52 protein-coding genes, 1 tRNA gene and 1 pseudogene (2 of these 54 running past the window's edge) are annotated in these 57,186 nt (G+C 53.9%); 23 read left to right on the top strand and 31 right to left on the bottom strand.

Annotation, left to right across the window (positions count from 1 at the left end; all coding sequences use genetic code 11):
- The 4 genes from bcsB to bcsO form a co-directional block, all read right to left on the bottom strand.
- Window positions 1–1,750: the 5' portion of a cellulose biosynthesis cyclic di-GMP-binding regulatory protein BcsB gene (gene bcsB / locus QLG07_RS14975; protein ID WP_282469543.1), read on the bottom strand. The gene continues 761 nt to the left of window position 1, outside the view; the window shows 1,750 of its 2,511 coding nt (coding positions 1–1,750); the start codon lies at window positions 1,748–1,750; its stop codon lies off the left edge, out of view.
- Window positions 1,747–3,846, bottom strand: a complete 2,100-nt coding sequence (gene bcsA, locus QLG07_RS14970) for a UDP-forming cellulose synthase catalytic subunit (RefSeq protein ID WP_053110454.1) — start codon at window positions 3,844–3,846, stop codon at window positions 1,747–1,749. Before bcsA ends, bcsB begins: the two co-directional genes overlap by 4 nt.
- Before the next feature lie 142 nt (window positions 3,847–3,988).
- On the bottom strand, window positions 3,989–4,786 hold the full coding sequence (gene bcsQ / locus QLG07_RS14965) for a cellulose biosynthesis protein BcsQ (RefSeq protein WP_048917845.1): 798 nt from the start codon (window positions 4,784–4,786) through the stop codon (window positions 3,989–3,991).
- Window positions 4,777–5,478, bottom strand: a complete 702-nt coding sequence (bcsO, locus tag QLG07_RS14960) for a cellulose biosynthesis protein BcsO (RefSeq protein ID WP_187496891.1) — start codon at window positions 5,476–5,478, stop codon at window positions 4,777–4,779. Before bcsO ends, bcsQ begins: the two co-directional genes overlap by 10 nt.
- 621 nt (window positions 5,479–6,099) lie before the next feature.
- Here bcsO and QLG07_RS14955 point away from each other — a divergent pair.
- Window positions 6,100–7,098, top strand: a complete 999-nt coding sequence (locus tag QLG07_RS14955; protein ID WP_282469542.1) for an aldo/keto reductase — start codon at window positions 6,100–6,102, stop codon at window positions 7,096–7,098.
- A gap of 73 nt (window positions 7,099–7,171) precedes the next feature.
- Here QLG07_RS14955 and QLG07_RS14950 read toward each other — a convergent pair whose 3' ends face one another.
- From QLG07_RS14950 to QLG07_RS14920, 7 genes are all read right to left on the bottom strand, one after another.
- On the bottom strand, window positions 7,172–8,347 hold the full coding sequence (locus tag QLG07_RS14950; RefSeq protein WP_282469541.1) for an acetyl-CoA C-acetyltransferase: 1,176 nt from the start codon (window positions 8,345–8,347) through the stop codon (window positions 7,172–7,174).
- Window positions 8,344–8,757 (bottom strand): carboxymuconolactone decarboxylase family protein, encoded by a 414-nt coding sequence (locus QLG07_RS14945; RefSeq protein WP_187496888.1) that lies wholly within the window; start codon window positions 8,755–8,757, stop codon window positions 8,344–8,346. Before QLG07_RS14945 ends, QLG07_RS14950 begins: the two co-directional genes overlap by 4 nt.
- Complete coding sequence (locus QLG07_RS14940) at window positions 8,744–9,964, bottom strand: MFS transporter (RefSeq protein WP_282469540.1); 1,221 nt, start codon at window positions 9,962–9,964, stop codon at window positions 8,744–8,746. Before QLG07_RS14940 ends, QLG07_RS14945 begins: the two co-directional genes overlap by 14 nt.
- A 20-nt stretch (window positions 9,965–9,984) precedes the next feature.
- Entirely contained in the window at window positions 9,985–10,635 is a 651-nt protein-coding gene (locus QLG07_RS14935) for an HAD-IB family hydrolase (RefSeq protein WP_282469539.1), read from the bottom strand.
- A gap of 3 nt (window positions 10,636–10,638) precedes the next feature.
- Entirely contained in the window at window positions 10,639–10,863 is a 225-nt protein-coding gene (locus QLG07_RS14930) for a tautomerase family protein (RefSeq protein ID WP_282469538.1), read from the bottom strand.
- A 123-nt stretch (window positions 10,864–10,986) separates the two neighbouring features.
- Window positions 10,987–11,730 carry an AfsA-related hotdog domain-containing protein gene (locus tag QLG07_RS14925; protein WP_282469537.1) on the bottom strand — a complete coding sequence of 248 codons (744 nt, stop codon included), beginning with the start codon at window positions 11,728–11,730 and terminating at the stop codon, window positions 10,987–10,989.
- 1 nt (window position 11,731) lies between these two features.
- Window positions 11,732–12,352, bottom strand: a complete 621-nt coding sequence (locus QLG07_RS14920) for a hypothetical protein (RefSeq protein ID WP_282469536.1) — start codon at window positions 12,350–12,352, stop codon at window positions 11,732–11,734.
- 191 nt (window positions 12,353–12,543) lie between these two features.
- Between QLG07_RS14920 and QLG07_RS14915 the strand changes: the two genes are divergently transcribed.
- A complete protein-coding gene (locus QLG07_RS14915) occupies window positions 12,544–13,464 on the top strand; it encodes a LysR family transcriptional regulator (protein WP_187496886.1) in 921 nt (306 codons plus the stop codon).
- 217 nt (window positions 13,465–13,681) lie between these two features.
- Here the strand turns inward: QLG07_RS14915 and dppF are convergent, their stop codons facing one another.
- From dppF to QLG07_RS14875, 8 genes are all read right to left on the bottom strand, one after another.
- Entirely contained in the window at window positions 13,682–14,683 is a 1,002-nt protein-coding gene (dppF, locus tag QLG07_RS14910; protein ID WP_048917850.1) for a dipeptide ABC transporter ATP-binding subunit DppF, read from the bottom strand.
- Window positions 14,673–15,659 (bottom strand): dipeptide ABC transporter ATP-binding protein, encoded by a 987-nt coding sequence (dppD, locus tag QLG07_RS14905; RefSeq protein ID WP_048917851.1) that lies wholly within the window; start codon window positions 15,657–15,659, stop codon window positions 14,673–14,675. The genes dppF and dppD overlap by 11 nt, the downstream gene beginning before the upstream one ends.
- An 8-nt stretch (window positions 15,660–15,667) precedes the next feature.
- Window positions 15,668–16,570: a dipeptide ABC transporter permease DppC gene (gene dppC / locus QLG07_RS14900; RefSeq protein WP_099754325.1), complete on the bottom strand. Its 903-nt coding sequence runs from the start codon at window positions 16,568–16,570 to the stop codon at window positions 15,668–15,670.
- A 9-nt stretch (window positions 16,571–16,579) separates the two neighbouring features.
- Window positions 16,580–17,599, bottom strand: a complete 1,020-nt coding sequence (dppB, locus tag QLG07_RS14895; protein WP_048917853.1) for a dipeptide ABC transporter permease DppB — start codon at window positions 17,597–17,599, stop codon at window positions 16,580–16,582.
- A 133-nt stretch (window positions 17,600–17,732) separates the two neighbouring features.
- Window positions 17,733–19,343, bottom strand: coding sequence for a dipeptide ABC transporter periplasmic-binding protein DppA (gene dppA, locus QLG07_RS14890; protein ID WP_282469535.1), 1,611 nt, complete (start codon window positions 19,341–19,343; stop codon window positions 17,733–17,735).
- A 681-nt stretch (window positions 19,344–20,024) separates the two neighbouring features.
- A complete protein-coding gene (gene eptB / locus QLG07_RS14885; protein ID WP_282469534.1) occupies window positions 20,025–21,692 on the bottom strand; it encodes a kdo(2)-lipid A phosphoethanolamine 7''-transferase in 1,668 nt (555 codons plus the stop codon).
- Window positions 21,693–22,020: 328 nt separating this feature from the next.
- Window positions 22,021–22,452 (bottom strand): organic hydroperoxide resistance protein, encoded by a 432-nt coding sequence (locus QLG07_RS14880; RefSeq protein ID WP_048917856.1) that lies wholly within the window; start codon window positions 22,450–22,452, stop codon window positions 22,021–22,023.
- Window positions 22,453–22,545: 93 nt separating this feature from the next.
- Window positions 22,546–23,004 (bottom strand): MarR family transcriptional regulator, encoded by a 459-nt coding sequence (locus QLG07_RS14875; protein WP_048917857.1) that lies wholly within the window; start codon window positions 23,002–23,004, stop codon window positions 22,546–22,548.
- Window positions 23,005–23,068: 64 nt separating this feature from the next.
- Here QLG07_RS14875 and QLG07_RS14870 point away from each other — a divergent pair, with 64 nt between their 5' ends.
- Complete coding sequence (locus tag QLG07_RS14870; protein WP_048917858.1) at window positions 23,069–23,659, top strand: HD domain-containing protein; 591 nt, start codon at window positions 23,069–23,071, stop codon at window positions 23,657–23,659.
- Between the two features lie 131 nt (window positions 23,660–23,790).
- Window positions 23,791–24,462 (top strand): hypothetical protein, encoded by a 672-nt coding sequence (locus QLG07_RS14865; RefSeq protein WP_282469533.1) that lies wholly within the window; start codon window positions 23,791–23,793, stop codon window positions 24,460–24,462.
- On the opposite strand, the gene QLG07_RS14860 is transcribed toward QLG07_RS14865, so the two are convergent.
- The gene (locus QLG07_RS14860; protein ID WP_053110504.1) at window positions 24,431–24,877 is read right to left on the bottom strand and encodes a CaiF/GrlA family transcriptional regulator; all 447 of its coding nucleotides are present in this window, start codon (window positions 24,875–24,877) and stop codon (window positions 24,431–24,433) included. The two genes, QLG07_RS14865 and QLG07_RS14860, sit on opposite strands and share 32 nt — an antisense overlap.
- Before the next feature lie 69 nt (window positions 24,878–24,946).
- Entirely contained in the window at window positions 24,947–28,153 is a 3,207-nt protein-coding gene (locus QLG07_RS14855) for an autotransporter outer membrane beta-barrel domain-containing protein (protein ID WP_282469532.1), read from the bottom strand.
- 685 nt (window positions 28,154–28,838) lie between these two features.
- On the opposite strand from QLG07_RS14855, the gene QLG07_RS14850 reads away from it, so the two are divergent.
- Window positions 28,839–29,807, top strand: coding sequence for a metallophosphoesterase (locus tag QLG07_RS14850; RefSeq protein WP_282469531.1), 969 nt, complete (start codon window positions 28,839–28,841; stop codon window positions 29,805–29,807).
- Between the two features lie 16 nt (window positions 29,808–29,823).
- Here the strand turns inward: QLG07_RS14850 and QLG07_RS14845 are convergent, their stop codons facing one another.
- Window positions 29,824–30,849: an alpha/beta hydrolase gene (locus tag QLG07_RS14845; RefSeq protein ID WP_282469530.1), complete on the bottom strand. Its 1,026-nt coding sequence runs from the start codon at window positions 30,847–30,849 to the stop codon at window positions 29,824–29,826.
- Between the two features lie 19 nt (window positions 30,850–30,868).
- Window positions 30,869–32,040, bottom strand: a pseudogene (locus tag QLG07_RS14840) (MFS transporter).
- Between the two features lie 148 nt (window positions 32,041–32,188).
- Here QLG07_RS14840 and QLG07_RS14835 point away from each other — a divergent pair.
- On the top strand, window positions 32,189–33,073 hold the full coding sequence (locus QLG07_RS14835) for a LysR family transcriptional regulator (RefSeq protein ID WP_099754330.1): 885 nt from the start codon (window positions 32,189–32,191) through the stop codon (window positions 33,071–33,073).
- Window positions 33,074–33,316: 243 nt separating this feature from the next.
- On the opposite strand, the gene QLG07_RS14830 is transcribed toward QLG07_RS14835, so the two are convergent.
- From QLG07_RS14830 to QLG07_RS14820, 3 genes are all read right to left on the bottom strand, one after another.
- Complete coding sequence (locus QLG07_RS14830; RefSeq protein ID WP_282469529.1) at window positions 33,317–33,529, bottom strand: KTSC domain-containing protein; 213 nt, start codon at window positions 33,527–33,529, stop codon at window positions 33,317–33,319.
- Between the two features lie 579 nt (window positions 33,530–34,108).
- Window positions 34,109–34,321: a cold shock protein CspG gene (cspG, locus tag QLG07_RS14825; RefSeq protein ID WP_048918687.1), complete on the bottom strand. Its 213-nt coding sequence runs from the start codon at window positions 34,319–34,321 to the stop codon at window positions 34,109–34,111.
- A 1,169-nt stretch (window positions 34,322–35,490) separates the two neighbouring features.
- Window positions 35,491–35,585: transfer RNA gene (locus QLG07_RS14820), tRNA-Sec, on the bottom strand.
- A 168-nt stretch (window positions 35,586–35,753) separates the two neighbouring features.
- Between QLG07_RS14820 and QLG07_RS14815 the strand changes: the two genes are divergently transcribed.
- The 4 genes from QLG07_RS14815 to QLG07_RS14800 all read left to right on the top strand — a co-directional run bounded on the left by QLG07_RS14815 (window position 35,754) and on the right by QLG07_RS14800 (window position 39,154).
- Window positions 35,754–36,296 carry an isochorismatase family protein gene (locus tag QLG07_RS14815; RefSeq protein ID WP_253537757.1) on the top strand — a complete coding sequence of 181 codons (543 nt, stop codon included), beginning with the start codon at window positions 35,754–35,756 and terminating at the stop codon, window positions 36,294–36,296.
- A gap of 1 nt (window position 36,297) precedes the next feature.
- The gene (locus QLG07_RS14810; RefSeq protein WP_133622408.1) at window positions 36,298–37,218 is read left to right on the top strand and encodes a helix-turn-helix domain-containing protein; all 921 of its coding nucleotides are present in this window, start codon (window positions 36,298–36,300) and stop codon (window positions 37,216–37,218) included.
- An 89-nt stretch (window positions 37,219–37,307) separates the two neighbouring features.
- On the top strand, window positions 37,308–38,711 hold the full coding sequence (gene dalD / locus QLG07_RS14805) for a D-arabinitol 4-dehydrogenase (RefSeq protein WP_282469528.1): 1,404 nt from the start codon (window positions 37,308–37,310) through the stop codon (window positions 38,709–38,711).
- Window positions 38,708–39,154: a SemiSWEET family transporter gene (locus QLG07_RS14800; protein WP_048917862.1), complete on the top strand. Its 447-nt coding sequence runs from the start codon at window positions 38,708–38,710 to the stop codon at window positions 39,152–39,154. The genes dalD and QLG07_RS14800 overlap by 4 nt, the downstream gene beginning before the upstream one ends.
- On the opposite strand, the gene QLG07_RS14795 is transcribed toward QLG07_RS14800, so the two are convergent.
- Window positions 39,139–40,134 (bottom strand): acyltransferase, encoded by a 996-nt coding sequence (locus tag QLG07_RS14795; protein ID WP_282469527.1) that lies wholly within the window; start codon window positions 40,132–40,134, stop codon window positions 39,139–39,141. The two genes, QLG07_RS14800 and QLG07_RS14795, sit on opposite strands and share 16 nt — an antisense overlap.
- 230 nt (window positions 40,135–40,364) lie before the next feature.
- On the opposite strand from QLG07_RS14795, the gene glyQ reads away from it, so the two are divergent.
- From glyQ to QLG07_RS14780, 3 genes are all read left to right on the top strand, one after another.
- Entirely contained in the window at window positions 40,365–41,276 is a 912-nt protein-coding gene (gene glyQ / locus QLG07_RS14790; RefSeq protein ID WP_012443081.1) for a glycine--tRNA ligase subunit alpha, read from the top strand.
- Between the two features lie 9 nt (window positions 41,277–41,285).
- Window positions 41,286–43,355, top strand: a complete 2,070-nt coding sequence (gene glyS / locus QLG07_RS14785; RefSeq protein WP_048917864.1) for a glycine--tRNA ligase subunit beta — start codon at window positions 41,286–41,288, stop codon at window positions 43,353–43,355.
- Between the two features lie 337 nt (window positions 43,356–43,692).
- Complete coding sequence (locus tag QLG07_RS14780; protein ID WP_282469526.1) at window positions 43,693–44,739, top strand: NAD(P)-dependent alcohol dehydrogenase; 1,047 nt, start codon at window positions 43,693–43,695, stop codon at window positions 44,737–44,739.
- Between the two features lie 42 nt (window positions 44,740–44,781).
- On the opposite strand, the gene QLG07_RS14775 is transcribed toward QLG07_RS14780, so the two are convergent.
- Window positions 44,782–45,078 carry an HTH-type transcriptional regulator gene (locus tag QLG07_RS14775; RefSeq protein WP_048917866.1) on the bottom strand — a complete coding sequence of 99 codons (297 nt, stop codon included), beginning with the start codon at window positions 45,076–45,078 and terminating at the stop codon, window positions 44,782–44,784.
- 330 nt (window positions 45,079–45,408) lie between these two features.
- On the opposite strand from QLG07_RS14775, the gene QLG07_RS14770 reads away from it, so the two are divergent.
- The 8 genes from QLG07_RS14770 to QLG07_RS14735 all read left to right on the top strand — a co-directional run bounded on the left by QLG07_RS14770 (window position 45,409) and on the right by QLG07_RS14735 (window position 54,049).
- Complete coding sequence (locus QLG07_RS14770) at window positions 45,409–46,125, top strand: DUF3053 domain-containing protein (protein ID WP_048917867.1); 717 nt, start codon at window positions 45,409–45,411, stop codon at window positions 46,123–46,125.
- Window positions 46,126–46,599: 474 nt separating this feature from the next.
- Window positions 46,600–48,531: a PTS mannitol transporter subunit IICBA gene (locus QLG07_RS14765; RefSeq protein WP_048917868.1), complete on the top strand. Its 1,932-nt coding sequence runs from the start codon at window positions 46,600–46,602 to the stop codon at window positions 48,529–48,531.
- A gap of 97 nt (window positions 48,532–48,628) precedes the next feature.
- Entirely contained in the window at window positions 48,629–49,777 is a 1,149-nt protein-coding gene (mtlD, locus tag QLG07_RS14760; RefSeq protein WP_282469525.1) for a mannitol-1-phosphate 5-dehydrogenase, read from the top strand.
- A 74-nt stretch (window positions 49,778–49,851) separates the two neighbouring features.
- The gene (gene mtlR / locus QLG07_RS14755; protein ID WP_048917874.1) at window positions 49,852–50,397 is read left to right on the top strand and encodes a mannitol operon repressor MtlR; all 546 of its coding nucleotides are present in this window, start codon (window positions 49,852–49,854) and stop codon (window positions 50,395–50,397) included.
- Between the two features lie 72 nt (window positions 50,398–50,469).
- Window positions 50,470–50,832, top strand: coding sequence for a YibL family ribosome-associated protein (locus QLG07_RS14750; RefSeq protein WP_282469524.1), 363 nt, complete (start codon window positions 50,470–50,472; stop codon window positions 50,830–50,832).
- 307 nt (window positions 50,833–51,139) lie between these two features.
- A complete protein-coding gene (locus QLG07_RS14745; protein WP_282469523.1) occupies window positions 51,140–51,787 on the top strand; it encodes a LuxR C-terminal-related transcriptional regulator in 648 nt (215 codons plus the stop codon).
- 70 nt (window positions 51,788–51,857) lie between these two features.
- A complete protein-coding gene (locus tag QLG07_RS14740; protein WP_282469522.1) occupies window positions 51,858–52,337 on the top strand; it encodes a hypothetical protein in 480 nt (159 codons plus the stop codon).
- Window positions 52,334–54,049, top strand: coding sequence for an FKBP-type peptidyl-prolyl cis-trans isomerase N-terminal domain-containing protein (locus QLG07_RS14735; RefSeq protein WP_282469521.1), 1,716 nt, complete (start codon window positions 52,334–52,336; stop codon window positions 54,047–54,049). Before QLG07_RS14740 ends, QLG07_RS14735 begins: the two co-directional genes overlap by 4 nt.
- 86 nt (window positions 54,050–54,135) lie before the next feature.
- On the opposite strand, the gene QLG07_RS14730 is transcribed toward QLG07_RS14735, so the two are convergent.
- A complete protein-coding gene (locus QLG07_RS14730) occupies window positions 54,136–54,387 on the bottom strand; it encodes a FaeA/PapI family transcriptional regulator (protein ID WP_282469520.1) in 252 nt (83 codons plus the stop codon).
- 343 nt (window positions 54,388–54,730) lie between these two features.
- Here QLG07_RS14730 and QLG07_RS14725 point away from each other — a divergent pair, with 343 nt between their 5' ends.
- Together QLG07_RS14725 and QLG07_RS14720 are read left to right on the top strand one after the other, a co-directional pair.
- Window positions 54,731–55,507 carry a winged helix-turn-helix domain-containing protein gene (locus QLG07_RS14725; RefSeq protein WP_282469519.1) on the top strand — a complete coding sequence of 259 codons (777 nt, stop codon included), beginning with the start codon at window positions 54,731–54,733 and terminating at the stop codon, window positions 55,505–55,507.
- Window positions 55,504–55,986, top strand: a complete 483-nt coding sequence (locus tag QLG07_RS14720; RefSeq protein WP_282469518.1) for a hypothetical protein — start codon at window positions 55,504–55,506, stop codon at window positions 55,984–55,986. Before QLG07_RS14725 ends, QLG07_RS14720 begins: the two co-directional genes overlap by 4 nt.
- Before the next feature lie 68 nt (window positions 55,987–56,054).
- Here the strand turns inward: QLG07_RS14720 and QLG07_RS14715 are convergent, their stop codons facing one another.
- A complete protein-coding gene (locus tag QLG07_RS14715) occupies window positions 56,055–57,104 on the bottom strand; it encodes a sugar ABC transporter substrate-binding protein (protein WP_282469517.1) in 1,050 nt (349 codons plus the stop codon).
- 31 nt (window positions 57,105–57,135) lie between these two features.
- Window positions 57,136–57,186, bottom strand: the end of a protein-coding gene (locus tag QLG07_RS14710; RefSeq protein ID WP_048917878.1) for an ABC transporter permease. The gene runs 948 nt beyond the window's last position; the window shows 51 of its 999 coding nt (coding positions 949–999); its start codon lies beyond the right edge, outside the window; its stop codon occupies window positions 57,136–57,138.

Below are 57,186 nucleotides of genomic sequence, written 5' to 3'. Positions count from 1 at the left end.
CCAGGCGCGAGAACGGGAACGAGGCGCCGACGAAGTAAGAGAGGTTCGGCAGCAGCGTAAAGTGACGGGTATGGCTCAGATCGATAAACGAATCATCCTCAATCCGGCTCTTGATGTTGTTGTTGGTCAGCACGCTGCACGGCGCGCTGGCCTTCGGCTTGATGTTGAAATAGAGCTGCATCTGGTTGTCGCCGTAAATCAGGTACGGGTCCAGCTTCAGCGTGTATTTCTCCTGGCGCGCATCGCCGCCCAGACGGTGCCAGATGTTCTCCAGCAGACCGACTTTATTGACGGTCAGGTTGCGCAGGAAGGTGCCGTTCAGCGTCACGTTGAGCAGCGAGTTATCTTCATCAATCCAGCTTTCCGACGGGAAGCGATAGTTGAGCTGCACCGGAATCGTGTCGCCGTCCCACAGGAACAGGTCCGGCGCGGCGCGGAAATTGACGCGCAGCGCATCATGCCAGATGCCGGTGGTGGTCAGGCTCTGGTCTTTGCGCAGCAGCTCGCTCAGGCGGACCGGACGATCGGTGTTGATCCAGCGCGGCGCGTCGTATGGCTTGCTTAATGGCATAGTCTGGTTGGCGACGTTCAGCGCAGCGTCGTCGAGGTTGAGCGGCTGCAGCAGGCGCCAGCTGGCCTGACGCAGCTGGTCGTCATCTTTCCCGACCAGCAGCAGCAGCTTGTACACCGGATTATCCGGGTTGTCGACGATCTGCAAAGACGGGCCTGCGCTATCCGGTAAGGTCAGGCTGCCAATCTTCTCGCCGGGATGGCCGAACACCACGCCGTTTTTCTCCGGCAGCTGGCCGCGCAGCACCGGGAAGCTGATGCCGCGATAGTCGGCCTGAATCCCCATCCAGGAAGCGAGGATCGCCGCCGCGCTAACTTCACCCGGGGAAACGTTGTCGCCGAACACCATCGCCACTGTCGCCGGGCTCATGCGCAGCGGATCAATAAACGGACGCGGGAAGTTACGCAGGCTGGTACCGATATTCAGCTGCTGGCCTTCCAGCGCCAGCGAGGTTTTCGGCAGAATGGTGACCTGATACTGCTGGGCGCTGTCGCGCTCGCACAGCAGGCGATCGGCATCGTTAATTTTAAAGCTCAGGTTGTTGCTGGAGACCACCATCGCCGCCGGAATATCCAGCTGGTAATCTTCGCTGGCACGATCGGAAGCGCTAAGCGGCAGCGTGCCCAGCGGCTGGCCGTTCAGCATCAGCTGCAGGGAAGTATTGCGCGCCGCCAGCGCCTGCGACACTTTCAGCGACAGGTTAAGACGGGCATTGGTGACCACTTCATCCGTTGGCAGGGTGAAGACAATACCGGACTGCAGCTGACCGCCTGTCAGGGTGATACCCTGCTTCTGCCCCATCTGCGCCACGCTGACGGTGCTGGTCAGCGGCTGATTGAGCACCGCAACCGCAGCGGGAGGGGTTTCATCGCTTATGGCAGGCAGCGGCGGTAAACCGGCAGGCATCGCGCTGGTGCCCGGCGGCAGTGCCGCTTCATCACCGGCCGGTAAGTTCTCTTCGGCCGCAGCCGCAGGCCGATCGTTCTCCACCGCCGGGGCGGTCATGGTCGACATCTCCGGGCTGCTGCTCTGCGCTGGGGCTGCCGCGCCGACGTCCGCCGGCGGCGGGATATCGGACAGCGCGCTGCTGTCCTGCGTCACGCTGGTCGGGTCGGCCTGCACGCTGCTCAGGGTCAGCATGCTACTCAGGCAGAGTGCTCGCAGTAATAATGGCTTCATACTGCGCTATCCTCTTCCACGTGCGCCTGCTGTTTCTTTCTGGCGCGGCTGTCTTTCCAGCTCAGCCAGAACAGTTCAAATACGGTACGGATGATATTCAGCAGCGAGCGCAGCGGATTATCTTTCGGGCCTTCCGGCTGGATCCACGCATCGGCGCGCGCCAGCACCACGCGCACCAGTTCACGGCGGCGCGACAGCGGCATTTCGTGGAACTGCAGGCGGATAACGCCATCTTCTGCGCCAATGATCTGCACCGGAATGGAGATGGTGCCGGACTCCAGCATCACGTCAATCGCTTCGATTTCATCATTTTCATGGCGCTGGTCCGGGGCGCTTATCTGCGCGCCGCCCATCGACAGGTTGATGGTGCTGCTGCGTGACGAAATGCCGCTGGCGTAGTGGATCACCACCGGCAGGTGGACATCGATACGGATGGTTTTACGCACCTGCTTAGTTTCACGCGCCACGGCAATGGCCGCCATCAGGATGATCAGGCTGAAGGTCGCCCAGCCGACGTTGAGCGCAATCACGTACGGGTCAACGCCAAAATAGTTATGGCCGACGGCGCGAACCACGCCGCTCACCACGCCAATCAGCAGCAGCAGGGCGCAGATCACGTGCGGGCGCACGATGTTAAAGTCGAAGAAGCCGACATCCAGCAGGCCGCCCTTATCCGTCACGTTGAACTTGCCGTGCTTGGGCGAAATCATCGTCAGGATGGTCGGGATCACCAGGTGGAACGCCATCACCGTTTCGTAAATCTCGCCCCAGAAGGTGGCGCGGAAGCGGCCATTCATACGCGAGTTGACGTACAGCGACATCACCAGGTGCGGCAGCACGTAGGCGAAGATCAGGCTGGCGGACGAGTGAATGATATTCAGGTTAAACAGCAGGTAGGCCAGCGGCGCGGTCAGGAAGATGACGCGCGGCAGGCCGAACTGGAAGTGCAGCATGGCATTGAGGTAGCACAGGCGCTGCTGCCACTTCAGACCGCGGCCAAACAGCGGATTATCCACGCGGAAAATCTGCGTCATACCGCGCGCCCAACGGGTACGCTGTACGATATGCAGACCCAGGCGTTCGGTCGCGAGGCCCGCCGCCAGCGGGATCGCCAGGAAGGCTGAGCCCCAGCCGAGGCGCTGCATCTTCAGCGCGGTGTGCGCATCTTCGGTCACGGTTTCCACCGCGAAGCCGCCAATCTCTTCCAGCGCTGAGCGACGGATAACGGCACAGGAACCGCAGAAAAAGGTGGCGTTCCAGTTGTCGTTACCCTGCTGGACCGGGCCGTAGAACAGTGCGCCCTCGTTCGGGATTTCACGCGCCGCTTTCAGGTTGCGCTCGAACGGGTCCGGCGAGTAGAAGTAGTGCGGGGTCTGCAACAGCGCCAGCTTCTTATCCTTCAGGAAGGCACCGACGGTGGCCTGCAGGAAGGTGCGGGTGGCGACGTGGTCGCAGTCAAATACGCAGATCAGCTCACCCTTGGTGATTTTCATTGCGTGGTTGAGGTTACCGGCTTTGGCGTGGCGGTTATCATCACGGGTGATATAGCCGACGCCAACGTCTGCGGCAAAGCGGGCGAATTCGCTGCGCTTGCCATCGTCCAGCAGGTAGATCTTGATCTTGTCGCGCGGGTAGTCGATGCACTGCGCGGCCAGAACGGTGTCGCGCACCACGTCGAGGCTTTCGTTGTAGCTCGGTACGTAGACATCGACGGTCGGCCACAGGCTGACATCGTCCGGCAGCGGCTCAATGGTTCGCTTAAGCGGCCATGAAGTTTGCAGGTAGCCGAGGATTAAAATAAGCCAGACATAGAGCTCGGCAATAAATAAGCCGATGCCGAGGATCGCTTCCACCTCGGAATTAAAATGCAGCGTTTCGGTTGCGCGCCAAAAAATATAACGCGTCGACATCATTGCCGAGAGAACCACCATCACCAGCGAGACTTTTTTGCTCTTGCTAAAGCCCAATAAAAACACGATAGCAATAGAGATTAAGCCAAAGATATATTGCTTCTGGCTGTCCATTGGGGTGATAACGATGACCGCAGCGATGGGGAATAATATCAGCAGCAGCAGATAGAACAGGACTTTGTTCATAAGTCATCCTGAATACGTATAGTTATAATCGTGGCGCTGGCGCCACGCGTCTTCAGGCTTCCGTGCCCGGCGTTATACTCTTCATACTTCAAGCTGCATGCGCGTTGGCTGCAACTCGAGTTATTTGGGTACAGGCCTAAAGTTAACGAGAGTTCAGCGGGGCGTGCATTTCGCCGTCACCGACTTTAATGTTAAGCAGCGCCGCAAGACGCTTGCCGACCAGCTCAATATCAAAGGCCGCGGCTGAGACCGGGCTAAAATCAAAAATCGACTGCTGGGAAGCGTTGGCCTCCGCCACGCTCTCATCGCGGTTGACCACGCCCAGCAGCCTGTCGCCAAGGCGCTGCTGCATAAAGGCGGTCACGTCGCGGCTGATATTGCGGCGGTTGTCGCTCTGGTTGAGCACAAAATAGTGACCGCTGCGATGGTTAAGCGCGCCGCCGATCATTTTTTCGTTCTCAATCTGCGGCAGCAGCGACAGAGAGGCGGTATCCGCCAGCATCACCACTAAATGCATATCGGCAAGTGCGGTCATAGCTTTAAGCGCCGGGCCTGGGCCTGGCGGGAAATCCGCGATGATCGCCAGGCCAGGATAGTTGAGGACGCTGTGCAGCCCGCGCGCGAGGAAGTTGGGGTCACGTGTCAGATTGTTTTCAAACTCAACGCGTTGCTCTTCGCTGACCTCCCCGTAAGGCAGGACAAAGATATTGCCGCCGGTGGTGAGGATCGACTGACTCCAGTCGGAAGATTCCGCTGATTTCGCCACAAAGCCACGTCCGTCGGCCAGCGGCACGCCAAAGTGCAGGCGCAGGGCGTTCTGCACGTCAAAATCGATAGCCAGCACCTTGCTGCCGCCGCGTGCGAGGGCATGAGCAAGGTTGGCCGCCATGGTGGTTTTACCCACACCGCCTTTAGGGGAGCAGACGCAAACTAACGGCATGAGGCAATTTTCTCCAGCAGGGGTTGTAACAACACATCCTTCGACAGCGCCTGAGGAGCAGGGGCCGCAGCCGGACTAAACAACTGTTTGAAGCTCGCGTTAACCGGGGCCGCAGCCGCCGTAACGGGCTGTGGGGTGGCCGCGGCCGCAACGGGCTGAGGCGCCTGAGCCACAGGGGCCGGGGCGCTTTGCACGACCGGTTTAACCGGCGTGCTGGCTGACAGCTGTTCGAGCAGGGAAGAGCCAGCCATGGCAGTCTGGCGGGCAAGCGGCATGGCGCGCAGCGGCGCAGCATCCGCTACCGGTGTCGCCGCAGCGACGGGCTGCGCTGTTGCGACTTCAGGCGATCCCGCCTGCAGCGAGGCGGAAATACTGTCGAGCAGCGAGGCGCCGATCTTATCGTTAGCCATTGGCGCGGCCGCAACATAAGAGTGGACCGGTAAATGTAGCGCCACCGCAGGCATTTCCGCTGGCGGGGGGCTAAAGGCAGCGGAATCGATCGGCTGCGGTGCCGCCAGATCGATACGCTGACGGTTATCCAGCACCGACCCTGCGCCCTCATTCAGCAACTGTTTGATTATCGCCCAGTTGGTGCTGTCAGAATTGATCGCCTGCTCAGACATGTCTTTGAATTCAATATGGTTTGTTTGCGTTTTTTCTTTAAAACGCTGCAGGTCATCATAGCTTTTCATGAGAATGATCGCGCAAGGTGGATGTTTTCGCGGCAATATAACATATAAAGTTTAAATCACTCAGACTAATCTCATATCACAGATAGAAGGTTTTGAAAGAATAAATAACGTGAAATAAGTAAAATAATTAATTGCAGGGGTTATATATCAGCACAGTGATTATTTGCCTTAGGTGATTATTTCGCGTATTTCCTGGCGGCCATTTCATTTAAATGAAATACCTTCCTCATATTTACGCTTTCCCGATGCGACGTTTTCCTTTTGATTATTAAGGCTATCCCATAATCCTCTGCCACCTAAAGAAAATTTGACATAAGTCACTGCGAAAGCCCTGTCCAACCTCCTGTTTCTTCGACCTGCCCTGATTGGGCTTAGGGAGGATAGATTAGGATGGTTTTTTATACAGCATAGCAGCGGATGCAGAACCATGGGTTTGGCTGAAGAATTTTGTGCGATTGCTCCGTGTTTTCCCCTCATTAGCCCCAAACCTTAAGTAGACTTCTGCTGGATAAGAGGAGCCCGTTACACCTGCTGTTACTGATACTTTTTCAGCATAACGAAAATGAAAATTCATTCTATTTCAACAGAATGAAACAATCATGGTGTTGAAAAGGAGAAACTATGAATACCCGAAATTTATCTCAAAACCTTGCTGTCAGTGCGGTAGGTTATGGTGCTATGGGGCTAAGCGAATTTTATGGTCAGACAGACGACAAGGTATCTTTGCAGCTGTTACACCACCTTATTGATCTGAATGTGACATTTATTGATACCGCCGATCTTTACGGACGCGGCCACAATGAAAGGCTGATTGGTCACTTTCTAGCCGGGCTGGATAAGCCTACACGCGGGCAATTCAGAATTGCCACGAAATGCGGGATCGATCGCTCACCTGACGACGCCTATGCCCGCTCAATTAACAACAAACCTGACTATATCTCCCGCTGCTGTCACGAGTCTCTGAAGAGGCTTGGCGTTGAACGAATCGATCTGTTTTATCTTCACAGGGTCAGTCAGGATACGCCTGTTGAAGAAAGCATGGCGTGTTTAAGTCGTCTCGTTAAAGAGGGCAAGATCAATCACATAGGTCTTTGTGAGGTTTCGGCTTCAACGCTTCGCCGGGCCCATGCTGTACACCCGCTTGCTGCTCTGCAGACAGAATATTCGCTGTGGACGCGAGATATAGAGAATGAAATCCTGCCAACAGTAAAAGAGCTGGGTATTGGCCTTGTGGCGTACTCGCCACTTGGCAGAGGCTTCCTGACGGGAAAATACCTCAAAAACAGTGACTTCTCAGAAGGTGACTTCCGTAAAAATAATGATCGCTTCGCTCAGTCCAGCCTCGATCATAATATGCAGCTGATTGACGTGATTCGCCCGCTTGCTCAGAAATACCGCTGCACCGCAGGCCAGGTTGCGCTTGCCTGGCTCCTGGCCCAGTACCCTAAGCTGGTACCGATCCCCGGCACCAGGCACACCCGCTATCTGGCTGAAAATGCTCAGGCGTCTGACATTATTCTGGAACCGGCAGACATCATATTGCTGAACCATCTTCATCAGTACGTAACGATTAGAGGCGAACGGTATTCAGAAGAAGGAATGAAAGGCATTAACAGCTGAAATCTTTATCAAAAGATAAAAAAACCGGGTAATACCCGGTTTGTATGTATGGATGGAAAGTGTCGCTGCATCTTTAGCGATAAACGCTCAGGGCGACGCCTTCCCCGCCGCCAACACACAGTGCTGCAACACCGCGCTTATGGTTATTACGCACCAGTCCATGCACGAGGGTCACCAGAATACGGCATCCTGAAGCCCCGATAGGATGCCCGAGCGCGATGGCGCCACCATAAGGATTGATACGCTCAGGTGAAATGCCAGCCCGGCCAAGCACTACCAGTGCCTGGGCGGCAAATGCTTCATTAGATTCAAGGTGCTCAACATCTTCAGGCTTCCATCCTGAGCGGGAGAGGCATTCCGCGATAGCCTGTAGTGGGGCGGCACCCATTAATGCCGGTTCAATACCTGAATTTGCAAACACACCCAATGATGCAAGAACCGGCAGCCTACGCATCTCCGCACGGTGCCGGGTACAGAGAAGGACTGCGGCAGCACCATCATTAAGGGAGGTTGCATTACCTGCGGTAACGGTTCCATCTTTTCTGAAAGTAGGTCTCAGTTGCATCAACTTTGCAATGCTGGTTATACGCGGGCCTTCATCCATTGCCACTCTCATGGTTTCGCCTTTGCTTGTCAGCCACTCCAGAGGGACAATTTCACGTTCAAAAATCCCCTGCTCCTGCGCGCCCAGAGCCTTATTATGAGATGAAAGGGCATACTCGTCCTGCATCTCCCGGCTGATACAGAATTTAGTCGCGACGTTTTCAGCTGTTATCCCCATATGATAGTTGTTGAAGGAGTCCCAGAGCCCGTCAGAAACCAGGCTGTCACACAAACCAATATTGCCGAGCCGTGTTCCGGTACGTGAAGACAACAGAATATGGGGCGCTCTGGACATGCTCTCCTGACCACCAGCAATAACAAACTCTGCTTCACCCATACATAATGCCTGCATACCAAGGTGGACGGATTTGAGACCGGATCCGCAGACTTTGTTGATCGTAAGACATTGCGTTGCAACAGGTAGCCCTGCATTCAGCGCTGACTGACGTGCCGGATTCTGGCCACAGCCAGCCGTAAGAACCTGCCCCATCACAACCTGAGAGATTTCGCCAGCGCCCACACCGGACTCTTGAAGAAGTGCCCGAACAACACAACTCCCAAGTTCTGCAGCTGAATGCTCCGATAGAGAGCCCTGAAAGGCCCCGGTAGCCGTGCGCTTTGCAGCCACAATCACCACCTCATTCATGAGTTTGCCTCTTGCAGACCGGGCAACGTCAAACCGGTGGCCGCCATAGCGGTGCGGTAGGCAGTCAGACCGTTCATGCAAGCTGGCACGCCAGCATAAACGGCCATCTGGATGACAATTTCAAGCAACTCTTGCGGCGTAACACCCGTGTTAAGCGCTGCTCTCATATGTAATTCAAGCTGAGGCATTGCGTTACCCAGCGTCACAAGTGAGGCAACTGTCAGCATTTCACGCGTTCGAATGTCCAGCCCTGGGCGACCAACGACAGCACCAAAAGCATAATCGGTTATCAGGGCGGGTAAGGTGGGATCAAGTTCACTCAGTCGTCCGGTGACTCTATCGGCGAGACCAGCCTCAAGGCTATCCATGATCTTCCTGCCATAACGTGTCAGGTCATTAGTTTGACTCATAGGATTTTTCCATGATGGTGTGTATTGCGGCAGCTCGCGCTGGAATCAGGGCCACAAGCAGGACAGAAAGACCAATGGCTATGCCTGCAGCGGTATACAACAGCGGTACTGAAAATGCGGATACCATCCATGCACCCGCTGACGCGCCGATACCAATGGCGATATTGAAAAATGAAACGTAGACAGCCGATGCCGGAAAGGTTCTGTCATCTGCCATACGCAGCACCCACGTCTGGAAGCCAACAAATATTCCTGAAACTGCGATACCCCAGATAACCATGGCGGTAAAAATGGCCGTGGCTGAAAGCGATGCAGCCGATAAGCCCAAAAATAGCAGCACTGCGCAGATAAGCAGGACAGATACCGATACCGTCAGCTTAAGATATTTGTCGATAACTATTCCGGTCAGGAAATTACCGGCCAGGCCTGCGATACCGTAAACCAAAAGAACAACCGGAATCATTGACGTTGTAAGAAAATGCTGTGTGTGCAGCCAAGGCTCAATGTAGGTAAATGCGGCAAAGTGGGCGGTAACCACCAGTGCCGTGGCTGAGTAGATTTTCCACAAAGTAGATGATTTTAAAACGCTTTTAAGTGCCTCCAGACCCATTGCGCTGTTACTGGTTATCTGCGGAATAAGGAGCGTGATGCCGACAAAGGCAAACACGCTGAGCGCAGCCATCAGCCAAAATGCCTGCCTCCAACCGAAATGGATACCAATAAAATTTGATACCGGCACGCCAAATACACTGGCTGCGGATACACCACCAAATACAATAGAGGTCGCTACACCTATATATCTGGCTGGCACGATGGCAACGGCAGTCGCGCCGATCATCGCCCAAAATGCTCCATGGGCAAGTGCGCCCAGTACGCGTGCTGCAAGCAGTGCGCTGTAGGTATTTACCGTAGCGGCAAAGACGTTGGATATCATCAGCACCAAAGTGAGTACGAGTAAAAGTCGCCTTTTTGCAACGTTCCCCAGACAGACTGATGCAAAAAGCGCACTCAGTGCGCCTACCCAGGCATAAAGCGAAACAGTCATACCAATCGCTGATTCCGAAGAACCGAGCCCCTCTGCGATAGGCGTTAATAGGCCAATCGGCGCCAGTTCAGTGGTAACAATAGTAAAAGTTGAAAGGGCGAGAATAAACAGAGCAAGCCATGACCTTAAAGTCATATCCTGTGGGGGTTTTTCTGAAACCATGTTACTTACCTCATAAGTATCTAAATAAGCGGCCAGTTTTTTTCTATTGCATACTTGGCAAGAGCGGAATATTTCCCCACACAGACAGGATGCCCCGTTGCTTCGAGCATGGGGATGTCCGACAGGTCATCGCCATAAGCATAACAATCCGATAGTTTTAATTTTTTCAAATTACAAAAATTAATAATCGCACTCTTTTTCCCGGCACCTATAGTCTGGGGCTGGCCTATTTCACCTGTGAGCACTCCCGAACCATCTAATATTATCGGCGCACAGAGAATATCGTTTACGCCAAGATATCTTGCAATTGGAGAAAGAATGGGAAGCATAGATCCTGATACAAATACCGTATGCGTCTTCTCATCTTGATGTTTTTTAAGTGATGAGACTGCGCTGACTATGAAAAACTGAGATTCAATCTTTAATTTGAACCATTTTTCAGCCAGATCTTCCAGGTGCTGATAAGAAACTCCCGCAAACTGACGGTAGTACTCCCTGTTAAGGATTTCACGGGACACCCCCTTTTTAACTTCGGCCCGAAAGCGTGCCATATAGTTTTCAAGCTTAAATTGCTGGTTGTTCTCACAACACCAGAAGCCAAAGAAATCGAACATGCTTTTTATATTTATAAGTGTCTCATCGACGTCAAAGAATGCGGCTGAATTAAACAAGTCTCACTCCTCATAGTTTTTCCTTCGACTTTTTTCAGGAAATTCAATGTGATTTCCTGGCACGCCTGCATCTGCCCATCGTGAAGGACTCACCTCAAAAATGACAACCGAAATTTTATCCAGCGGTGCCCCAGTATTTTTATGAACGACAAAAGTAATATCTTCCTGCAGTTTGATTATTTTATTTTCATCTTTCGCAGGCCAAATGGTAACTTGGACAAATGGCATTTTTATCCCATCCTAACGTAATTAATTGGTGAAGGAGCGACTCATCTCCGGTATCGAAAACTAGCTTACTGGTCCCTTTAGCGCTTACATACCGGCCTCGGATTGTCCGGTGAAACGATCATGCTACGCAACGATGGCCGCCTGCATGGCAACTTTAGCAAGTGATTTTTCTTTTTCAGAAATCAGATCCGAAGCATAAACAGTGAAAGACACATCCATGGTGACGCACAGCGTCTGACACTGAGTCACGCGGACCTGAGCCGTAAAGCGCCCCCTGCGGTCATTGACATCCTTGTCCAGGAATTCAAAGTTGACCAATGCCGGTAGGGGAAACAGGAAACTGGAAAAATTTATCGCCATGTTGTTAATGACGTAATAACGTCCAGCTTCCTCTGTATAAATAAATTGTTCGGTGACAGCAATAAAAGCTTGACGACTTGCTTCAATCAGTAGCATTGCCTGAATATGCTGGCCTGTCTGGTGATCTGCCATAAATTCGCTGCGTTCATCAATCAGCAATGGCATGGTATAAATGTTACTGTTATGTCCAGCCTGTTCGGCTGTACCTATCAGAATATTTTGCTCAAGCCTTTTATGACAATGCACATTTTTTTTGTTACTGATCAGTCTTTCCAGCGAGCTAATTTTAAGTTTGCTGCCATAAATGGCATTTTTTTCCTTATTGTAAATAACATTTCCAGCAAAATCTTTGCGTACACCCTGTCCCACGATAATTTCGTGTTCTTTACCAATTATATTCGCAGGGATCTGCGTCAATAATTCAAGTTGAGATATCGTCAAAACATCTTTACCATTTGCAAATTCATTAAACTTGTCGCCGACAACAACCAGTTTTTTACAGTTCATTTTATACCCCAGAAAAATTACAGGCACGATACATGCGAGTATAGAGACCTTTATTGCCACCTGTTATATAATTATCACCAGCCTGCTTAATGATCTCTTGATAACGTGGGTTAGTGAAAATTTCTTCATAACCCCCTTTATCACCGTTAAAAGACGAAATGAACATAACACCTGGCACTCCGCTGATAAGGGAATGGAATGCTTCAAAGCTTTCTATTTTATCATTATTATCTTTTACAATATTAAAAATAGATTCATCTCGCCAAAACCGATATTGCTGATAACTATGCGCGGGAACTTCCACGTGGCGTAGTTGAATATAATTTGTTTCAGGGAGATCTTTCTTGCTATTAATCGGTGACTCTACAAATTTAAGCAACTCCCTGCGAATGTCCGCAGAAAGATGATCGGAGAAACGATAGAACATTGACTCCATTTCTTCTTCCACCAGGGAGATTTCTTTAATATCGTGAAAACCACGAAGCTCCAGTAGTTCATTAACGCCCTGTTCTTCACAAAAATAATAGCGAGTGCTCCCACTGTTTTTTAATGAGTAAAAACACTTCTCAGAAGTATCAATTTTTAATGGAAGGCGAGATAGCAGTACATATTTTGATGACATGATTATTTCCTTATAAATGCTTCACTAAAACTCGGAGCGATTTTATCAATCTGAGATACTTATGGAATTGTTAAGTTTGTAATATAATCCTGGTATTACTATTCATTAAGCTTTTCTGATATGACACTAAGTGTCGTATCAGAGCATAAAAAAAGCTTAGAATGCATTTCTCTAATCCTGGGGCGAATTTTATGGCGAACGTCGGGCATTTAATCAGTAATAACCTTCCCAGCGTTAAACAGCTTCAGTGCTTTCTCGCTGTTGCGCATGAGCTGAACTTTCGTCGGGCTGCCGAACGTCTTCGAATGACACAGCCCCCCCTGACGCGGCAGATAAAGTGCCTTGAAGCCGTTCTTAATCTTCAGCTCTTCAGTCGTAATACACACGATGTGAACCTGACAGAAGCAGGTCGTGCCCTGGTAATAAAAGCAGAAAAAATCCTATCGGACATTAGCGAGCTGAAAACAGACTCACTTTCTTCTGAAATGAACCTGCGCATAGGTCTTACCCGGACTCTCAATTTTGAATTTATTGAGCCGCTTTACAGGCGGCTTCGCACACTGAATGCCGGCGACGATGTTGAAACACCCGAGCTAACTTCAGCACAGCTGCTACAAAGCCTGTCGAAAAATATGCTGGACCTTGTACTGACTGGGGAAAGGGGGATTGGTCATGAAGATATGCTCCAGTATCGCTGGGTCTACCGGGAAACTCTGCTTATGGCATTGCCCGCCATGCACCCTGCAAGCCTGAAAGAAAAAGTCTCACTGGAAGACGTCAGCGATTTACCTCTCTTCTGGTTCTCCAGAAGCGCTAATCCGCTATTCTACGACAAATGCGAAAGCTACTTTGACACGCTAAAAGTGACGCTTAAAAGAATAAAAGAATCGGATGATTCACTTGTTATGCTCAGTCATATCTCCAGAGGAAAGGGATTTGCCCTTTTGCCTCAGTCAAAATGCACCTTTAATCAGGAGGGGTTATGCTACCGTGAGCTGACAGACTCCGTGTCTCAGAGATTAAATATTGATATTTACGCAGCAACACGGTGCAACGAAAGCCGCGCGGATATACTGCAGGCTCAGGATATATTATGTAATAGCGATTTTTAACTGGAAAGATTATCGCCCCTTATGACAGGTAAGTCATTACGCGGCTTATCCCAGACGGCATCTACCAGGGATTGGGAAGAGAGGGCCGACCGGAAAAAAGGGTCGGCCCCTACAAACGTCTGTTCGGCAACGTAGGGGTCGACCTTTCGTTTTGGTCGACCCGCAGAATTGAAAGGCCGACCGGAAAAGAAGGTCGGTCTCTACAGGATTGCCGCAGTCAGGTCGTCGGGTTTTCGTCCTGGTCGACCGCGAAGCAGGCAACCTGCTGACCGCCGTAGGACTTCAGCTGCGGCTGAAGCTGCACGCAGGTGCCGAACTGGCGGCGGCAGCGGGCATTAAAGGCGCAGCCCGGTGGCGGGTTGAGCGGGCTTGGCAGCTCGCCGGTCAGCTTGATGCGCTCGCGGCGCTCATCCGGGTTAAGGCGTGGGGTGGCGGACAGCAGCGCCTGGGTGTAAGGGTGGCGCGGATTGGCAAAAATCTCCTCTTTACTGCCCTTCTCCACGCAGCGGCCCAGGTACATCACCATCACTTCATCAGCGATATGCTCAACCACCGACAGGTCGTGCGAGATAAACACGTACGACAGCCCCAGATCCTGCTGCAGGTCCATCATCAGGTTCAGCACCTGCGCACGCACCGACACGTCGAGCGCGGAAACCGGCTCGTCGGCAATCAGCACGTCCGGGTCGAGCATCAGGCCGCGTGCAATGGCGATACGCTGACGCTGGCCGCCGGAGAACATATGCGGATAGCGGTCGTAATGCTCGGTTTTCAGGCCGACCTTGGCCATCATCTCCAGGGTTTTCTCGCGGCGCTCCGCTTTGCTCAGACTGGTGTTAATCAGCAGCGGCTCTTCAAGGATCTGGCTGACCTTTTTACGCGGGTTCAGAGAACCGTACGGGTTCTGGAAGACGATCTGGATTTTCTGACGGCGCAGCTTCTGCGCTTCCGGGTCGTGCTTCAGCAGGTCCTGCCCCTGATAGAACAGCTGCCCCTCGGTCGGGGTTTCGATCATCGTCAGCAGGCGGCCCAGCGTGGACTTGCCGCAGCCGGACTCGCCGACCACCGCCAGGGTTTTGCCGCGCTCCAGATCGAACGACACGCCGTCCAGCGCTTTGACCAGTCGCTCCTGGCCAAACAACCCCTTTTTCACCGGGTAGTGTTTTTTCAGGTCGATGGCCTGCATCAGCAGCGTGGCTTTATCGTGTTCAGGCTTCATAAGTTGGTCTCCCGGCATCATCCAGTGGGAAATGACATTTGGACTGACGCCCGGCAATATCATGCAGTGACGGCTCTTCGCTGCGGCAGCGATCCTGCGCATACGGGCAGCGCGGGTTGAGCAGGCAGCCGTTCGGGCGGTCATATTTGCCCGGCACCACGCCCGGCAGCGATGCCAGACGCGCTTTATCCGCCGCGAACTCCGGCAGCGCACGCAGCAGCGCCTGAGTGTACGGATGGCGCGGCGCTTTAAAGATGTCCACCGCTTTACCGGTTTCCACCACCTGCCCCGCGTACATCACGATAATGTGCTGGGCGGCTTCCGCCACCAGCGCCAGATCGTGGGTAATCAGGATCAGCGCCATATTCTCCTGGCGCTGCAGATCGAGCAGCAGCTCGATGATCTGCGCCTGAATCGTCACGTCGAGCGCCGTGGTTGGCTCATCGGCGATCAGCAGCTTCGGCCGGCAGGCGATCGCCATGGCGATCATCACGCGCTGACTCATCCCGCCGGAGAGCTGGTGCGGGTAAACGTCAAGGCGCGAAGCCGGGTCAGGGATACCGACCTGGTTCAGCAGGTCGATAGCGCGCTGGCGACGGGTGCGCTTGTTGCCGCCCTGATGCACCTTTATCGCTTCCATAATCTGGAAGCCCACGGTGTAGCACGGGTTGAGGCTGGTCATCGGGTCCTGGAAAATCATCGCCACTTCCGAGCCCACCAGCTGGCGGCGCTCTTTTTCGGAGATGCGTTTCAGGTCGCGCTGGTTAAACACCAGGTTGTCGGCCATCACTTTGCCGGGGTAATCAATCAGCCCCATAATCGCCAGCGAGCTGACCGATTTGCCGGAGCCGGATTCACCGACGATCCCGACAACCTGCCCCTGCTCGACCTGATAGCTGATGCGGTCGACGGCGCGGAACGGTGCTTTTTCGTCACCGAAATGCACCGAGAGTTTATCTACTGTTAAGAGTGCCATCTCGCTGCCTACTGTTTGAGTTTCGGGTCAAGAGCGTCGCGTAAGCCGTCGCCCATCAGGTTAAATGCCAGTACCGTCAGCAGAATGGCAACACCCGGGAAGGTGACCACCCACCAGGCACTTTGCGCGAACTGCAGCACGTCGGAGAGCATCGTGCCCCACTCCGGCGTTGGCGGCTGCGCACCCATACCCAGGAAACCCAGCGCGGCCATATCGAGGATCGCGTTGGAAAAACCGAGAGACGCCTGCACGATCAGCGGTGCCAGGCAGTTTGGTAAAATATTGACGAACATCTGGCGCACTGCACCGGCTCCGGCCACGCGGGAAGCGGTAACGTAATCACGCGTCACTTCCACCAGCACCGCAGCACGGGTCAGACGGATGTAGTGCGGCAGGGCGACAAAGGTCAGCGCTATCGAGGCGTTAACAATCGACGGGCCGAAGATAGCCACCAGCACCAGCGCCAGCAGCAGGCTTGGCAGCGCCAGCATGATATCGACCAGGCGCATAATCGCCGCGTCGACCGCCCCGCCGACATAACCGGCAATCAGGCCGAAGATCACGCCGAAAATCAGCGACAGCACCACCACCAGGCAGCCGACCAGCAGCGACAGGCGCGCACCGTACATCAGACGCGACAGCACATCGCGGCCCACGTCATCAGTACCGAAGAGATATTGCCAGCTGCCGCCTTCCTGCCAGGCTGGCGGCTTCAGCAGCGCATCGCGGAACTGTTCGGCGGGCGCGTGCGGGGCCAGTACGTTGGCAAACACCGCGATAATGATCATCAGAACCACGTAAACCAGGCCGATCACCGCGCCTTTGTTACGCTTAAAGTAGTGCCAGAATTCCTGTATCGGGGTCATCGGCTTGGGTGCAGCGCTGACGCTGCCTGGATCCACAACAGACATGTTGGCCCCTTATTTCTTGTGACGGATGCGCGGGTTAACCACGCCGTAAAGCACGTCGACCAGCAGGTTGACGAAGATAATCAGCGTAGCCACCATCAGCACGCCACCCTGAACCACCGGGTAGTCACGGCGCTGTAGTGCGTCGATTAACCAGCGCCCCAGGCCCGGCCAGGAGAAGATGGTTTCCGTAAGGATGGCCCCGGCCAGCAGCGTGCCGACCTGAAGACCGATCACCGTGACCACCGGCAGCATGGCGTTGCGCAGCGCGTGAACCACGATCACCCGCATCGGCGTCAGCCCCTTGGCGCGCGCGGTGCGAATGTAGTCTTCGCCCAGCACTTCCAGCATCGCCGAGCGCGTCATACGCACGATCACCGCCAGCGGGATGGTGCCCAGCACGATGGCAGGCAGGATCATATGCATCACGGCGTCTTTAAAGTCGCCCGGCTCGCCCCAGAAAAGCGTGTCGATCAGCATAAAGCCGGTCAGCGGCATGCTGTCATCGAGGAACACCGTATCGCCCACACGCCCGGATACCGGGGTGAGGTTGAGCTGCACCGACACCAGCATGATCAGCATCATCCCCCACCAGAAGATAGGCATGGAGTAACCGGTCAGGGAGATGCCCACCGCGGTGTGGTCGAAGATCGAGCCGCGTTTTACCGCAGCCAGCACGCCCACCGGGATGCCGACGGCAACGGCAAACAGCATCGCGCAGATGCCCAGTTCCAGCGTGGCCTTAAAGCGCGGAACGAACTCGTCCCACACCGGCACGCGGCTTTTTAGTGACAGGCCCAAATCGCCATGCATGACACCGTTGATATAGGTGATGTACTGCTGCCAGAGTGGCTTATCCAGACCAAGCTGGGCCATCAGCTGTGCGTGACGTTCCGGGGAGATCCCGCGCTCGCCCACCATAATCATCACCGGGTCACCGGGGATCATATGAACAAACGCGAAGGTTAACAGGGTGATACCGATAAACGTCGGGATGACAAGTCCCAGACGTCGGAGTATGAACTGCAGCATAATCCGTGTTCTCTTTTATTTCCTGCAGCCGTAACCGACAGGATTATTATTGCTCACATCTTGCGAAAGAAGGGCCAGGCATGCCTGGCCCCTACGCAATTTACGGGGAGTTGTAGCTCTCCAACCCGCCGTATTATTCCTGGATATCAACCTGCGCGAAGTAGTGACCGCCCAGTGGATCCACTTTGTAATCTTTCACTTTCTTACTCACTGGCTCATACACGGTAGAGTGGGCGATGATCAGCGCTGGAGCCTGATCGTGCATCACCACCTGAGCCTGCTTGTAGTACTCAATACGTTTGTTGTGATCGTCAGTGGCACGCGCCGGCTGGATCTGATCTTCAAACGGCTTGTAGCACCAGCGTGAATAGTTAGAACCGTCTTTCGCTGCGGCACAGCTGAACAGGGTGGCGAAGAAGTTATCCGGGTCCCCATTGTCGCCGGTCCAGCCCATCATCACGGTCTGGTGTTCACCCGCTTTGGCACGCTTCAGGTACTCGCCCCACTCGTAGGTGACGATCTTGGCTTTCACGCCCACTTTCGCCCAGTCGCTCTGGATCATCTCGGCCATACGGCGCGCGTTCGGGTTATAAGGGCGCTGTACCGGCATCGCCCACAGGTCGATGGAGAAACCATCCGCCATGCCCGCTTCTTTCAGCAGCGCTTTGGCTTTCTCCGGGTCATAGCCATAGTCCTGAATCGCGTCGTTGTAGCCCCACATTGTTGGTGGGATCAGGTTCTTCGCTTCCTGGCCTGCGCCCTGGTAGACCGCTTCGATAATCGCTTTCTTATTCACCGCCATGGTCAGTGCCTGACGCACTTTCAGGTTATCCAGCGGCTTTTTCTCAACGTTGAACGACAGGTAGCCAACGTTCAGGCCAGGCTGTTCCATCAGGTTGATATTTTTATCTTCTTTCATGCGCGCGATATCAGCCGGGTTCGGGTACGGCATCACCTGGCACTCGCCCTTCTGCATTTTGGCATAGCGCACGGAAGCATCTGGGGTGATGGAGAACACCAGACGATCAATCTTCGGCTTGGTGCCCCAGTAGTCAGTGTTCGCTTTGTACAGAATGCGTGAATCTTTCTGGTACTGCAGCAGCTGGAACGGACCGGTACCGACCGGGTTCAGGTCGAGTTTGTCCGGCGTGCCGGCTTTCAGCATGTTGTCAGCGTATTCGGCAGACAGGATAGACGCGAAGTCCATGCCGAGGTCAGCCAGGAACGGTGATTCCGGGCGCGTCAGCTCGAAACGCACGGTGTAATCGTCAACCTTAACGATTTTGCTAATCAGGTTAGGCATATCCATGCCTTCGAAATATTCGTAGCTGCCGCCGGAGACGCCGTGATATTTGTTGTTTTTATCCAACTGGCGTTCGAACGAGAACACCACATCATCCGCGTTGAAGTCACGCGTTGGCTTGAAATCTTTGGTGGTCTGCCACTTCACGCCTTTACGCAGGTGGAAGGTATAGGTTTTACCGTCTGCGCTGACATCCCATTTCTCTGCCAGGGCCGGGTGTAATTCAGTGGTACCGATGGTGAACTCAACCAGACGGTTGTAGATCTGACGCGAGCTGGCGTCATAAGTAGTGCCAGAGGTGAATAACTGTGGGTTAAAACCTTCAGGCGAACCTTCAGAACAATAAACCAGGGTTTTTGCCTGAACACCTGTGGCGATCAGCAGTGCAATGGCGCTGAGACCGACTTTCAGCATCCCGGATTTAGCCAGGGAATTACTCATGCTTTAGCTCCAATAAGTGATGTGATGTTGTGTGCTGTACGCCGACCGATAATTTTTGTGGGTGGTCTGTGCGTGGTGCCTTGCGGCTACAGTTAATCTGGCGGGGTTTGTGGGTTTCTGAAGCCGTGGACACTATCAGACAAATCCCCTTACCTTTTGTACTGAGGGTCCAATTTGTCAATAGTTTCAAGGAACGTCAATACAAGCGTCGGGTATTTACTCAGAGTGTGAGAAACAGCAAGCAAATATTAAAAAAACAATTCAATAACATTTGCAGTTTAAAAACGCACCACATCCATTCAACCTGGAATGAATCACTGCCTGACAGCCTGCATGACAGAACATCACGCCGAAAAAAAACTTGTAAAATAGTCCATGAAACGCTGCATTTTGCGTCATAAAAATGTCTATATGACGTACTTATAGATAAAAATGCTGCAACGCAGGTATAAGAAACGATCAACAAGTCAGGAGCGGTCATAAGCGCAACGCGGCGCGAATTAAGTGAGCGATCGCAGGTGGGATAAGGAATTTATGCGGGTAATAAGGAATTTTTTTGGCAGGGAAAGTAGGCGGATAAAACAAGGGAGTAGCAGAATATTCGGCGGGGATATTATAACCGTAGGGTCGAGGCATGCCTCGACCGGGCCAGGCATGCCTGGCCCCTACCAAAGCGGGTATTTACGGTTTCGCACACCAGTTGTTGGCCTGCTTGATGCCGCCATCCGGCGAGGTGTAGCCCAGGCAGCCGAGAATGGTGTCGAACAGCTCAACGTGACGGTGGGTTTTACCCGCCTTCTGCTCGGCCTGCAGGCGCTCAAAGGCGCTTTTGTTATTCGGGTCTTCAAGATACTTATCCGACGCCCACACCATCATCGGCACGCGGAACTGCTCCGGTGGTGCCATGTTGCGCGGCGTGCCGTGCAGGTGCATGTTCTCGTCGATCGACTCGCCGTGGTCCGCAGCATAGAACACGATGGCTTTCTTATCGCGCAGCTGGTCAAACACGCTGTCGAGCATGGTGTCGACATACAGAATCGAGTTGTCATAGGCGTTAATCAACATCTCTTTACTGCAGGTATCGTCCACGCCCATACATTCCGGCTGGTAGCGGGCGAAACTGCGCGGATAGCGCTGAGAATACAGGTAGTGCGAGCCTTTGGTGTGCAGGATAACCAGATGCTTGCCCTTAGGATGGTCATCAATCGAGGTTTTCAGCTCCGGGATCAGCAGCATATCGTCAACCGATTTACCCTGATTACGCTGCTCTGAACCGATCTGCTCGCGGAAGGCATAGCTGTCCGCGTTGGTGTTGTTGTAGAACCACACTTCGCTCTGCATCGCGTACAGATCTGAGCTGAAGCCCAGCTCTTTCAGCACCGAGAAGACGTTCTGCTCTTTCAGCGTGCGCGCCGGGCCTTCCTCTGTCCCGCCTTCGCGCACGAACATGCAGCGCAGGGAGAGCTTAGTTGAGGTGTCGCAGGATTCACCGCGGAATGCCACCAGGTTCTTCTCTTTCGACAGCTTCGGCGTGTTATCGCGACTGTAACCCAGCATTCCCATATGGTCCCAGCGCGTGGTTTCACCAATCACAAACACCACATAGGTATCGTCCAGTCCCGCCGGGGCGTTATAGGTAAACTTCTTTGCCGGGTCGAACAGGCCTTTGCTGTCCATCTCTTCGTCATAGCTGGTGTAGGCAAACAGCCCCAGCGCCGTCACCCAGTTAGACGGCAGATAGGAGTGTGCAACAACCCCGCCATAGCTAGGCAGGTCAACGTTGGTCTGCTTCTCATTGGCACTTTGCTGCTTGTCGAGGTAGCGGATAGGCCCCCAGACCAGCAGCAGGGAGAGTAACAGCGTCAGCAGCGGCTTTATGCGCTGCCCCGGGGTTTTCATCTGTGCCAGCAGCGTGCCGGGCAGGCGGTTACACCAGATCAGCACCAGTGGGATGATGCTGACCAGCACCATCCACAGGATAAAGTGGTAGCCCACCACTTCTTTAGACAGGTCGGTATCGGTGGTCATCACTGAGGCAATAATGCCGTAGCCGATCACCACGTTGAAGAAGGTCATATAGTAGCTGGCTGAAACGGAGATCACCGTCAGCAGACTGACGGTAATGCGCCAGAACCATTTTCCGCCCAGCGAGAGCAGGCGCAGCAGGAAGAAGGAGAGCAGGAATGCCGCCATCACTTCGGCCAGCATCGAGAACGCCTTGAGGGCGTCAAATTTCGCCAATAGGGGTTCGAAACGACGATAAAATACCGGGATATTCAGTAAAATCCCGATATAAAAAGCCAGCAATAACGACAATTTCTGCTGGGTAAGCATTTTAATATAATTCATTCGACCTTAATCCTGGCTTTAACCAAACAATTACTAAACACGTTCTGAACGCTAATCAGACCCTGGCACTGCGTCAGAGTTCGACCACAAAGCCAATAATCCTTAATGCCGCCAATAACCAGAGAAGTCTGATGGTGGGTAAGGGGCGATCTCACAGGAGGGGCGTTAGTAAAACACACTTGCGGGGGGTTAGTCTGCGCAACGGCGATATTTTCGGCAATGTAGTGATAAAACGGTCACGTGGTTGTCTGGTAAAAAAGCAAACGGGGCGAGAAAACTGCCCCGTTGCGGCAGCGATACCTGGCGGTATCGCTGCAAAAGTCAGGTGTTAGTCGTTGATAATATTCAGCGTGACGTCGATATTGCCGCGCGTGGCGTTAGAGTAAGGGCAGACGATATGTGCCGCATCCACCAGCTTCTGCGCTTCAGCGCTGTCCATGCCCGGCAGATGAATATTCAGCGTCGCTTCAATGCCAAAACCGGTCGGCAGCGGACCGATACCCACTTCGCCTTCGATAAAGGCCTCTTTCGGCATGGAGAACTTGTCACGTCCGGCAACAAACTTCATCGCGCCGAGGAAGCAGGCAGAGTAACCTGCGGCGAACAGCTGCTCCGGGTTGGTCACTTCACCGCCTGCCCCGCCCATCTCTTTCGGCACGCCCAGTTTAATATCCAGCACGCCGTCGGAGGAAGTGGCACGGCCATCACGACCACCGGTGGCTTTGGCTTTTGCGCGGTAAACAACTTTTTCTAAAGACATGGTAAGGCTCCTCAGTTGATTTGTTCGCGATTAAATCGCGTGCTATTTAAATGGCTCTATAGGGTTAATGTGACTTTTATCTTCGCCACACGATCAGCCGTTAAGGTTATCGCGCAGCGTTTCCAGTTCGCCTTTCAACGCCTGTAATTTTTCGACTTCGCAGGCAGAGGCACAGTGCACCGACTCGGGTATATTCAGCGCCTTCTGGCGCAGCTGTTCACCCTGCTGCGTTAAGGTCACTACCACCTGACGCTCATCCTTGCGCGAGCGCTGACGGTGCAGCAGCCCCGCCGTTTCCAGCCGTTTCAGCAGCGGGGTTAAGGTTGCCGAATCGAGAAACAGGCGTTCGCCAATCTCAGAGACCGTGACATCATCCCGCTCCCACAGCACCATCATCACCAGGTATTGCGGATAGGTGATCTCCAGTGGGGCCAGCAGCTGGCGGTAGAGCTTATGCAGCGCCAGGTTGGCAGAATAAAGTGCGAAGCACAGCTGCTGGTCGAGCAGCAGTGGCGCATCCTTCACTTTTTTGTCATCTTTATCTGTAGTCATGACAAACAATATAAATAGTGCGCTATATAATTGCAAGCGACTTTATGCCCGGGAGAAAATCATGTTGCAAACACTGGAAGAGCAGGCGCGTCGCTATGCCACCAAAGCCCATGCCGACGCGGGCCAGCGCCGCAAATATACCGATGAGCCCTATATTGTCCATCCGGCGGCGGTGGTTGAACTGGTGCGCAGCGTCTGTGACGACGAAGAGATGCTGGCCGCCGCATGGCTGCACGACACCGTTGAAGACACGCCGAACACCTTAAATGATATCCGCAACGACTTCGGCGAGCGGGTGGCTTCGCTGGTTGAGATGCTGACCAATCGCGGTGCCACTGCCGGGCAGAACCGGGCGGCGCGCAAACTCGCCCATTTCCGCCACACCCAACAGGCCAGCCCCGATGCACAAACCATCAAGCTGGCCGACATTATCGACAACACGCGTTCAATTGTTCATTTCGATCCGCATTTTGCCAGGGTCTACCTGATTGAAAAACGCGTGCAGATCCAGCTTCTTACCGCCGGAAACCGGACGCTGTGGCAGCAGGCAGAACAGGTTATCGAGCAGGGGATTAGTCAGCTCAGCCAGCCGCCGCATAACGTCCCGGAAAGCTGGTTTATTCAGCAGGAAGCAAAATACCGCCTGAAAGAGTAACGCTGCGGCGCGCTGATTTGTGACGCACTGACTTAGCTTTTTGTGTCGCAAATTTCAGTAAAGCATAAAAGGAGTAGTTTCCAAAAAAACGCTCCCTATAATTGCCGTCCCTTGTGACACCGGGAGGCAACATGTCTGCAGATTTACGAATAATTATAAATAAAACACTCTCTTTTATCGGCCTGGCAGCCTTTCTCAGCCTGATGATGGGCCTGATCTTTATCGACGTGGTGTGGATGAATAACGCCGTCCATGAGGCCTCTTTCACCGAGTGCGCTCAGGAGATCATGCTGGGACTGATAGCGCTGCTGTTTTTCTGGCGCGCCTGGCGTTCGCCAGCGGAGCGGTCGATGATGGTGCTGGCCGGTGGCTTTTTCTGCTGCATGCTGATCCGCGAGATGGATTTCCTGTTCGATGAGTGGCGCCACGGCAGCTGGTTCTGGTTTGCGCTGGCCGTTGCGCTGAGCTGTCTGGCTATCGCTCTGCGTAAACCCGCCACCCTCATCAGCGGTCTGGCGACCTTTATGCGCCACCCGGCATGGAACATGATGACGGCAGGAATGATCACTATTCTGGTCTTTTCACGGCTGTTTGGCATGCACGAGCTTTGGCAGCATCTGATGCTGGATGGTTACAATCGGACGGTGAAGAACATGGCAGAAGAGGGCAGCGAACTGTTGGGCTATTCACTCTGTCTGTTCGCTACCTTTAGCTATTTATGGCAACGTGCCGGCCATGCTGTAGAGCAGGAAGATAGGTCTGCCTCAACCATCAGGCTTGCCCGGACATCTTCAGCTCGGTAGCCAGCGCATCGGGTTTGGGGCTCGCAACGTCGGCAAGCGGGGTTGCGGAGGTGATGTCTTCCTGTTTCTCCGGCAGTAAGAAAACATGTTCGATAAAGATTTCGTGGCACCGGTGGCGTGAGCCTTCTGCTTTTGTTTTACGCGCCTGGATGCGAACAATCGCCGTTTTTCGCAGGATGTAGGATATCTGGAAGGAGGCCCGCCGTTCCGTAATAGCAAACGCGGCGGAGATCTGCTTGCGGCCGACCCAGCTCTTCTGGCGGCAGCACCACAGGGCGATCAGGATATATAACGGCTTGTCGGCATATTCACTCAGTTCGTCAGGCACGCGCCCGCCGTCATGATTGCTTTGCCTGACAATTTTGCTGGTCCCGGGTTGTTTTTTTTCTGCACACACTGCGATTTTTTTCATCATATGCTCGCTATCCTTAGCCGGAAAACTATCCCCATCCCAGGACGAGATGGGGATAGTGTTAACAGGCAATTACCATGAGTAACTTAACCCTACGTTCGCCTGCCATGGGCGAGAGATATCATCGCCTTTGGTGTAGTTGAAGCTGGCGTAACCCCCGACATCCTTCATCAGTTTCACCTCGGCACCGGCCCCCACCTGAACCGCAGCGCCATCGATACTGTTGTTCATGCTTACGTTGTTCAGCTTCATCTCATTGCTGTCGGCAAATTCGTTGATGCCTGCCAGATGAAAGTAAGGCTTTACGTAACCCTGATTGATATCGAAGGTGTAACCCACATCAGCACCTATCTCGCCCTGCAGTGATTTGTAGTCGTCACCATTCACCACCATGCCGTTGTTCATGGTGTAGTGCACACCATCAAAGGTACGGCCGGTCGCTTTGATATAGGGTTCAGCGAAGTAGCCCCGATCGGTCCAGGTGTAACCCAACTTCATGCCCAGACCATAGCCGTTGCCGGAGAAGTCAGAACGTGAACGCTGGCCGTCCAGCATATGGGCGTCGCCGCTGTTGCTGAAGTGGTCAAACTGCGCGTGAGTATCAACAAAGATGCCATTATCGAAGTGACGCGACAGATAGAACTGCGCACCGTAGCTGTCCAGATCGCCGCTGCTGTTCATCACATTCATATCTGAACGTGCAGAAGAGAAGGCCAGACCGGCTAACCAGCTGCCACCATTCCTGGCATCAAACAGGTTATCCACACCCAACATCACACCGTTGGTGTTCAGCTTATATTTAGCCCCGGCATTGGTGGTGTTTTTGCTCTTGCCGCCGAAGTATGAAACCCACACGCCGCCCTCATCACCCGCGTGACGCGAAGCCGTCATATGCTGGGCCAGTGCATCCGTCTCCATACTGGCAACGTTGACCTGTGAGGCAGCCATGCTCAGCGCCGTGGCGGCGCTGTTGGAGAGGTGACCGTTGTTTTTAAAGTACACGTTGTGTTCGTCATGAACGTTATCGTTGTACTGATCAACTGCCTCATACTGCCAGACACCCATCTCAGTGCGGCCATAGAAGTGTGCATCGCTGCCCTGGCCCAGATAGTTGACAAAGCTGTGCGGGTTATAGCTGCTGGCGCCATTCTTATTGCCACGGTCAGCGATATAGCCCTCTTTGGCGTATGGCTCAGCGCCGGAGTTAGCTATCGCCAGCTGATACAAGCCCTGTGCTGAACCTTTCACCTGCATGGAGCCATAGGTGTATTCACCGCCCAGATTCAGCAACGGCTCAGCCACGGCTTTACCGATGTTAACCCGTGAGGTCAGGTAGTGACCTTTGCCATCTTTATCCTGCGACAGGTTACCGTGCACCACCACGCGGGCGGCGCCGAGGTCTTCATAACGACCGCGATCGCCAAGGGTTGAGCCGTCGGTATCCACATTGATCATATTCAGGGTGGAAGCAGACAGATTCAGGTCATGCACATCACTCACGGCCAGATAATTGCTGGCGGTAGCTGCGGCATTCCATACGGCACCGTTTTTCACGTTCAGATCCGGATTCCACGAGATCACATTGGTGCCGCCCACAATAAAGTCCGGCTGGGATAGAGAAGTGTTGCCCGCGACGCGACCATTCAGAGTGCTGTGGTCGAGATTAACCGTTACGGGAGTCCAGGCGCCGCCGGCGTTTGCCAGCAGAGTCTGGTTTGCGCTGCTCACGGCATTTTTATAGATTGCGCTGGCGGAAAGTGAGGCGAGGATATCGCTTTGTGCCAGCGGGACGGGGGCATCTGTCGCCGTCACATCCACCAGCTGTACGTCATAACCGCTCTGACCAGATGCGGTGATATCACCATTCACCACGCTGCTGTTGCCGATATTCAGGGTAGTGCCGTTGTGCTGACGGTCCAGCAGGTTGATGTTATCGACTGCTGTGCCGTTAGCCACATAATCACCGGTTTTACTGTCGCGCACCACAGATACGGTGATAACCGGGCGGTAGCCATCATGGTTCAGCTGCACGCTGCCGTTCAGCGTGGAGTTGTTCAGGTCAACGCGGTTAGCGTGGCCCGACATATTCAGCGCATTACCGGCATTGTTGACACCCCCGGTCAGGGTAGATTGGTTGCCGATCGAGACAAACAGGCCAGAACCGGCGATGGCGACTGCCGTTGAGCCTTTGTCGGCATAACGGCCATAATCGATGCCGTGATTGAGGGCCTCGCCATTATCGTCACTGCGCACCGCAGCAATGTTCTTCGCCACGATGTGCGCATTATCCAACAGCACATTTGCGCTTTTTGCCACCTGATGAGTCAGCACGCCGCTGTTGAGCTTATGGCCCTCTTTATCAAACTGATAGTCAACGCTGCTGCTGTTGATGCTCAGGCCGGTTGCGGATGGACGTTCGCTATGCGCATACTCATCATTGCCGCCCCCGCCGACATTACCGGCAGCACCAACGCGCACCGCGTCCTGATTCAGCGTGTTATCGATAGTGGTATTTTTCACGATCAGCAGGTCGCGCGCGCGCTGGCTAGCGCTGTTTTCCTGCAGATTACCGTTAACGGCAACGGCGGCGGTGATATCGTTTTTCAGGCTAACGACTTTGGTGTATATCGCCGCATTTTGCAGGCCGAAGCTACCGCCGCTGCTGGTCACCGGTTTGATATAGACATCAGAGTTACGCTCCAGTACCAGGGTTTTGCTGACGGTCACAGGTATCTGATTGCCCGCTGTATCCAGTTTAACGCTCCCGTCGGCGTTCTTCTGGTACTGGATAGCGCCTGATGCATCACGCTGATAGAGCGTAACGGTCTGGGTTTTCTGATAGCGCCCCTCGGCAGTGCCCATTTTCAGGCCGTCAACCACGCCAACGGGCACGGAATAACTCTCTTTACCCTGTGAGTGGGCCAGACGTTCGCCGTGAACGGCACGCTGGTCGTCTTCACCGATCGGATAGTGAGCATCTCCGGCGAGGGATGGCGTATTGGCATCCATGTAGGCTTTGTAGCCGCTGCTATTCACCAGTGCGGCAAATCCGGGGGTGTTTGGGTTGATACCGACCCAGCGGGAGCCGGTCACGGCATCATTAACGACTGAGAGGTTGTCACCGCCAATAAATACCGACCCGCCGCCAGTATATTGTCCCGGGCCGTTATGACTGAGTGCCGTGGTGTCTTTTACTGCTGGCGTTGCGCCTGCAGTACCGCTAAAACCGACGATAACGGCAACGGTTAATGTACTCAGCCTGAAGCTATTTTTTTTCATCACTGCAATTCCTTTTTTTATAAAAAATGATTAAACAACCGGCCTGCTGGCAGCTGTTTTCACTTATCCTTTTATTTCTAAAAAAGCTCCCCGCACCAGAATAAGATTTATTCCAGCGGCAGGATTTGAGCAACTTAAATTATCAAAAACGATTAATACGGACGCTTAATACCCTCTTTTAAATAGATAGAGTACTAGTGAGTCTGTTGATTGCAGCTAATAAGTGTAAAGTAAGAATAAATGATCATAAGGATCAATTTATTTTATTGACATGCTAACACCTAACGACAGAAGCCCAGAGCGTTTAAAAAACCTATCACAATGATTCTTAATGATAAAAAACCACAAACACTCTTGATCAACTGATTATAAATGCAACATAAATGTCGATTTAACAGCTGTAAATGTCGCTATTAATTTTTTAATAGATGACCAGTCCATTATTTCCATGTTTAAAATAAATCGCCCTGTCTATCTGTAGCACATTTAATCAAAGGCAGTAAAAAGGCATGCGGGAATATATTTTCAACCCTTCAAATAATTAAAATACTCCAGAAAAAAAATCGCAATTCATCCAGCAAAGTTATTCTTTTTGAAAATTTCACAAAGAATTAATAAAAGGTTCATTCAGCTTCGCTAGCTTAGTTCATCTTTAGGGAACCAGGCGCAGAAGCGGCATCACCACATGAACTCATTTGAAGCCCACCCTCACCCACTCTCGGCGCTGCAGCAGCAGGCGCTCGGCTGCGTCGCGGCGCTCTACCGCCCGCCGCAGCTGAATGCGGTTACGCCGCTGGACGCCACGCTACGCTTTGGCCTGATCGCCGACCCGCAGTACGCCGACGTCGATGCCGACGTGCCGAAGAACCTCTATTACCGGCACGCGCTGCATAAGCTGCCGCAGGCGATAGATGCGCTGAACCAGCAGCCGCTCGATTTCGTCGTGACGCTCGGTGACCTGGTGGACCGCCACTGGTCCAGCTACCAGGCGATTCTGCCGCTGTATGAAACGCTGCGCCCTTCGCATGCGATGGTGATTGGCAATCATGATGCGCGCGTCATCTCCGACCGCCTGAGCGGAGCGCATACGCCGCCCGCCGGGCTGCCGAAAAGCTACTATCAGTTCCGCCTCGCCGGGTTCCGCTTTATCGTTTTTGATGGCAATGACATCAGCCTGTACTGCAATCAGGGCAACGGCGACGAGCGGCATCAGGCCGAAGCGCAGCTCGCCGATCTGCTGGCGCGTAACCAGCCGCAGGCTAAACCGTGGAACGGCGCGGTGGGTGCGCAGCAGATGGCGTGGATTGAGCAGCAGCTGATTGCTGCTGAGCAGCGTGCAGAAACGGTGGTGGTATTCGGCCACTATCCGCTGGCGCCACACAACAGCCATAACCTGTGGAACGGCGGCGAACTTGCCGCGCTGCTGTGCCGCTACCGGGTGCGCGCCTGCTTTAGCGGCCACGACCATCGCGGCGGCTATGCGCGCATCGGCAATACCGATTTTATCACCCTGAAAGGGATGCTCGACGGCGCCGATAGCGTGCCGTTCGCGGTGGTGGAGTTGCTGGATGGCGTGCTGCGGGTGAAGGGGTACGGCGGGGAAGTGAGCCGGATTCTGGCGGCGGATCCAATCACATCGGGTCAGACATCCTGACCCGATGGGGGGATTGTTACAAACGATCCCTAAAGAAGGCAGCCAACTTAGCGAACGGGATCAGATCGGTACGATCGTAGAGATCGACATGCCCGGCATTCGGCACGATCACCAGCTCTTTCGGCTGGCCCGCCAGTTGGTAAGCCCGCTCACTGAACTCCTTCGAATGCGCCGCATCGCCGGTGATAAACAGCATCGGACGCGGAGAGAGGGTTTCGATATCGCTGAACGGATAGAAATTCATAAACTTCACGTTGCTGGTCAGCGTTGGATGCGTGGTCAGCAATGGGGAAGAACCTTTCGGGGTAAACTCCCCGCGCGGCGTGCGGTAGAAATCATAAAACTCTTTTTCAATCGCGGACGAGTTTGCATCAATTTTATGCACGGTGCCGCTGGTGTATTTTGTTTCACCGCCGGCGAACTCCACGTCGCGCTGGGCGGCCGCTTCGGCGATAATTTTTTTACGCTGCTCCAGCGTTAGCGAGTGATTAAGCCCGCTGCGGTTCGCGGCCCCCATATCGTACATGCTGACGGTGGCGATCGCTTTCATTCGCGGGTCTATCTTCGCGGCGCTGATCGCGAAGCTGCCGCTGCCGCAGATCCCCAGCACGCCAATACGCCGGCGGTCAACGAAGGAACGCGTGCCCAGATAGTCCACTGCCGCGCTGAAAGACTCGGCGTAGATATCCGGCGCCACTGCATTACGCGGCTGGCCGGCGCTCTCGCCCCAGAAAGAGACATCAATCGCCAGCGTGACAAATCCCTGCTCCGCCAGCTTCTGCGCATACAGGCTGGCGCTCTGCTCTTTCACCGCGCCCATCGGGTGGCCGACAATTATCGCCGCATGCTTATCATTCTGATCCATGCCTTTCGGCGTAAACAGATAGCCGGTGACGTCCATCTGATACTGATTTTTGAACGTGACTTTCTGCCGGGTGAGCTCTTTACTCTGATAAAAATTATCCGCGCCGCGCGACATATCGGCGGAGCTGGCGGCAAACGCGCTGATTAACAGCCCTAACAGCATGGCAAATCTTCTCATGGTCAGTCCTCAGTGGGGTTTAGTTATCTTTGCGCGAGGCCAGCAGGGCCAGCAGGGCTGCTGCCAGCAGCAGCAGCGCGCTAATCGTGAAGGTGCTGTGATAGCCGCGGTGGTCAAAGGCCAGCCCGCCGACCGTGGAACCCAGCGCGATAGAGAGCTGCACCACGGCGACCATCAGTCCGCCACCCGCTTCCGCATCCTCGGGTAACGTGCGGGCGACCCAGGTCCACCACCCGGTCGGTGCGGCGGTAGCAACCAGCCCCCAGAACCCCAGCAGCGCGGCAACTGTCCACAGCTGATGGGCGAAGAGCATCAGCGCTATCGCGGTCGCGGCCATCAGCAGGGGAATGGCGATCAGCGTGGGATACAGTCCCAGGGTTAACAACCTGGCGATCGCCAGCGTTCCCACCAGCCCCATCACGCCGATAGCCAGCAGGATCAGCGACAGCGTGGAGACCTCAACTTTGGTGACGGTTTCAAGGAACGGGCGCAAGTAGGTAAACAGCGCGAACTGCCCCATAAAGAACAGGCCGCAGGCCGCTATCCCCAACGCCACTAGCGGGTTCGCCAGCAGGCGAAAGACGTTGCCGCTGCGCGGCTGTCGGTGTGCATTGCCGGCAGCGTGAACCACTGCCAGATGAAGGCAATCAGCGCCACCGGCACCAGGCAGAGGAACGCGCCGCGCCAGCCGATCACCGCGCCCAGATAGCTGCCAAGCGGGGCGGCAATAACGGTAGCCAGCGCGTTGCCGCCGTTAAAAATCGCCAGCGCGCGCGGCACCTGCTGCGCGGGCACCAGGCGGATGGCGGTAGCGGCAGAGAGTGACCAGAAGCCGCCGATAGCCACGCCAATCAGCGCGCGGCCTGCCATATAGCCCGGATAGCTGGCCGCCAGCGCGATGGTCGCGCCGGAAATCGCCATCAGCGCGGTCATCGCCAGCAGGAGCGTTTTACGGTTGAGATTGCCCGCCAGTGCCGGGATCAGCAGGCTGGCCAGCAGGGCAAAAGCCCCGGAGATAGCAATACCCTGCCCTGCCAGCCCTTCACTGACGCTGAGGTCACGCGCTACCGGCGTCAGCAGGCTGACCGGCATAAATTCGGACGCCACCAGGGCAAACACGCACAGCGTCATCGCCAGTACCCCGCCCCAGTGGGCGGCAGCCTGCTGTGCCCCGCTATCGCTCATGGTCATCACACTGTTTCCTTATCATTGCGCCGCGCGTGGCTGCGCTAGCGCCAGTTTCTGGGTGAAAATTCTACACGCGTGAAGTATGCTGACTAGCTAATCAATACTTAATGGCTTAATAAGCTGAGCTAATTAATCAGGGCGAAACAGGGCGATGAAGCGCAACCTCAATGATTTAATCTCGTTCGTCAGCGTAGCGCGCGAGGGCAGCTTTACCCGTGCGGCTGCCCACCTTGGCGTCACGCAGTCGGCGCTGAGCCAGGCCATTTCCGGGCTGGAGAACCGCATGCAGATCCGCCTGCTGACGCGCACCACGCGCAGCGTCTCCCTGACCGCTGCCGGTGAACGACTGCTGCTGGCGATTGGCAACCGCTTTGACGAAATTGAAGCCGAGCTGGATATGCTGACCGAGCTGCGCGATAAGCCCGCCGGAACGGTGCGCATCACCTGCGGCCCCAACGTGCTGCACACCACGCTGCTGCCGAAGCTGACGCCCCTGCTGCTGGAATACCCTGATATCAAACTGGAATTTGATGCCAACCACGGCTTTCGCAACATCGTGACCGACCGTTATGACGCGGGCGTGCGGCTGGGGGATACCATCGATAAGGATATGATTGCCGTGCCGATTGGCCCGCAGCTGCGCATGGCAGCGGTGGCTGCGCCGCACTATTTTGCCCGCCACGCCCCGCCGCAGACGCCGCAGGACCTGGTGCGCCATAACTGCATCAATATGCGCATGACCAGCTCGGGCGGCCTGTACGTCTGGGAGTTTGACGATGCAGAGGGGCCGGTCAACGTGCGCGTGGAGGGCCAGCTGACGTTTAATACTTCAGCGCATATGGTCGACGCCGCGCTCGCCGGGCTGGGCATCGCCTTTCTGCCGGAGGAGGAGTTTGCGCCGCATATTGCCGAAGGGCGCTTAGTGCGCGTGCTGGAAGAGTGGTGCCACCCTTTTCCCGGCTATTACCTCTACTACCCCAGCAGAAAGCAGCCCTCCCCGGCCTTTAAGCTGGTGTTAGAGGCGCTGCGGGAGTAGCGGCATGCAGGTTTTATCGGGAAAACAGCCTTTTTCGCGCAACAGGTCCAGGCTGGGGGATTTGTTTGAATCAAGGGATTGGATTTATCGGGGAGGCGCCGCAGCTGTTCGGTTTTACCGAACAGCTGAATGCCCGTACAGGGCATGCAGTAAGCCTTACGTTGAAGTTTTAAATAGGACTTACAGGCTGCTTGTCGTGGTCAACAAAACTGGCCACGGCTTTAAACTTTCGCGTTTAAAGACTCATTCTTTTTTTCGGCAAAGGTATTTACCTTTAATTACACCATCAAAAAAACGGCCTTTGGATTTTGCCGTTATGAAGTCATTATGAGTTTTTTCAGACACTTTAATGAACTGATAGGTCAATGAATTAACAAAAGCCACCTCCAGCACTTTTTCTAATGAAAAATAACTTATGGATGTGATTTTTGATGATATGACTGTCTGAAAGTGCATATTATTCCCTCATTGTTAACCCTTAGTACAACCATAGTTGTCTTTTAGGTTTGTTTCACAAAATAATGTTATTTTTGGACGAAAATATTGTCAGCAAGCCATGTCGCAGACATTGTGTATCCGGGTCGAAAACAGCTTAAATGGAGTCCTATTATTCACTCTGACCGTAAAGTCATGTGAGACACTGCGGCCACTATACCACTGGCGATTTTAGCCTGATCGGGCACAGAAAGACTTACTGTGAACGTTACTGATAACTGCTTATTCTGAAAAACATGCGCGCCGGTTGACCTGTGAATCATGAATATTATTATCTTTCAGGCATATTAAAAACACTAAGGGAGGGCAGGTGTTGGGCTGGAAATTACTCATCGGCGTTCTTACTGTCGCCATCGTTGGTTTAGCACTATTTGGTTTCGCTCTTTCACTCCAGCAGTTGAAGTAAAACGACGACCATCCTCTGAGCTACCCTGCCTGAAACGTAAAAAACCCGCTCAGGGCGGGTTTTTATCACGTTCACTTATCTGCTCAGGCTGATGCCGTCATCGCTGTCGTAAGTGTTCATGTCATTATCAGCTATTACAGCGTGATAACGTTAGCAGCTGCCGGACCTTTAGCACCATTCTCAATCGAGAACTCAACCTTCTGCCCTTCGTCCAGCGTTTTGTAATCGTTACTCTGGATAGCTGAGAAATGTACGAATACATCTTTGCTGCCATCTGCTGGCGTAATGAAGCCGAAGCCTTTTTCAGAGTTAAACCATTTTACTAAACCAGTCATTTTATTAGACATAGATACTTCCTTAAATTTTCTTTAGCCACATAAGGTGGCGAACATGGCCTGCTTGCAGATGAGGACTTATTGGGCACTTAGGAGGAGGCTCATGCAGAAGGGTATCTAAGGATAACGCTTGAAATGAGGACTGCTTTACTAAAACTGCTTTCATAAGGTCTGTATGACAAACCGATGAGGCATAGTGAACTCTTATGGGGAAACAATCAAGATTAGTTTTGTCAATGATTTGCTGGGAAAGCTTACAATTCAACGGAGGGAGTAATCTTAAAAGCCCTGCCCGTTGCAGCCAGGGCTTTTAAGGTACTACAGACTTCAGATTTAACATTAATGGACTTATTAAAGTGATACTACTATTAGTACTGCTTTTAAATGTACCCGTTAATTACAGATAATACAGGGTGTTAATACGAAAATCCCCCCTCTGTTTATCCCGTTATACGCCTGTCTGCGCTTTTAAAATCCCAGCGTGACAATGCAAACAAGCACATCCCCCATCGCGACATAAACTCTTTGATGCGCTGCCCTTTGCCGGCATGGTTACGATAAATACACAAAACCACCCGCATGAACTCAAAAACAAGGCCTTACATCGTCGCGCTAACACTACCATTTTGCGCACCAGCACAAACACTACAAGGCCTGAAAGCAAACTACATCCCAAACAACAAACTTCGTGGCCTGTAAAGCAAAATGGTTTTCAAAATACTTCTTACTATTTAATAACTTACTAACAACGTTTTTCGTGCTGATGGATACTAATTTACTCATTTAAGACTTGAGGTCAATGCTGTTTTTTAAAACATGTTTTTATTTACAGCGATAGTGACAGTGCAGCCTCACGCTACTCGTTGTAACAAACTGCCAGCGGGATGGTGCTGGCGCCACAGAGGTAAGAAAGACTCCCCATATCATGACGGGTCGAGCGGAAAAAAAAGTCGCCCCCGACAGGAAAGGCGTTAACGGTAGGGGCTGGGCATGCCGAGCCCGGTTCAGGCATGCCTGAACCCTACGAAGGGCGGCTCATAGGGTTGTGTTTATTGCCCAATTCCTAAAGAGAGAGGTTTTGTAGCTGACTTTCCAGACGTCTTAAGTCTGAACTTGTAAGCGTAACTTACAGGCTGCTCTGGCTGGCTGTTCGATTGCTAGTTGAGCCGGGGAGTAGGATTTGGCGGAAGATCACAGGAGTCGAACCTGCCCGGGACCGCTGGCGGCCCCAACTGGATTTGAAGTCCAGCCGCCTCACCGGAGACGACGATCTTCCCTTTTGCAGAGGCGGCGAGTATATCACTGCCTTTGCCCCTGTGAAAACTACGGCTTTAGCCATCACACCTAATGTCCCTCCGCGACGGCGATCTGTCCTTTTTTGGCCTTCTTTCCTTGCTAATCCCCATTCATCATAGCGTTAATCCCCTTTAGCAGGAGTCCAGAAATGACTGATACCGTACTGTTAGTGATTGACGCGCAGCAATCCTTCTATCATCGTGGCTACAACGAGGCAGCAGAAACGCCAGCGTTTGAGCAGGCGCTAAGCACGCTGATTGCCGGCTGTCAGGCGAAAGGCATTCCGGTGGTGGATGTGTTCCATGTCGAAGACGAGGGCCCGTTCTCGTTGGCTTCGGGCCTGGTGACGCGCCTGCCATTTATCACCCATGAAGCGACGGGCACCGTGCAGAAGCGCATCCATAACGCCCTGACCGACTCCGGCCTGATGACCTGGCTGGTGCAGAACCAGGTAAAGCACGTGATTATCAGCGGCCTGCGCACCGAGCAGTGCTGTGAAACCACGGCGCGCGTCGCCTCGGACTTCGGCTATCGCGTCACCTTCGTCACCGAAGCGACGCTGACTTTCCCCATCACCCATGACGGCATTACCCTGAGCATTGCGGATTTACGCCACCGCACCGAAAGCGTGCTGATCAACCGCTTTGCGCAAATCCGCACCGTTGAGGGCTGCCTGCAGGAGCTTGCATAACATGACTATCCCGGTGTGGTTTATCACCCTGCCCGGCGTAATGGCGCTGGATCTCACCGGCCCGGCGGAGACGCTGAAGCTGGCGCGAGATGCCTTTTCCCTGCGCTATATCGGCCCCGATGAAAGCGTGCTGATGTCGACGGATATGCTGGTCAGCCGTATTGAACCGCTGCCGGAGTCGCTGCCGGACGGCAGCCTGCTGGTGCTGCCCGGCGTTAGCGACTCAAAGGTGTGGTTTGATACGCCGCAGGCGATGGCGGTGCGCAACTGGCTGATGCGCATGCAGCCCGCGATCCACGCGCGTAAAATCACCCTGGTGTGCGTCTGTTCCGGGGCGCTGCTGGCGGCGAAAGCCGGGTTGATGAAAGGGGTGAGCTGCACCACGCATCACGAGGTGATCGAGCGGCTGAAAGCGGCAGAACCCGCTGCATTGGTGAAAGAAAACCGTATTTTCGTTGAAGATCGCGGCATCTGGACCAGCGCGGGCATTACCGCGGGCATCGATTTATGCCTGCATCTGATCGGTCATCTGTGCGGTTCGCAGGTGGCGCTGGATGTGGCGCGGGAAATGGTGGTCTATTTTCGTCGTTCGGGCGAGGATCCGCAGCTGTCACCGTGGCTGCGCCACCGCAACCATATCCACCCGGCGATCCACCGCGTGCAGGATCTGCTGACGCTGCAGCCGGAGCAGGAGTGGCCGCTGGAGGAGATTGCCGCCCGGGTCCACGTCAGCTCGCGCCACCTGACGCGCCTGTTCCGCCAGCATCTTGGCATTAGCGTGCGCGACTACCACGAGCAGCTGCGCCTGACGATTGCCCGGCAGCGGCTGCACAGTGGGGAAAACAGCGAACGCGCCGCCCTCTCCGCTGGCTTCTCCTCGTCACGCCAGCTGCGCCGCGCTTTGCAGCGCTGGCAGGAGTGAAGTCACCCCCCGCCATTTCAATTTGCTGAATTACTGTGCTAGTGTTACCTGTAACATTGTCACAGTCTGTTTCAGATTAAGGATAAGGTTTGCCTATAAAAAACGATGAACAATTATACTGGCTGCACCTCGGGGCGGGGGCTTTTCACCGCGCACATCAGAGCTGGTATCTTAATCAACTTCACCAGCAGGGCGACCGCAGCTGGGCCCTCTCCCTCGCCAATATTCGCAACAGCAGCACTCAGCAAACCCTGCAACAGCTTTCCCGTCAGCAGGGGCGTTACACGCTGGAAATTATCTCACCGGATGGGGAAAAACAGTATCAGCCGATAGAGGCGATCGGCGAGGTGATTTTATGGGATAACGAGCTTAAGTCGCTGGTTGCCCGCGGTGCCGACCCCCGCACCAGAATCATCTCTTTCACCGTCACCGAGGGCGGCTATTTCCTCAATGAGGACGGTCATCTTGACCTGACACACCCGGCGATTGCCGCCGATCTCGCGCAGCAGCAAGAGACCAGCACGCTGTATGGTGCGTTAGTCAAAATCCTGCAGCAGCGTATGGACGATAACAGCGGTGCCGTCACCCTGCTGAACTGCGATAACCTGCGCAATAACGGCGACAGCGTGGCGCGTGGACTGCGCGAATTCGTCGCCGCACAGGGTAATCAAGCGCTGCTGGCGTGGATTGAGCGCAATACCTCCGCACCCAATGGCATGGTGGACCGCATTACGCCAAAATTTGATGAGGCGATCTTCACGCGGCTGGCACAGCAGGGTATTACTGACGACCGTGCTCCGCTCTCCTGCGAGTCCTTTAGCCAGTGGGTGCTGGAAGATAACTTTATTGCCGGGCGCCCCGCGCTGGAGCGTGCAGGAGTGGAGTTTGTCAGCTGCGTCACGCCGTATGAAGAGGCAAAAATCCGCGTGCTCAATGCCAGCCACAGCGGCATTGCCTGGGCAGGGGCGCTGTTGGGTAAACAGTATATTGATCAGAGCCTGCAGCCGGTTATCAGCCAGTGGATGCGCGATTATGTGCAGCAGGATGTCGCCGCCGCGCTGGGCGAGACTCAGGTCGATCTGGCGCTTTATTGTGATATCACGCTAAACCGCTTTAGCAACCAGTGGGTGCGCGATACAACCCAGCGCGTTTCGTCGGACAGCATCGCAAAACTGCAGCAGTTTATCGTGCCGACGCTGAAAGCCCGCTATCAGCAGCAGAGCTCGCCGCACGCCGCGCTGATCCTGCCGGCGCTGCTGTTCCGCTTTATGCAGCTGCGCCAGCGCGGCGCGCTGCCGTTCGAGTATCAGGATCGCGCCCTTAATGAGGTGCCGTTTGATGCGATCTTCGCCAGCGACGATCCGCTACAGGCATTTATCCAGGAGAAAACGCTGTTTGGTTCACTGGCCGCTATCCCACAGTTCGCGCAGGATATGCGCCAGGCGCTGGAGCGGGTCGACAGTGGCTTACAGCAGACACGAGGTCAGTCATGAAAAATCTGTTAATTGTTGCCGCCACTATTGCGCTGGCGCTGTTATCCATCATCTTTCTGTCGCCGTGGCCGGTCTGGCTCGGCACGCTGGCCGCGTGGGTGACGACCGGCTCGTTCTGCCTGCAGGTGATGCATATCGTCAAAAATAAAGACACCAGCGGCCTGTCGCTGGGGATGTGGGCGGCGCTGTTCTTCGGCGTCTCCTGCTGGACCTGGTACGGTCACCGTATGCACGATGTGCCGGTGATGGCCGCCAACGGCATTACCGCCCTGCTGGCGCTGACGGTGATCCTGCTCAAGCTGTGGCACGAGCGCCCGATGCCCAACCCTAACCGCCGCAGGCTGGTGCGCATGCCGGGGGTGATCCTCAACCCGCGTATCCGCCGCCTGCGCCCGTTAAAAGTGGCGCGCAGCGAGCGCAAAAAGGGTCAGCTCACCAAGTGACGCTGATCGATGCGCCGCAGGCCGATAGCCAGCAGCAGGCTACCGGCCAGGGTAACACCGAACACCAGCGGGATGTCGATCAGCGGGTGGTCGGTGTTATCGAGATGATGGGTGCGCATAAAGTGGATAAACAGCGCATGGAAGCCATAGATCGGTAGCGAGTTACGCGCAATCAGCGCAAAGACCGGATTGACGCGATGGTTCATGGTGTTTTTAAACAGCACCAGCAGGCTGACGGCGGCGATAAACACCGCCGGGCCGCAGTAGAGATACCAGGTATCGGCAAACGCGCCGTTAATCGCGAACTGCCGTTTAGTGCCGAAGGCAATCAGCGCCACGCAGGCGATAAAACTCACCCCCGCCAGCCAGCTGACGCCGCGCTTTTGCGTGTCCATGGTGCCGATCGCCCGGCCAAGCAGCGCATACAGTAGGTAATAAATCGTATCGCCATTGATATACAGATTGATCGGCAGCCAGTGGAAGCGGGCGATCGAGCTGTCGACGGTGTTCGGATTCGCCAGCAGCGCCAGCACCAGCGTGGCAATAGCCAGATAGCGGGCGCTGACCGCTTTAACCTGAATCAGTGGGGAAAACAGGTAGATAGCGATGATCGCGAAGAAGAACCACAGGTGGTAGAACACCGGCTTCTGCAGCAGATGTTTCACCGACATCGCTTCATTGATCGGCGTCAGCAGCGTGACATAAACCAGCGCCACCGCGCTGTAAAACAGCAGGCACAGCACAATGCGCAGAAAGTGGCGCCGCTCGGCGCTGCGCTCGCCGAAGAACAGGTAGCCGGAGATCATAAAGAAGATCGGCACGCACACGCGCGACGCGGAGTTGAGCAGGTTGGAGAGGTCCCAGCTGTGTTCTCCTACCGACATGCCGGTGGTGACGTACCAGGTGGTGGTGTGGATCATAATCACCATCAGGCAGGCAACCGCGCGTAAATTATCTATCCAGCCAATCTTTTGCGACATTTCGTCCTCATTTCCCGGCAAAGTCTGCATCAATGCGAGATTGAGGGTAGCCAGGTGGCTGCGCTTCAACAACCCGGCCAAAGGAAAATTCAGAACATGATGAACCGATTTATGGCGCGGCGGTGAAATATCCCTGAATGAATCCTTCTGTGCCTTTTGGTAATAGGCCCGGTCAAAGGGTATACTGGCGCCCACTTTTTATCACCACTCGTATCGCGTGCGAAATCATCATGCAAAAGTTTGATACCAAGACCTTTCAGGGCCTGATCCTGACCTTACAGGATTACTGGGCGCGCCAGGGCTGCACCATCATCCAGCCGCTGGATATGGAAGTGGGCGCGGGCACCTCTCACCCCATGACCTGCCTGCGTGCGCTCGGTCCCGAGCCGACGGCGGTTGCCTACGTGCAGCCTTCGCGCCGCCCGACCGATGGCCGCTACGGTGAAAACCCGAACCGCCTGCAGCACTACTACCAGTTCCAGGTGATCATCAAGCCATCGCCGGACAACATTCAGGAGCTGTACCTCGGTTCGTTAAAAGAGCTGGGTATGGATCCGACCATTCACGATATTCGCTTCGTGGAAGATAACTGGGAAAACCCCACCCTGGGCGCCTGGGGTCTGGGCTGGGAAGTGTGGCTGAACGGCATGGAAGTGACGCAGTTCACCTACTTCCAGCAGGTTGGCGGTTTGGAGTGTAAGCCGGTAACCGGCGAGATCACTTACGGTCTGGAGCGCCTGGCGATGTATATCCAGGGCGTCGACAGCGTGTACGATCTGGTATGGAGCGACGGTCCGCTGGGTAAAACCACCTACGGCGACGTGTTCCATCAGAATGAAGTGGAGCAGTCCACTTACAACTTCGAATACGCCGATGTCGACTTCCTGTTTACCTGCTTCGAGCAGTACGAGAAAGAGGCGCAGAGCCTGCTGGCGCTGGAAAAACCGCTGCCGCTGCCGGCCTACGAACGTATTCTGAAAGCCGCACACAGCTTTAACCTGCTGGATGCGCGTAAAGCGATCTCCGTCACCGAGCGCCAGCGCTATATTCTGCGCATCCGCACCCTGACGAAAGCCGTGGCTGAAGCCTATTATGCCTCCCGCGAGGCACTCGGCTTCCCGATGTGCAATAACAAGAAATAAGAGGCAGCCATGACTGATAAAACTTTTCTGGTGGAAATTGGCACCGAAGAACTGCCTCCGAAAGCGCTGCGCAGCCTTGCCGAGTCCTTCGCTGCCAACGTGACCGCCGAGCTGGATGCTGCGGGCCTGGCCCACGGTGAAGTGAGCTGGTTCGCGGCCCCGCGCCGTCTGGCGCTGAAAGTCGCCAGGCTGAGCGCCGCACAGCCGGATCGCGAAGTTGAAAAACGTGGCCCGGCAATCCAGGCGGCATTCGACGCCAACGGCGTGGCAACCAAAGCGGCCGAAGGCTGGGCGCGCGGTTGCGGCATCACCGTTGACCAGGCCGAGCGCCTGAGCACCGATAAAGGCGAGTGGCTGATGTACCGCGCACAGGTGACGGGCGAAAGCGCCCAGGCTCTGCTGCCGGCGATGATTGCCACCTCCCTCGCTAAGCTGCCGATCCCGAAACTGATGCGCTGGGGTGCTTCCGAGGTGCAGTTCGTGCGCCCGGTCCACACCGTCACGCTGCTGCTGGGCGATGAGCTGATCCCGGCGAAAATCCTCGGTATCGACTCTGCCCGCACTATTCGCGGCCATCGCTTTATGGGCGAGCCGGAGTTCACCATCGATAATGCCGACCAGTATCCGCAGATCCTGGTCGAGCGCGGCAAGGTTCAGCCGGACTTCGAAGCGCGTAAAGCGATGATCAAAGCCGGTGCGGAACAAGCCGCCGCGCAGATTGGCGGCGTCGCCGACCTGAGCGAAAGCCTGCTGGAAGAGGTGACCTCGCTGGTTGAGTGGCCGGTCGTGCTGACGGCGAAGTTTGAAGAGAAGTTCCTCGCGGTTCCGGCGGAAGCGCTGGTCTACACCATGAAGGGCGACCAGAAGTACTTCCCGGTGTACGACAATGCGGGCAAGCTGCTGCCGAACTTTATCTTCGTCACCAACATCGAGTCGAAAGACCCGCAGCAGATTATCTCCGGTAACGAGAAAGTGGTGCGCCCGCGCCTCGCCGACGCCGAGTTCTTCTTCAACAGCGACCGTAAGCGCCGCCTGGAGGATAACCTGCCGCGTCTGGAGACCGTGCTGTTCCAGAAAGAGCTGGGTACGCTGCGCGATAAGACCGACCGTATTCAGGCGCTGGCGGGCTGGATTGCCGCACAGATTGGCGCAGATGTGAATCACGCCACCCGTGCTGGCCTGCTCTCCAAGTGCGACCTGATGACCAACATGGTGTTTGAGTTCACCGACACTCAGGGCGTGATGGGCATGCACTACGCGCGTCACGACGGCGAAGCCGAAGACGTGGCGGTGGCGCTGAACGAGCAGTATCAGCCGCGCTTTGCCGGTGACGATCTGCCGTCTAACCCGGTAGCCTGTGCGCTGGCGATTGCTGATAAGATGGATACCCTGGCAGGCATCTTTGGTATTGGTCAGCATCCGAAAGGCGATAAAGACCCGTTCGCACTGCGCCGCGCCGCGCTGGGCGTGCTGCGTATTATCGTTGAGAAGAACCTGCCTCTCGACCTGCAGACCCTGACGGAAGAAGCCGTGCGCCTGTATGGCAGCAAGCTGTCGAACGCCAAAGCGGTGGATGAAGTGATCGACTTTATGCTCGGTCGTTTCCGCACCTGGTATCAGGAAGAGGGCCACAGCGTGGATACTATCCAGGCCGTGCTGGCTCGTCGCCCGACCCGCCCTGCTGACTTTAATGCCCGCATGCGAGCGGTGTCTCACTTCCGCACGCTGGATGAAGCAGCCAGCCTGGCGGCCGCCAACAAGCGCGTCTCCAACATTCTGGCGAAGGCAACCGAGCCGCTGAACGACAGCGTGCAGGCGTCGCTGCTGAAAGAGAATGAAGAGATTAAGCTGGCGACCTACGTCTCCGCGCTGAGCAGCAAACTGGCACCGTTCTTCGCCGAAGGCCGTTACCAGGATGCGCTGATCGAGCTGGCCCAGCTGCGTGAAGCGGTGGATAACTTCTTTGATAAGGTGATGGTGAATGCCGAAGAGAAAGAAGTGCGTATCAACCGTCTGACGCTGCTGGCGAAGCTGCGCGAGCTGTTCCTGCAGGTCGCGGATATCTCGCTGCTGCAGTAACCTTTGCGGGCGGACCGGAAAAGAGGGTCCGCCCCTACATGATTGAGGTTGCCCCGAACCGTAGGGGGCGACCTTCTTTTACGGTCGCCCCGCGTTGAGGGTTTGCACCCGCCGTCATGAAGACCGTTTTTTCCGGTCGCCCCGCGTTGAAGGTTTGCACCCGCCGTCATGAAGACCATTTTTTTCGGTCGCCCCGCGTTGAGGGTTTGCACCCGCCGTCATGAAGACCATTTTTTCCGGTCGCCACGTATGCCGTTCATCCTGTTTTACAATTCCTCCTTGCCCCTGGCGCCTCATTTCCCTACCCTGTGCGGTTTTTGCCAACCAGGTAGACACTATGCACTCCTCTGGATTCGCTGCCAAAGCAGCTAACACCCCGCTGGAACCTTTCAAATTTACCCGCCGCGATGTACAGCCTGGCGACGTGCTGATCGACATTCACTACTGCGGCGTCTGCCATTCTGACCTGCATATGGCGCGTAACGAGTGGGGCGTCAGCCAGTTCCCGCTGGTGCCTGGCCATGAAATTGTCGGGCGCGTCATCAGCACCGGCCACGCGGTCAGCCACGTGAAAGCGGGCGATCTGGTCGGCGTCGGCGTCATGGTCGACTCCTGCGGCCACTGCGCGCAGTGCCATAGCGGTGAGGAGCAGTATTGCGAAGCGGGCTTTACCGCGACCTATAACGGCGAAGAGAAAATCATCGGCGGCAAAACCTTCGGCGGCTATGCCGATAACATCGTCGTCGACGGCAAATTCGTGGTCAGCGTGCCGGAAAACCTCGAGCTGAGCGCCGTGGCGCCGCTGCTGTGCGCGGGCGTGACCACCTGGTCGCCGCTGAAGCACTGGAACATCCAGCCGGGCCAGCGTGTTGGGGTGATCGGCCTGGGTGGCCTGGGGCATATGGCGGTCAAGCTGGCGCATGCGCTGGGCGCGGAAGTGGTGCTGTTTACCACCTCCCCCGCGAAGGGGGCAGATGCGCTGCGCCTCGGGGCGACGCAGGTTGTGGTCTCCAAAGACGCGGAGCAGATGGCGAGCGTGGCGAACAGCCTGGATATGATCCTCGACTGCGTGGCCGCCCCGCACGACCTCGACCCTTACCTCAATGCGCTGAGAACCAACGGTCATCTGGTACTGGTCGGCATTCCTGACGCACCGCACAAATCGCCGAACGTCACCCCTGTGGTATTTAAGCGCCTGAGCATTTCCGGCACTTCAATCGGCAGCATCAAAGAGACGCAGGAGATGCTCAATTTTTGCGGCCAGCACAATATCGTGTCCGAGGTGGAAGTGATCCGTCTTGATCAGGTCGAGCAGGCGTTTGAGCGCATGCTGAAGGGCGATGTGAAGTACCGTTTTGTCATTGATATGAAAGCCGGGAAGTAAGCCTTAAAAACCAAAAACCCGCCTCGGGGCGGGTTTCTTCTGCTAGCCCAGCAGCTGTCTGCCAAGACAAGGATTCGAATGTAATAACTTCATTAATTTCTGTGCACTGCCTGATGGCCTGGTGCGGTTTGCCTCCCAGCTTTTCACCGACGAAACGCTCACGCCTAATGCCTGGGCAAACTCACCTATCTGCATGCCGGTAATTTCCCGAACGCGCTTAGGCTCGGGGAGATTCACCTCGCTTTTCGCTACGGGTGCGGCCTGCATCATCACTTCACGCGTTAACACTATCTGCTCCAGACTGGACAGCAGCTCCGACATAGGATCTTTCAACTCCATAAGCACTCCTCAAAAACTCACATCACGTGAACAACCAGAGGGGGGAGAACCTGAGTCTCAGGTTCTGAATGCTGGCATACAACAGCCGCTGGGGAGCTTTTAAGGCAGCACAGGGAAATGCCAGAGACTTAAGTATGGGATCAATTCTGTGAAGCGGAGCCATATTTCATGCTTATTTTTCAAACTTGCTTAAAATCAGCTAACTGGGGTCACAACAATCAGAAGAATCGCGCTATCCGCTATCCATCAAAAGTGAATTGGACTATTCTTTACCCAGAATTTATCTGCCAGCCAATTCGGTAAGTACTTGTTAACAGGAGTTAATTTTTTATGACTACAGGAACATCACGCATCTGGACGCGTCTGCTGGTGCCATTTATGGCACTGTTTCTGGTGTTGCAGCTAACCGGCTGTGGCGACAAAGAAGCCGATCAGCGTAAAGCCTTCATCGATTTTCTGCAAAATACCGCAATGCGCAGCGGTGAACACCTGCCGAGCCTGAGTGAAGATCAGAAGCAGAAATTTGGCGCTTACGTCAGCGACTACGCGATTATTTACGGTTTCTCCCAGCAGGTGAACAAAGCGGTCGATTCCGGCCTGAAGCCGGTGGTGGACGAACTGTCTGCTATCCGTACTCCGCAAGATTACCTGACGCGCCGCGACTCGCTGCGCCAGGCGAGCGGTTCACTGGGCGTGCTGGCACAGCAGATCCAGGCCGCAAAGACGCAGGCCGACAGCAGCAAGGGTGCCCTGAAGCAGCCGGAAGAGCTGAAGACGGTGTATGACAACGTCTATAACAAAGTGGTGACTCAGCCTGCTGCTTCGCTGGCACCGCTGTTACCGGCGCTGCAGACGCTGAGCCAGGACGCGGTACAGACGGGTGATTTCCTGCAGCAGCAGGGGACTCGCGTCAGCTTCAACGGCTCGACGGTACAGTTCCCGACGCAGGAGCAGGCCACGCAGTACAACACGTTGATGAGCAACCTGAGCGCGAATGCTCAGGCGCTGCCGCAGGCACAAAGTGCATTGCAGGGTGGTTTCCAGTAAGTCATTCGTCAGGGCCGGAGATCTTCGGCCCTTTCTCTCTCTTTCGCGCCAATAATTAATTTCCTGCCGTAATTTTATTACATCAGAGTCGGCCGGCAGATTGATCGGCCAATGAAGTGTGATCTGGCGCGTTTTGCCTCAAAATATTTTGTGATTTGAATCACAAAAAGACTACAAAGCCACAACGTTAATTTGTGATATAAGTCACATCAATACGCGACAATTGATTAAATTTCAGGCTAAGTCCTTTTGCTACAGTGAATAAATGTGACCTTCGTCACTAAAAAACCCCGTCTACCCCACCCTTCATAGTGATCTGCATCACACTTTAGCCCACCGCTACGCAGCGCCATATCCGCGTGATAAAGTCCGCCTGCATACAGTGATACTGACGGTTTAACCCGCTGTCACGTCTAAAACAAAAATCAACGCGCTCTCTTATTGTCAGCGCGTACCAATAAGGGGTGTTTGTTTATGTCCTCATCAGATATCAAGATCAAGGTTCAGAACTTTGGTCGCTTTCTGAGCAACATGGTAATGCCGAATATCGGGGCGTTTATCGCCTGGGGTATTATCACCGCGCTGTTTATTCCAACCGGTTGGCTGCCAAACGAAACCATGGCGAAGCTGGTTGGTCCGATGATTACCTACCTGCTGCCGCTGCTGATCGGTTATACCGGTGGCCGCCTGGTTGGCGGCGATCGCGGTGGCGTGGTCGGTGCGATTACCACCATGGGTGTGATTGTCGGTGCCGACATGCCAATGTTCCTCGGCTCGATGATTGCCGGTCCACTGGGCGGCTGGGCAATTAAAACCTTCGACCGTCAGATTGATGGCAAGATCAAATCTGGCTTCGAGATGCTGGTGAACAACTTCTCTGCCGGTATCATTGGCATGCTGCTGGCCATCCTCGCTTTCCTGGCGATTGGTCCACTGGTTGAAGGTCTGTCGCATATTCTCGCCGCGGGCGTGAATCTGATGGTGCAGAACAACCTGCTGCCGCTGACCTCTATCTTCGTTGAGCCGGCTAAAATTCTGTTCCTGAATAACGCCATCAACCACGGTATCTTCTCGCCGCTGGGTATCCAGCAGGCCAGCGAAGCCGGTAAATCGATCTTCTTCCTGATCGAAGCGAACCCAGGCCCGGGTATGGGCGTGCTGATGGCGTATATGTTCTTCGGCCGTGGCAATGCCAAGCAGTCCGCCGGTGGCGCGGCAATCATCCACTTCTTCGGTGGTATCCACGAAATCTACTTCCCGTACGTGCTGATGAACCCGCGCCTGATTCTGGCGGTTATCCTCGGTGGTATGACCGGCGTGTTCACGCTGACTCTGCTGAACGGCGGCCTGGTGTCCCCGGCTTCTCCGGGCTCTATCCTGGCGGTGCTGGCAATGACGCCAAAAGGCGCCTACTTCGCGAACATCGCCGCGATTGTCGCTGCTTTTGCTGTCTCCTTCGTGGTCTCTGCCATCCTGCTGAAAACCAGCAAAGTGAAAGAAGATGACGATATTGAAGCCGCGGCTCGCCGCGTGCAGGAAATGAAAGCCCAGTCTAAAGGTCAGAGTGCGGCCGGCGTTGCCGCTGCTGATGGCCTGCACGGTGACCTGAGCCACGTGCGCAAAATCATCGTAGCCTGTGATGCCGGTATGGGCTCCAGCGCCATGGGTGCAGGCGTGCTGCGCAAGAAAGTGAACGATGCTGGTCTGACTGCGGTTTCCGTTACCAACATGGCGATTAACAGCCTGCCGGGCGACGTTGACCTGGTGATCACCCACCGCGACCTGACCGAACGTGCGATGCGCCAGGCCCCCCATGCCCAGCACATCTCGCTGACTAACTTCCTCGACAGCGGCCTGTATACCGACCTGACGGCACGCCTGGTGGAAGCCGGACGCAGCGCCGACCATCGTGAGAAAGTCAGCGCGACGCTGAACGACAGCTTCGATGATGGCCAGGACCACCTGTTCAAACTGAGCGCCAGCAACATCTTCCTCGGCAACGTTGCGACGGATAAAGAGCAGGCGATCCGCTTTGCCGGTGAGCAGCTGGTGAAAGGCGGCTACGTTGAGCCGGAATATGTGGAGGCGATGCTGGCGCGTGAAAAACTGACGCCAACCTACCTTGGCGAATCCATTGCCGTGCCGCACGGCACCGTGGAAGCGAAAGACCGCGTGCTGAAAACCGGCGTCGTGTTCTGTCAGTATCCGCAGGGCGTTCACTTCGGTGAAGAGCCGGAAGATATTGCCCGCCTGGTGATCGGTATTGCCGCGCGCAATAACGAACACATCCAGGTGATTACCAGCCTGACTAACGCGCTCGACGATGACAGCGTGATTGCCCGCCTGGCCAGCACCACCGACGTGCAGGAAGTTCTCGACCTGCTGTCAGGTAAAACCAGCGCCTGAGCCGTTTGAAGTCAATACCTCCCTGGGGGCTGGGCATGCCCGGCCCTTTTTTGCTTTGGGCATGCCCGACCTTTCCATTTTTGATACGGGAATAATTATGAAAGCATTACATTTTGGCGCCGGAAATATCGGCCGTGGCTTTATCGGTAAACTGCTGGCGGATGCCGGTATACAGCTCACCTTCGCGGATGTGAATCAGGTGGTACTGGATGCCCTCAACGCGCGCGGAGAATATCCGGTTCACGTCGTCGGTGAGCAGGCGCAGGTTGAGATGGTTAAAGGGGTAAACGCGGTTAACAGCACCAGCGATGACATTATCACGCTGGTCGCAGAGGTTGATATCGTTACCACGGCAGTTGGCCCACAGATCCTTGAGCGCATTGCCGCTGGCATTGCCAAAGGGCTGGCCAAACGCAGTGATAGCGCTAATTCCCGTCCGCTCAATATCATCGCCTGTGAAAATATGGTGCGCGGCACCACGCAGCTGAAAGGCCACGTGCTGAAGGCGCTGCCAGAGCAGTATCACGCCTGGGTTGAAGAGCATGTCGGCTTTGTTGACTCTGCCGTTGACCGCATCGTGCCGCCGTCTGAAGCGGGCAACAGCGACCCGCTGGAAGTCACCGTGGAGACCTTCAGCGAGTGGATTGTCGATAAGACCCAGTTCAAAGGCGCGCTGCCTGATATTCCCGGCATGGAGCTGACCGACAATCTGATGGCGTTCGTTGAACGTAAGCTGTTCACGCTGAACACTGGCCATGCCATCACCGCTTACCTTGGCCAGCTAGCCGGGCATAACACCATCCGCGAAGCGATTCTCGATGAGAAAGTGCGGAAAGTGGTGCAGGGCGCGATGGAAGAGAGCGGTGCCGTGCTGATTAAGCGCTATGGCTTTGACGCGGCAAAACACGCGGCGTACATCCAGAAAATCCTCGGTCGTTTCGAGAATCCCTACCTGAAAGATGATGTGGAACGCGTCGGCCGCCAGCCGCTGCGTAAACTGAGCGCGGGCGACCGTCTGATCAAGCCAACGCTCGGCACGCTGGAATATAACCTGCCGCACGATAATCTGGTGACCGGTATCGCCGCTGCTCTGCACTACCGCAGCGATCAGGACCCGCAGGCGCAGGAACTGGCCGGGCTGCTGGCGCAGCAGGATGTTGCCAGCGTGCTGGCGCAGATCTCCGGCCTGCCTGCCGACAGCGATGTCGTCAAGGCGGTAGTGAAGGCCTGGAACGCTATGGCATAATGGTGCAAGCGCTCCTCACGGACGAACAACCAGGGCACAGCACTGCTGTGCCCGCGCAGGCGTCCTTACGCCATATGAAAGATATGCAGGCACTCATGGAACAACCACAGGCTTTTGAAAATCGGGTGCTCGAACGCCTGAACGCCGGACGATCGGTAAGAAGTTTTCTAATCGCCGCCGTAGAACTGCTGGCTGAGGCCGTGAACATTCTGGTGGTGCAGGTGTTCCGTAAGGATGATTACGCCGTTAAGTATGCCGTAGAACCGCTGCTGCTCGGCGATGGCCCGCTGGGGGAACTCTCGGTGCGCCTGAAGCTGATTTATGGCCTCGGGATGATTAACCGCAACGAGTATGAAGACTGCGAGCTGCTGATGGCGCTGCGTGAAGAGCTGAATCATGACGGCAGCGAGTATCGCTTTACCGATGATGAAATTCTCGGGCCCTTTGGCGAGCTGCACTGCGTTAGCGCGCTGCCGCCGCGCCCTGATTTTGCCAGTGACGATAGCGAGCTGCGCGCTATGCAGCAGCAGCGTTATCAGCAGGTGGTGCGCTCGACCATGGTGCTGTCCCTGACGACATTAATCTCAGTGATCAGTCTTAAGCAGGCTTTTAAAAAGTAACCCGCCCTTTCCCCCTTTGCCCCGCTTTCGTGTATCCTTTGCAGCAATGAATCAATTTAACGGTCAATCGCGATGAAAGAACAAGTTAAGGCAGAAATCAAAGAGCTCAGCGACAAGCTGGATGCCCTTAATCACAAAGAACCCGGGCTGCTGGCCTCTGGCGAGAGCGAAAAGCTCGGCGAACTGCTGAAAGAGAAAGACAAGCTGGAAGCGGAAATCGAACGTCTGCGCGGCGTGCGTGCGGAAAACCTGAGTAAAGAAGCTCAGCAGCTGCAGCATCTGCCGTTCAGCCGTGAAATCACCAAGAAAGAGCAGGCTAACATGGGCGCACTGAAGAAAAGCGTGCGCGGCCTGATCGTGGTTCACCCAACGACTGCCCTGGGTCGAGAAATGGGCCTGAAAGTCATGACTGGCTACGCTAAAACTCCGTTCTAAGTGCCCAAAGCTGTACGGGGAGCAGATTGCTGCTGTTCCCCAGCCCTCTTGTACTCGTTCGTCTTACTCCCCCATCCAGAATAAATATCGAAAAACATCAATAACGCGAGAGTCGCGACTTTACTACTCGCTATTTTTTTATAAACAGAATTAAATATCGCAATTATCAAATGAGAAAAAACTAACTACCGAAAAAATAAACACAACGATATAATAGCCTACTCAGGATTAAATTAAGATTCGTAAGGATGCTTGTTTCGACTCAGGTAAGCGTCTTCTGTTAAGGACAATACAGGTGAGTGGCCAAATGAGAAAAAGTACAATAACCATTGTGGTAAACGATCCCAATCGCTTTTTCCAGGAAGGATTGAAGCTCTCTCTCTCTACGAAATTAGCCACCGCCGAAACACATGCTGAGTTTACCGATTGCATCTTTAATACGCGGGCAAGAATGGTATTTCTTGCTGAAGATGCCTTGTCTATCGCCAATATCCACTATCTTAATCACCGCCTGCAAACACGCCCTTCCAGCGTGTTTATTATTCGTGATGGCGATGGTACGCAACAGGCAATATCAGAGACAATGAAGAGCGACATTACCAATTATGTGCCCATTTATCGTGACTGGTCCGTCGAAAGCATTCTTGCCGTGGTGAGCGAAAAGCTCGATCAACAACAAGATATCCGCAATATTTTCATCCCTACATGTTCTATACGCAGTGAAAATAATTTGACCCGAAGGGAAACCGAGATCCTGCGCTACCTGGCGCGAGGCATCAGTAATGGTGGCGTAGCGCGTTTTCTTCAAATTAGTGAGAAAACAGTGAGCGCTCATAAAAGAAATATTATGTCGAAGCTCAATATGATCCGCCCGGCTGAACTTAACTATTGGCTCATTCAGGAAGGGTGGTGTGAAGCCCGCTTTTCGGGTGAGTTAATGAGTAGCATTCAGTAAGCGGATGCAATTCTTCTGTACAGCATGGAGTTATTTTCGCGCTGTAAATGATTCAAAATAGAGTTTTTTCATGATAACTATTCGCCGATTTTCATTCAGTAAAAACATAACCAGAATCACTTTATTATTAGCTTTTTTTCTTTCAGGCTGCCAGATTCTGCACCATCGTGATAAACCTGCCGCCTCTTCGGTGCCGGTAATACCCCCTATCCAGTCTGAAATATCGCAGAATCCAACTGCAATGAGTCAGAACAGGCCAGCTCCGCAGCACAATGAAAAATATGATGCGGAAAGTGAAAAGCTAAAGCAGTGCCAGTCTCAGCTTGAAGCCCTTAAAACGATGAATCCCGATAAGTATAAGCGTTTGCATACCTCGTTTGATTACCTGATGAACGGGGCTGCGCAATATACCGGGATACGTCAGAACACCAATGTGGATACCCAGGATACGGTTGATGCACTCTATCGCTACCGGGCAAACTTGTTATGTTCTCAGATTGCGCAAGCGCTGCTGGACAGTCTGACCAGTAGGGGTGAGGCGCGTCCATGATCGGCAAACGTATCGTTCCTTTCGCATATTCCCGGATTGCACTGCTTATCTGCTGTTTAACCGCCGCTAGCCAGTATGCCTGTGCCGCAGAGGGTGAAGCCCCCGCCATCCTGCAATTTGCGCGAAAGTATCAGCAGCAACAGCAGCAGTTAAACCCACCGGGTTATCACGCCAGGACCAAGCCCCGGGTCGTTGAACATGTGGCAAAAAAACGCGCTGAGCAAGTCACCCTGCCTGTCGATAACCTTAAGTTAAAGCAGCTACAGCAGGAGCTAAAGCTAAAAGATCAGCAGCTTTCAGCGAAAAGCTCGACCATCAATCAGCTGCAGCAGAGTAGCGCTGAACTGCAAAAAACGATCGAAGCTGGACAGAAAAAATTAGCTCAGCAGGCCGCCAGCCAGGCGTTGCTGTCACTTAAAAATGCGGCATCGCTGTTACCCACGCCTGAAGCCCTGGCAGAAAAACTGAAGCAGGCTAACCAGCAGCTGAACGTTGCACGCCAGAGTGAAAGCAGCTTGCAGAGCAAGCTTAAATTGTTAAACCTGAAACTGACTGAACTGCGCAGTAAAATCCAGACTCAGGCAGCGACGGCCGACCGGCAGAGGGAAAACGGACAAAAAAATGACGCCATGGCTCAGCAGATTGATGCACTCACGCAGTCACAGACGCAGTCAAAAATCGATTTAGCACAGAGCCGCCAGCAGGTAGACATGGCCAGGGCACAGCAGCAGAAGATTGAGCAACAGATGAAAATTTTGTCAGCTAAAATGGAGGCTGAGCGACAGAAGTTTGCCGCAGAGAAGCAGCAGCTGCTGGAGCAAGTTTCTACTGACCCTAACTCAGGCGAACAGCTAGCTGCCAGCCAGCTTCAGGTTAAATCTCTGCAAGCTCAGTTAGATACCCTCAAGCTGACCTCAACCAAAAGTAGTGATGGCCGCCTCGCGGCCCTGACGGCCGACAAGCAGGCCAGCGACGAAAAAATCAAAGAATTACAGACGAAACTGGATGCAGCATTAGCGAGCAAACCGGTAGCGATGGTCACTAACCCATTAGAAGTGACTAAAGAGCAGTTAAAACAAAAATCGTCACGAGAAGCCTATGCCATTGGTATGTCTCTTGGGGCGGAGATCTTACAGATGCAGGCTGAAAATGCGATTAATGGCTTACCAAAGGATCAGCATATTATTTTAAGCGGAATCGTTGATGCTTTTAAAAATCAGGCCAAACTCTCTTCCGATGTATTACGTACAACGCTAACTGAACTTAACGGCCAATTAAAAAAGCAACGCGAAAAAATCCATAACAACCTGGATGTAGCAACGAAAAATTACCTGGCTAAATTTACTAAACGGAAAGGCACTATCAAATCTGCGGCCGGTTTTTGGTACAATATAGACTACCCCGGTGATTCAGCCATTCCTAAAAATGCCACTCTTGATGTCGTGGTGAAAGAGAGCCTGACCAATGGCACCGTTATTACGGATATGGATGCCAGCGGGACGATGCTGACACAACCTGTCAATGCATTCCCACCCGTTTTTCGTGAAGCGTTAATTAAACTCAGAAACCACGGTTCTGCCACATTGCTGGTACCGCCTGAACTGGCCTATGGCAGTAAGGGCTATCCTCCCAAGATTCCGCCCAATGCGACCATGGTATACCAACTTCGCATTTCAGATATCTATCCAGAGGGTCAGAAAAAAGTGAAGTGATACAACGGTGGAATGCATGATTAAAAATCAACAAACGTAAACGGTTAGGAAAAAAACGCAACCTGTACGGTTGCGTCATATTAGCCTTAGGCCCTGAAAAGATCTGTCTTATCCCAAAATAAACTTTTACGGTTTTCTCTCTTCACCGAAGTGACAACCCCTTCCTGCTCCAACTTTATAAGAACATGACGTGTGTTATAAATGCTTAGTTCGGAAAGGTTAGCAATGTCTCTGGTGGTTGCGTAAACGGAGGAGGTTCCATCACGGCCGTTCTCCTCAAAAAATGCTTTCAAAGCATGGATGACTTTTTCTACTGCTGTTTTTCTTTGAATGCTCATTATACCTCTCCTTTTCTCTATTCCGGCTCCTGCCGCATAATGAAAAATGATAAAAAACCTGCCTAATCGCAGGTGAGCAATGATAGTACGAGCACAACCCAAACAAAACTTAATATCAATTATTAAATAAAATTAAAATATATAACTTTTAATAATGAGTTTCATAGAATAAAACACTGAATGATCCAAAATACGCCCATTCATTAAAAGGAATGACTGACACAATTAATCTCAACTTAAAATTAATAATCAGACAAAAAAACATTTTTCAATCACAAGTCAAAAACCGGAAAAGTGAGTTTCATTGACATCTCAAACAGTTATCCGGATAATCACCACGCTAATGACGGATTATATTGATAAAACAATGGAATATTTTATTAATCAAAGGTTTCATTTTGATGGCATAAATGAAACGATCAAACCCATCGGCCGCGACACGCCACTGATTAAACTCTCCAAACCCAGCAGCCGATTATTAGAGGAACTGTTAACTCAACCAGGTATCACGCTTTCCAGGGAAGAACTGTTACAAACCGTATGGGAAAACCATGGATTAACCCCCTCTACCAGCAATCTAAGCAACCATATTAGCTTCTTAAGAAAGGTATTCTCTCAGCTAGGCGAGCATGGAAAAACCATTATTACCGTGCCAAGGGAGGGGTTTAAAATTGAGGCAAATGTCACCTGTAAAGAATCAGAACACACGCACGATATAAAAAACAATGAAGATAAAACAAAAATAAACCAACATAGCAAAACAGATAAATTATATTTATCAGTTTTTTTTATCATCGCTGTCTCGATCGTGGCGATTCTTTTGTTACTTCACTACTGCCGCTCGGCATCAATCAACGTAGAAAAATGCCAAATCAAAGAGATATCACATGAAAGTCATGAATTCAGAAAAAATAACATAAAAACGTTAAAAAAATTCATCAGGAAATACAGCATTGACTGCGAAAGCAGAGATAGCATTATTTTTTATAAATTTTCCAATACCAAAAACACTAATACTACAGCCCCGGATCTTACCTTTATATCCCAGTGCGAAATAACTGAAAATGACACCCTTTCTCACTGTGAGAATTATTTTTCAATTTTAATAAAAAAACTATGAGAAATATTATGCTGGCCATCGGGTTTACCGCCCTGGTTATCATCGGCCAGAGTATCTACTTCCTTTGTGCCAGACCTGATGATGATCGACATTCGCTGGTTTTGTCATGCCGGGCTGAGGTCCAGTTTGACATTCAACTGCCGGCCTCAACGACCCTGATGAACGGCAGCCTGAGCCTGACAACGCTGGGTAGAGAGCGTTTAGCGCTGCAATATTCAGGGCAGCTTATCGTTAATCAACAGCACACCACGCTTAGCAGGACGCTGATAATGCACTATCGCTATTACCCAGAAAATCATGCCCTTGAGCTGGAATATATCCGTAGTCACGTCAGCGACGTGGATACCACGCCAGATGATGTCTTCTATCGTGCATTGCTAAAGAAAGATGCTTTTATCCTCACCCTGAAGCAAATTGCCAACAATGCGCGCCTTGTTTCACTGCCGGGCATCCCGCTGTACGTTTGCATCGACAAGTAAAAAGATAAAAAAAAGGGCTTACTCACCTGGGTGAATAAGCCCTGAATTCAGAGATAATTACTTCTTCGCTATTTCGCTTCGAGCGTGGCGAACCAGGGCGCAACGAAGTCCTGAGAGGTTCCCCAGCCTGGGATAATTTTGTTCAGATTCGCCACGTTCACCGCACCGCCGCTTAGCTGTGACTGTGAAATAGCGGAAGCCTTAAACTGGTAGCTGGCCGGAGTCGCTTCCCCGCCAATTTTATTTGCCACCAGGCGCATGTTTGTTGCACCAATCAGCTTGCTGTCGACGGCCACCGTCTGCTTCCAGGGGCTGTTTTTTTCACTCATCAGCTGCAGATCCTGGTTGGACACATCAATGCTGTAGAGTTTGATTTCGCTACGGCCATTCTCCTGCAGGGCTTTATAAGCACCCTGAGCGAAGGCGTCCCACGATCCCCAGATAGCGTCAATTTGTCCTTTCGGATACTTCGCGAGGATCGCGCCAATTTTGTTCGCCGTGTCGCCCTGCACATCTGACGATACGGCACCAATCGACTCCAGCTGATGAATGCCTGGGTTGGCTTTCAGCACTTTTTCATACACTACCTGGCGACGTTCCATTGCCGGGAAGCCCGCCACCCACAGCTTGACGATATTCGCTTTGCCATTGGTGTCTTTCAGCAGCTGGTCGAGGGAGAGCTGCGCCAGTGACGCATCGTCCTGCGCGGTGACCGTCACGCCGTCGATCGGCTTATTCACCGGAGTATCAAACACCGAGACTTTAATCCCGGCGTCAGTAATGCGTTTCACCAGATCGGTGGAGTACGGGTCTTTACCGTGGGACAGAATAATGCCGTCATATTTCTGGCTGATGGCCTGGTTGACGAAATCCTGAAAGCGCGCATCGTCGCCGTTACTGAGGAAGGTGCTGACTTTAAAGCCCAGCTTGCGCCCTTCCTGAATCGCACCGGCCACAAACTGCGTGGTGTTATCGTCGGAGCCGAGGTTGCGGATCACCGCAATGCGTACCGGACCTTCATGGTTAGCGATAGCAGCGGGTACCGCCGTATCGGCGGCGAACGCGGGCAGTGCGCTGAGCAGGCTGATAGCCAGCAGTGAACCCGTGAATTTTTTCATTATAGTAATCCCTGTCTGAGAGTCATGCGCCTTAACGGCGCTGCACGTAAGTGATCGCCAGCGCTACCGCCAGCACCAGGCC

Source organism: Erwinia sp. V90_4, assembly GCF_029967685.1.
Taxonomy (GTDB): domain Bacteria; phylum Pseudomonadota; class Gammaproteobacteria; order Enterobacterales; family Enterobacteriaceae; genus Erwinia; species Erwinia aphidicola.
This window is presented reverse-complemented; position numbering and strand designations above follow the sequence as displayed.

Excerpts from the sequence above, each read along its gene's own strand:
- bcsA (WP_053110454.1), bottom strand. The coding sequence starts at position 3,846 with ATGAACAAAGTCCTGTTCTATCTGCTGCTGCTGATATTATTCCCCATC.
- bcsQ (WP_048917845.1), bottom strand. The coding sequence starts at position 4,786 with ATGCCGTTAGTTTGCGTCTGCTCCCCTAAAGGCGGTGTGGGTAAAACC.
- bcsO (WP_187496891.1), bottom strand. The coding sequence starts at position 5,478 with ATGAAAAGCTATGATGACCTGCAGCGTTTTAAAGAAAAAACGCAAACA.
- QLG07_RS14955 (WP_282469542.1), top strand. The coding sequence starts at position 6,100 with ATGAATACCCGAAATTTATCTCAAAACCTTGCTGTCAGTGCGGTAGGT.
- QLG07_RS14950 (WP_282469541.1), bottom strand. The coding sequence starts at position 8,347 with ATGAATGAGGTGGTGATTGTGGCTGCAAAGCGCACGGCTACCGGGGCC.
- QLG07_RS14945 (WP_187496888.1), bottom strand. The coding sequence starts at position 8,757 with ATGAGTCAAACTAATGACCTGACACGTTATGGCAGGAAGATCATGGAT.
- QLG07_RS14940 (WP_282469540.1), bottom strand. The coding sequence starts at position 9,964 with ATGGTTTCAGAAAAACCCCCACAGGATATGACTTTAAGGTCATGGCTT.
- QLG07_RS14930 (WP_282469538.1), bottom strand. The coding sequence starts at position 10,863 with ATGCCATTTGTCCAAGTTACCATTTGGCCTGCGAAAGATGAAAATAAA.
- QLG07_RS14925 (WP_282469537.1), bottom strand. The coding sequence starts at position 11,730 with ATGAACTGTAAAAAACTGGTTGTTGTCGGCGACAAGTTTAATGAATTT.
- QLG07_RS14920 (WP_282469536.1), bottom strand. The coding sequence starts at position 12,352 with ATGTCATCAAAATATGTACTGCTATCTCGCCTTCCATTAAAAATTGAT.
- QLG07_RS14915 (WP_187496886.1), top strand. The coding sequence starts at position 12,544 with ATGGCGAACGTCGGGCATTTAATCAGTAATAACCTTCCCAGCGTTAAA.
- dppF (WP_048917850.1), bottom strand. The coding sequence starts at position 14,683 with ATGAAGCCTGAACACGATAAAGCCACGCTGCTGATGCAGGCCATCGAC.
- dppD (WP_048917851.1), bottom strand. The coding sequence starts at position 15,659 with ATGGCACTCTTAACAGTAGATAAACTCTCGGTGCATTTCGGTGACGAA.
- dppC (WP_099754325.1), bottom strand. The coding sequence starts at position 16,570 with ATGTCTGTTGTGGATCCAGGCAGCGTCAGCGCTGCACCCAAGCCGATG.
- dppB (WP_048917853.1), bottom strand. The coding sequence starts at position 17,599 with ATGCTGCAGTTCATACTCCGACGTCTGGGACTTGTCATCCCGACGTTT.
- dppA (WP_282469535.1), bottom strand. The coding sequence starts at position 19,343 with ATGAGTAATTCCCTGGCTAAATCCGGGATGCTGAAAGTCGGTCTCAGC.
- eptB (WP_282469534.1), bottom strand. The coding sequence starts at position 21,692 with ATGAATTATATTAAAATGCTTACCCAGCAGAAATTGTCGTTATTGCTG.
- QLG07_RS14880 (WP_048917856.1), bottom strand. The coding sequence starts at position 22,452 with ATGTCTTTAGAAAAAGTTGTTTACCGCGCAAAAGCCAAAGCCACCGGT.
- QLG07_RS14875 (WP_048917857.1), bottom strand. The coding sequence starts at position 23,004 with ATGACTACAGATAAAGATGACAAAAAAGTGAAGGATGCGCCACTGCTG.
- QLG07_RS14865 (WP_282469533.1), top strand. The coding sequence starts at position 23,791 with ATGTCTGCAGATTTACGAATAATTATAAATAAAACACTCTCTTTTATC.
- QLG07_RS14860 (WP_053110504.1), bottom strand. The coding sequence starts at position 24,877 with ATGATGAAAAAAATCGCAGTGTGTGCAGAAAAAAAACAACCCGGGACC.
- QLG07_RS14855 (WP_282469532.1), bottom strand. The coding sequence starts at position 28,153 with ATGAAAAAAAATAGCTTCAGGCTGAGTACATTAACCGTTGCCGTTATC.
- QLG07_RS14850 (WP_282469531.1), top strand. The coding sequence starts at position 28,839 with ATGAACTCATTTGAAGCCCACCCTCACCCACTCTCGGCGCTGCAGCAG.
- QLG07_RS14845 (WP_282469530.1), bottom strand. The coding sequence starts at position 30,849 with ATGAGAAGATTTGCCATGCTGTTAGGGCTGTTAATCAGCGCGTTTGCC.
- QLG07_RS14835 (WP_099754330.1), top strand. The coding sequence starts at position 32,189 with ATGAAGCGCAACCTCAATGATTTAATCTCGTTCGTCAGCGTAGCGCGC.
- QLG07_RS14830 (WP_282469529.1), bottom strand. The coding sequence starts at position 33,529 with ATGCACTTTCAGACAGTCATATCATCAAAAATCACATCCATAAGTTAT.
- cspG (WP_048918687.1), bottom strand. The coding sequence starts at position 34,321 with ATGTCTAATAAAATGACTGGTTTAGTAAAATGGTTTAACTCTGAAAAA.
- QLG07_RS14815 (WP_253537757.1), top strand. The coding sequence starts at position 35,754 with ATGACTGATACCGTACTGTTAGTGATTGACGCGCAGCAATCCTTCTAT.
- QLG07_RS14810 (WP_133622408.1), top strand. The coding sequence starts at position 36,298 with ATGACTATCCCGGTGTGGTTTATCACCCTGCCCGGCGTAATGGCGCTG.
- QLG07_RS14800 (WP_048917862.1), top strand. The coding sequence starts at position 38,708 with ATGAAAAATCTGTTAATTGTTGCCGCCACTATTGCGCTGGCGCTGTTA.
- QLG07_RS14795 (WP_282469527.1), bottom strand. The coding sequence starts at position 40,134 with ATGTCGCAAAAGATTGGCTGGATAGATAATTTACGCGCGGTTGCCTGC.
- glyQ (WP_012443081.1), top strand. The coding sequence starts at position 40,365 with ATGCAAAAGTTTGATACCAAGACCTTTCAGGGCCTGATCCTGACCTTA.
- glyS (WP_048917864.1), top strand. The coding sequence starts at position 41,286 with ATGACTGATAAAACTTTTCTGGTGGAAATTGGCACCGAAGAACTGCCT.
- QLG07_RS14780 (WP_282469526.1), top strand. The coding sequence starts at position 43,693 with ATGCACTCCTCTGGATTCGCTGCCAAAGCAGCTAACACCCCGCTGGAA.
- QLG07_RS14775 (WP_048917866.1), bottom strand. The coding sequence starts at position 45,078 with ATGGAGTTGAAAGATCCTATGTCGGAGCTGCTGTCCAGTCTGGAGCAG.
- QLG07_RS14770 (WP_048917867.1), top strand. The coding sequence starts at position 45,409 with ATGACTACAGGAACATCACGCATCTGGACGCGTCTGCTGGTGCCATTT.
- QLG07_RS14765 (WP_048917868.1), top strand. The coding sequence starts at position 46,600 with ATGTCCTCATCAGATATCAAGATCAAGGTTCAGAACTTTGGTCGCTTT.
- mtlD (WP_282469525.1), top strand. The coding sequence starts at position 48,629 with ATGAAAGCATTACATTTTGGCGCCGGAAATATCGGCCGTGGCTTTATC.
- mtlR (WP_048917874.1), top strand. The coding sequence starts at position 49,852 with ATGAAAGATATGCAGGCACTCATGGAACAACCACAGGCTTTTGAAAAT.
- QLG07_RS14750 (WP_282469524.1), top strand. The coding sequence starts at position 50,470 with ATGAAAGAACAAGTTAAGGCAGAAATCAAAGAGCTCAGCGACAAGCTG.
- QLG07_RS14745 (WP_282469523.1), top strand. The coding sequence starts at position 51,140 with ATGAGAAAAAGTACAATAACCATTGTGGTAAACGATCCCAATCGCTTT.
- QLG07_RS14740 (WP_282469522.1), top strand. The coding sequence starts at position 51,858 with ATGATAACTATTCGCCGATTTTCATTCAGTAAAAACATAACCAGAATC.
- QLG07_RS14735 (WP_282469521.1), top strand. The coding sequence starts at position 52,334 with ATGATCGGCAAACGTATCGTTCCTTTCGCATATTCCCGGATTGCACTG.
- QLG07_RS14730 (WP_282469520.1), bottom strand. The coding sequence starts at position 54,387 with ATGAGCATTCAAAGAAAAACAGCAGTAGAAAAAGTCATCCATGCTTTG.
- QLG07_RS14725 (WP_282469519.1), top strand. The coding sequence starts at position 54,731 with ATGACGGATTATATTGATAAAACAATGGAATATTTTATTAATCAAAGG.
- QLG07_RS14720 (WP_282469518.1), top strand. The coding sequence starts at position 55,504 with ATGAGAAATATTATGCTGGCCATCGGGTTTACCGCCCTGGTTATCATC.
- QLG07_RS14715 (WP_282469517.1), bottom strand. The coding sequence starts at position 57,104 with ATGAAAAAATTCACGGGTTCACTGCTGGCTATCAGCCTGCTCAGCGCA.